Origin of the sequence: Actinomadura meridiana, from assembly GCF_039537545.1 — a bacterium.
GTDB classification, from domain to species: domain Bacteria; phylum Actinomycetota; class Actinomycetes; order Streptosporangiales; family Streptosporangiaceae; genus Spirillospora; species Spirillospora meridiana.
Genome location: NZ_BAABAS010000015.1, coordinates 168,406 through 224,594, shown reverse-complemented (window position 1 = coordinate 224,594; position 56,189 = coordinate 168,406). Strand labels below are relative to the sequence as shown.

General features: G+C 69.7%; 52 protein-coding genes, 1 other RNA gene and 2 pseudogenes. 19 read left to right on the top strand and 36 right to left on the bottom strand.

Going from position 1 to position 56,189, the window contains the following annotated elements:
* Positions 1–167: 167 nt before the first annotated feature.
* The 3 genes and pseudogenes from ABD808_RS22210 to ABD808_RS22205 all read right to left on the bottom strand — a co-directional run.
* Positions 168–509, bottom strand: coding sequence for a hypothetical protein (locus ABD808_RS22210; RefSeq protein ID WP_344899692.1), 342 nt, complete (start codon positions 507–509; stop codon positions 168–170).
* Positions 510–862: 353 nt separating this feature from the next.
* Positions 863–1,087: a nuclear transport factor 2 family protein gene (locus tag ABD808_RS38570; RefSeq protein ID WP_425548961.1), complete on the bottom strand. Its 225-nt coding sequence runs from the start codon at positions 1,085–1,087 to the stop codon at positions 863–865.
* Positions 1,088–1,163: 76 nt separating this feature from the next.
* Positions 1,164–1,685: pseudogene (locus ABD808_RS22205) on the bottom strand (MDR/zinc-dependent alcohol dehydrogenase-like family protein); the annotation flags it as partial.
* Here ABD808_RS22205 and ABD808_RS22200 point away from each other — a divergent pair.
* Positions 1,572–2,873, top strand: a complete 1,302-nt coding sequence (locus tag ABD808_RS22200; RefSeq protein WP_344899688.1) for a LysR family transcriptional regulator — start codon at positions 1,572–1,574, stop codon at positions 2,871–2,873. The pseudogene ABD808_RS22205 and the gene ABD808_RS22200 sit on opposite strands and share 114 nt — an antisense overlap.
* 204 nt (positions 2,874–3,077) lie before the next feature.
* Here the strand turns inward: ABD808_RS22200 and ABD808_RS22195 are convergent, their stop codons facing one another.
* The 4 genes from ABD808_RS22195 to ABD808_RS22180 all read right to left on the bottom strand — a co-directional run bounded on the left by ABD808_RS22195 (position 3,078) and on the right by ABD808_RS22180 (position 7,043).
* A complete protein-coding gene (locus ABD808_RS22195) occupies positions 3,078–3,875 on the bottom strand; it encodes a nuclease-related domain-containing protein (RefSeq protein ID WP_344899686.1) in 798 nt (265 codons plus the stop codon).
* 96 nt (positions 3,876–3,971) lie between these two features.
* Positions 3,972–4,778: a pyridoxamine 5'-phosphate oxidase family protein gene (locus ABD808_RS22190; RefSeq protein ID WP_344899684.1), complete on the bottom strand. Its 807-nt coding sequence runs from the start codon at positions 4,776–4,778 to the stop codon at positions 3,972–3,974.
* A complete protein-coding gene (locus tag ABD808_RS22185) occupies positions 4,775–5,968 on the bottom strand; it encodes an MFS transporter (RefSeq protein ID WP_344899682.1) in 1,194 nt (397 codons plus the stop codon). The genes ABD808_RS22190 and ABD808_RS22185 overlap by 4 nt, the downstream gene beginning before the upstream one ends.
* Positions 5,969–6,452: 484 nt before the next feature.
* Positions 6,453–7,043 (bottom strand): TetR/AcrR family transcriptional regulator, encoded by a 591-nt coding sequence (locus tag ABD808_RS22180; protein ID WP_344899680.1) that lies wholly within the window; start codon positions 7,041–7,043, stop codon positions 6,453–6,455.
* 214 nt (positions 7,044–7,257) lie between these two features.
* Here ABD808_RS22180 and ABD808_RS22175 point away from each other — a divergent pair, with 214 nt between their 5' ends.
* The 7 genes from ABD808_RS22175 (at position 7,258) to ABD808_RS22145 (ending at position 11,529) form a co-directional block, all read left to right on the top strand.
* Positions 7,258–8,175, top strand: a complete 918-nt coding sequence (locus ABD808_RS22175) for a diiron oxygenase (protein WP_344899678.1) — start codon at positions 7,258–7,260, stop codon at positions 8,173–8,175.
* On the top strand, positions 8,172–9,047 hold the full coding sequence (locus ABD808_RS22170) for a class-II aminoacyl-tRNA synthetase family protein (protein WP_344899676.1): 876 nt from the start codon (positions 8,172–8,174) through the stop codon (positions 9,045–9,047). Before ABD808_RS22175 ends, ABD808_RS22170 begins: the two co-directional genes overlap by 4 nt.
* A 23-nt stretch (positions 9,048–9,070) precedes the next feature.
* Positions 9,071–9,499, top strand: coding sequence for a holo-ACP synthase (locus tag ABD808_RS22165; protein WP_344899674.1), 429 nt, complete (start codon positions 9,071–9,073; stop codon positions 9,497–9,499).
* Complete coding sequence (locus tag ABD808_RS22160; RefSeq protein WP_344899672.1) at positions 9,471–9,713, top strand: phosphopantetheine-binding protein; 243 nt, start codon at positions 9,471–9,473, stop codon at positions 9,711–9,713. The genes ABD808_RS22165 and ABD808_RS22160 overlap by 29 nt, the downstream gene beginning before the upstream one ends.
* Positions 9,710–10,180: a MaoC family dehydratase gene (locus tag ABD808_RS22155; protein ID WP_344899670.1), complete on the top strand. Its 471-nt coding sequence runs from the start codon at positions 9,710–9,712 to the stop codon at positions 10,178–10,180. Before ABD808_RS22160 ends, ABD808_RS22155 begins: the two co-directional genes overlap by 4 nt.
* 32 nt (positions 10,181–10,212) lie before the next feature.
* The gene (locus ABD808_RS22150; RefSeq protein ID WP_344899668.1) at positions 10,213–11,037 is read left to right on the top strand and encodes an SAM-dependent methyltransferase; all 825 of its coding nucleotides are present in this window, start codon (positions 10,213–10,215) and stop codon (positions 11,035–11,037) included.
* Between the two features lie 159 nt (positions 11,038–11,196).
* Entirely contained in the window at positions 11,197–11,529 is a 333-nt protein-coding gene (locus ABD808_RS22145; protein ID WP_344899667.1) for a LysR family transcriptional regulator, read from the top strand.
* A 326-nt stretch (positions 11,530–11,855) separates the two neighbouring features.
* On the opposite strand, the gene ssrA is transcribed toward ABD808_RS22145, so the two are convergent.
* From ssrA to ftsE, 6 genes are all read right to left on the bottom strand, one after another.
* Positions 11,856–12,227, bottom strand: a transfer-messenger RNA (tmRNA) gene (ssrA, locus tag ABD808_RS22140).
* Between the two features lie 311 nt (positions 12,228–12,538).
* Positions 12,539–14,479, bottom strand: coding sequence for a penicillin-binding transpeptidase domain-containing protein (locus ABD808_RS22135; RefSeq protein WP_344899665.1), 1,941 nt, complete (start codon positions 14,477–14,479; stop codon positions 12,539–12,541).
* Between the two features lie 9 nt (positions 14,480–14,488).
* Complete coding sequence (gene smpB, locus ABD808_RS22130; protein ID WP_344899662.1) at positions 14,489–14,983, bottom strand: SsrA-binding protein SmpB; 495 nt, start codon at positions 14,981–14,983, stop codon at positions 14,489–14,491.
* Positions 14,984–15,021: 38 nt separating this feature from the next.
* Positions 15,022–16,236: a S41 family peptidase gene (locus ABD808_RS22125; RefSeq protein WP_344899660.1), complete on the bottom strand. Its 1,215-nt coding sequence runs from the start codon at positions 16,234–16,236 to the stop codon at positions 15,022–15,024.
* Between the two features lie 75 nt (positions 16,237–16,311).
* A complete protein-coding gene (gene ftsX / locus ABD808_RS22120) occupies positions 16,312–17,217 on the bottom strand; it encodes a permease-like cell division protein FtsX (RefSeq protein ID WP_344899658.1) in 906 nt (301 codons plus the stop codon).
* A 256-nt stretch (positions 17,218–17,473) separates the two neighbouring features.
* Entirely contained in the window at positions 17,474–18,163 is a 690-nt protein-coding gene (ftsE, locus tag ABD808_RS22115; protein WP_344899656.1) for a cell division ATP-binding protein FtsE, read from the bottom strand.
* Positions 18,164–18,551: 388 nt separating this feature from the next.
* Here ftsE and ABD808_RS22110 point away from each other — a divergent pair, with 388 nt between their 5' ends.
* A complete protein-coding gene (locus ABD808_RS22110; RefSeq protein WP_344899654.1) occupies positions 18,552–18,737 on the top strand; it encodes a hypothetical protein in 186 nt (61 codons plus the stop codon).
* Between the two features lie 43 nt (positions 18,738–18,780).
* On the opposite strand, the gene ABD808_RS22105 is transcribed toward ABD808_RS22110, so the two are convergent.
* Entirely contained in the window at positions 18,781–19,836 is a 1,056-nt protein-coding gene (locus ABD808_RS22105) for a DUF8094 domain-containing protein (protein WP_344899652.1), read from the bottom strand.
* 163 nt (positions 19,837–19,999) lie between these two features.
* Between ABD808_RS22105 and prfB the strand changes: the two genes are divergently transcribed.
* Together prfB and ABD808_RS22095 are read left to right on the top strand one after the other, a co-directional pair.
* Entirely contained in the window at positions 20,000–21,106 is a 1,107-nt protein-coding gene (gene prfB / locus ABD808_RS22100) for a peptide chain release factor 2 (RefSeq protein ID WP_344899650.1), read from the top strand.
* Positions 21,107–21,266: 160 nt separating this feature from the next.
* Positions 21,267–22,319 (top strand): DUF8094 domain-containing protein, encoded by a 1,053-nt coding sequence (locus tag ABD808_RS22095; protein ID WP_344899648.1) that lies wholly within the window; start codon positions 21,267–21,269, stop codon positions 22,317–22,319.
* A 12-nt stretch (positions 22,320–22,331) separates the two neighbouring features.
* Here ABD808_RS22095 and ABD808_RS22090 read toward each other — a convergent pair whose 3' ends face one another.
* The 4 genes from ABD808_RS22090 to ABD808_RS22075 all read right to left on the bottom strand — a co-directional run bounded on the left by ABD808_RS22090 (position 22,332) and on the right by ABD808_RS22075 (position 31,662).
* Complete coding sequence (locus tag ABD808_RS22090; protein ID WP_344899646.1) at positions 22,332–27,164, bottom strand: NAD-glutamate dehydrogenase; 4,833 nt, start codon at positions 27,162–27,164, stop codon at positions 22,332–22,334.
* A 177-nt stretch (positions 27,165–27,341) separates the two neighbouring features.
* The gene (locus ABD808_RS22085; protein ID WP_344899644.1) at positions 27,342–28,706 is read right to left on the bottom strand and encodes a serine/threonine-protein kinase; all 1,365 of its coding nucleotides are present in this window, start codon (positions 28,704–28,706) and stop codon (positions 27,342–27,344) included.
* A gap of 241 nt (positions 28,707–28,947) precedes the next feature.
* Complete coding sequence (locus tag ABD808_RS22080; RefSeq protein ID WP_344899642.1) at positions 28,948–30,900, bottom strand: acetoacetate--CoA ligase; 1,953 nt, start codon at positions 30,898–30,900, stop codon at positions 28,948–28,950.
* A gap of 51 nt (positions 30,901–30,951) precedes the next feature.
* On the bottom strand, positions 30,952–31,662 hold the full coding sequence (locus tag ABD808_RS22075; RefSeq protein ID WP_344899640.1) for an HAD family hydrolase: 711 nt from the start codon (positions 31,660–31,662) through the stop codon (positions 30,952–30,954).
* 326 nt (positions 31,663–31,988) lie between these two features.
* Here ABD808_RS22075 and ABD808_RS22070 point away from each other — a divergent pair, with 326 nt between their 5' ends.
* From ABD808_RS22070 to ABD808_RS22060, 3 genes are all read left to right on the top strand, one after another.
* The gene (locus ABD808_RS22070; protein ID WP_344899638.1) at positions 31,989–32,699 is read left to right on the top strand and encodes an asparagine synthase-related protein; all 711 of its coding nucleotides are present in this window, start codon (positions 31,989–31,991) and stop codon (positions 32,697–32,699) included.
* A 235-nt stretch (positions 32,700–32,934) separates the two neighbouring features.
* A complete protein-coding gene (locus ABD808_RS22065; protein ID WP_344899636.1) occupies positions 32,935–33,306 on the top strand; it encodes a lasso peptide biosynthesis B2 protein in 372 nt (123 codons plus the stop codon).
* Complete coding sequence (locus ABD808_RS22060) at positions 33,299–33,874, top strand: GNAT family N-acetyltransferase (RefSeq protein WP_344899634.1); 576 nt, start codon at positions 33,299–33,301, stop codon at positions 33,872–33,874. Before ABD808_RS22065 ends, ABD808_RS22060 begins: the two co-directional genes overlap by 8 nt.
* Before the next feature lie 136 nt (positions 33,875–34,010).
* Here ABD808_RS22060 and ABD808_RS22055 read toward each other — a convergent pair whose 3' ends face one another.
* The 6 genes from ABD808_RS22055 to ABD808_RS22030 all read right to left on the bottom strand — a co-directional run bounded on the left by ABD808_RS22055 (position 34,011) and on the right by ABD808_RS22030 (position 38,336).
* Entirely contained in the window at positions 34,011–35,228 is a 1,218-nt protein-coding gene (locus tag ABD808_RS22055; protein WP_344899632.1) for a methyltransferase domain-containing protein, read from the bottom strand.
* A gap of 188 nt (positions 35,229–35,416) precedes the next feature.
* Positions 35,417–36,259 (bottom strand): helix-turn-helix domain-containing protein, encoded by an 843-nt coding sequence (locus tag ABD808_RS22050; RefSeq protein WP_344899630.1) that lies wholly within the window; start codon positions 36,257–36,259, stop codon positions 35,417–35,419.
* Positions 36,260–36,269: 10 nt separating this feature from the next.
* On the bottom strand, positions 36,270–36,770 hold the full coding sequence (locus ABD808_RS22045) for a DUF6879 family protein (protein ID WP_344899628.1): 501 nt from the start codon (positions 36,768–36,770) through the stop codon (positions 36,270–36,272).
* A complete protein-coding gene (locus ABD808_RS22040; protein ID WP_344899626.1) occupies positions 36,739–37,095 on the bottom strand; it encodes a hypothetical protein in 357 nt (118 codons plus the stop codon). Before ABD808_RS22040 ends, ABD808_RS22045 begins: the two co-directional genes overlap by 32 nt.
* Before the next feature lie 181 nt (positions 37,096–37,276).
* Complete coding sequence (locus tag ABD808_RS22035; protein ID WP_344899624.1) at positions 37,277–37,480, bottom strand: DUF397 domain-containing protein; 204 nt, start codon at positions 37,478–37,480, stop codon at positions 37,277–37,279.
* A 19-nt stretch (positions 37,481–37,499) separates the two neighbouring features.
* A complete protein-coding gene (locus ABD808_RS22030; protein ID WP_344900179.1) occupies positions 37,500–38,336 on the bottom strand; it encodes a helix-turn-helix domain-containing protein in 837 nt (278 codons plus the stop codon).
* 191 nt (positions 38,337–38,527) lie between these two features.
* Between ABD808_RS22030 and ABD808_RS22025 the strand changes: the two genes are divergently transcribed.
* Positions 38,528–39,181, top strand: coding sequence for an ATP-binding protein (locus ABD808_RS22025; protein WP_344899622.1), 654 nt, complete (start codon positions 38,528–38,530; stop codon positions 39,179–39,181).
* 9 nt (positions 39,182–39,190) lie between these two features.
* Here the strand turns inward: ABD808_RS22025 and pruA are convergent, their stop codons facing one another.
* The 5 genes from pruA to ABD808_RS22000 all read right to left on the bottom strand — a co-directional run bounded on the left by pruA (position 39,191) and on the right by ABD808_RS22000 (position 44,048).
* A complete protein-coding gene (gene pruA / locus ABD808_RS22020) occupies positions 39,191–40,822 on the bottom strand; it encodes an L-glutamate gamma-semialdehyde dehydrogenase (RefSeq protein ID WP_344899620.1) in 1,632 nt (543 codons plus the stop codon).
* A gap of 55 nt (positions 40,823–40,877) precedes the next feature.
* Complete coding sequence (locus ABD808_RS22015) at positions 40,878–41,384, bottom strand: DUF6912 family protein (protein WP_344899618.1); 507 nt, start codon at positions 41,382–41,384, stop codon at positions 40,878–40,880.
* Between the two features lie 24 nt (positions 41,385–41,408).
* Positions 41,409–42,062: an HAD family hydrolase gene (locus ABD808_RS22010; RefSeq protein WP_344899616.1), complete on the bottom strand. Its 654-nt coding sequence runs from the start codon at positions 42,060–42,062 to the stop codon at positions 41,409–41,411.
* Positions 42,063–42,138: 76 nt separating this feature from the next.
* The gene (gene murQ / locus ABD808_RS22005; protein WP_344899614.1) at positions 42,139–43,035 is read right to left on the bottom strand and encodes an N-acetylmuramic acid 6-phosphate etherase; all 897 of its coding nucleotides are present in this window, start codon (positions 43,033–43,035) and stop codon (positions 42,139–42,141) included.
* Complete coding sequence (locus tag ABD808_RS22000) at positions 43,032–44,048, bottom strand: MurR/RpiR family transcriptional regulator (RefSeq protein WP_344899612.1); 1,017 nt, start codon at positions 44,046–44,048, stop codon at positions 43,032–43,034. The genes murQ and ABD808_RS22000 overlap by 4 nt, the downstream gene beginning before the upstream one ends.
* A gap of 61 nt (positions 44,049–44,109) precedes the next feature.
* On the opposite strand from ABD808_RS22000, the gene ABD808_RS21995 reads away from it, so the two are divergent.
* Positions 44,110–45,534, top strand: a complete 1,425-nt coding sequence (locus tag ABD808_RS21995) for a BadF/BadG/BcrA/BcrD ATPase family protein (RefSeq protein ID WP_344899610.1) — start codon at positions 44,110–44,112, stop codon at positions 45,532–45,534.
* A 332-nt stretch (positions 45,535–45,866) separates the two neighbouring features.
* Entirely contained in the window at positions 45,867–47,564 is a 1,698-nt protein-coding gene (locus ABD808_RS21990) for a glycoside hydrolase family 3 protein (protein ID WP_344899608.1), read from the top strand.
* A 14-nt stretch (positions 47,565–47,578) separates the two neighbouring features.
* Here the strand turns inward: ABD808_RS21990 and ptsP are convergent, their stop codons facing one another.
* From ptsP to nagA, 7 genes and pseudogenes are all read right to left on the bottom strand, one after another.
* The gene (ptsP, locus tag ABD808_RS21985; RefSeq protein ID WP_344899606.1) at positions 47,579–49,282 is read right to left on the bottom strand and encodes a phosphoenolpyruvate--protein phosphotransferase; all 1,704 of its coding nucleotides are present in this window, start codon (positions 49,280–49,282) and stop codon (positions 47,579–47,581) included.
* Positions 49,283–49,284: 2 nt separating this feature from the next.
* On the bottom strand, positions 49,285–49,557 hold the full coding sequence (locus ABD808_RS21980) for an HPr family phosphocarrier protein (protein ID WP_344899604.1): 273 nt from the start codon (positions 49,555–49,557) through the stop codon (positions 49,285–49,287).
* Positions 49,558–49,595: 38 nt separating this feature from the next.
* Positions 49,596–50,288, bottom strand: a complete 693-nt coding sequence (locus ABD808_RS21975; RefSeq protein WP_344899602.1) for an HAD family hydrolase — start codon at positions 50,286–50,288, stop codon at positions 49,596–49,598.
* A 4-nt stretch (positions 50,289–50,292) separates the two neighbouring features.
* The gene (locus ABD808_RS21970; protein ID WP_344899600.1) at positions 50,293–50,742 is read right to left on the bottom strand and encodes a PTS sugar transporter subunit IIA; all 450 of its coding nucleotides are present in this window, start codon (positions 50,740–50,742) and stop codon (positions 50,293–50,295) included.
* 74 nt (positions 50,743–50,816) lie between these two features.
* Positions 50,817–51,068 (bottom strand): annotated as a pseudogene (locus ABD808_RS21965) (PTS sugar transporter subunit IIB); the annotation flags it as partial.
* A 27-nt stretch (positions 51,069–51,095) separates the two neighbouring features.
* Entirely contained in the window at positions 51,096–52,136 is a 1,041-nt protein-coding gene (locus ABD808_RS21960; protein ID WP_344899598.1) for an SIS domain-containing protein, read from the bottom strand.
* The gene (gene nagA / locus ABD808_RS21955; protein WP_344899596.1) at positions 52,133–53,293 is read right to left on the bottom strand and encodes an N-acetylglucosamine-6-phosphate deacetylase; all 1,161 of its coding nucleotides are present in this window, start codon (positions 53,291–53,293) and stop codon (positions 52,133–52,135) included. Before nagA ends, ABD808_RS21960 begins: the two co-directional genes overlap by 4 nt.
* Positions 53,294–53,858: 565 nt before the next feature.
* Between nagA and ABD808_RS21950 the strand changes: the two genes are divergently transcribed.
* A complete protein-coding gene (locus tag ABD808_RS21950) occupies positions 53,859–54,599 on the top strand; it encodes a GntR family transcriptional regulator (RefSeq protein WP_344899594.1) in 741 nt (246 codons plus the stop codon).
* 58 nt (positions 54,600–54,657) lie between these two features.
* Positions 54,658–56,004: a PTS transporter subunit EIIC gene (locus ABD808_RS21945; RefSeq protein WP_344899592.1), complete on the top strand. Its 1,347-nt coding sequence runs from the start codon at positions 54,658–54,660 to the stop codon at positions 56,002–56,004.
* The last annotated feature ends 185 nt before the right edge of the window (positions 56,005–56,189 follow it).

Below are 56,189 nucleotides of genomic sequence, written 5' to 3'. Positions count from 1 at the left end.
CAAAACGCGCCCACCAGCCCTGGCTCCCCGCGCGGCGCCCGACCGCGCCAGGCTCGCCCCCCTTGTTTGCTTCTTTGTAGCAAGCGCCCCCGCCTGAACGACCCCTGATCTCAGTCCTCGCCGGGTGAGAGGTCCAACGATCAAGGGCCGTTCCCGTCAGCGTGCCGTCACCGGGTTTCCACCCTGACCGAGACGACTTGGTGGACGCCACAGAGCACGTGCGAAACGGCGTACGCCGGTACCCACGGCCCCACGCAGTCGACCTCGCCGATATTGGGGTCGAAGTGTCGCTGCCGCATGATCACGCGGTGTTCTCCGGTGCCGCCGGTGCACCGGCTCTCGGCGTTGCGATAGTCGATGGCGGTGGCCGTGCAGCCCGTCGGGGCCGCCGAGGCGCTGGGCACGATGCCCACCAGCGTCGCCGCCGTTGTGGCGACGACGGCGAGCGAGGCCAGCGCCACCCGCCTACGGCCGCGTCCGCTTGCCGACGACACATGCGTGTCCTTCATGAAATGCCTCCGTTTCACGCAGCGGTGGTCGTGCCCGTCCGCGCAACTACACGACCGCGAGCAATCACCCGAGATTCGTGTCGGAGCGAAGGCTGGATGAGCAGCCAACGACACTTTCTGATCCCAGCGAGGTCACCTGGTCCGGTGGGCGCGCGCTACGGCCCTGAGCAAACAGGCCTTCACCAAGGGCCCCGGGAAAGTGGCAGAGACCGTCCAGGGGTAGACGTTGGCGGGGGTGGAAGTCGTTGCGGGTTCACAAGACATATTCACCGGCCGAGCCGTGACATGTGTGTTGATGGCAAGGACTCCTCTAGGAGGGGCTCGTCCCTGTTTGAGTGGGCGCGGCGTGTTGGTTAGGGGTTGAAGAGTGTTGCGGCGACGTGTGCCGTGTCGGCGTATTCGGTGACTGACACGATCTGGTCGTCGCGGACGGTGTAGACCCCGATGCAGCGGTTGTCATAGGTATCGCCGTGGACGGTGCGTGCCGTGGAGGTCCATTCGGCGACGACGCGGTCTCCTTCCGCGATCGTGGAGACCAGCTCGATCTTCATTGTGCCGGGGACGAAGTGCACGCCCATTCCGCCGAGGAACTCGTCGACGATCGCGTCGCGTCCCCGCCAGACCCGCTGGGGTGCGGCTGGCCTGCCCGAACCAGATCAGCGTGCCGCGCCGCGCGAGGCGCGCCAAGGCCAGGGGCAGCGCGGTGCCACCGGTCGACTCCAGGACGATGTCGAACGTGCCGCCCGCGTCGGACACGTCGTGGATGATCTCGGACGCGCCGAGCCGGACGAGCCCCTCAGCGCGCTCGCGGCCACGGGTCACGGCGGTGAGGTGCGCTCCGGCGTTGGCGGCGAGTTCGGTCACATAGTGGCCCACGCCGCCGGACGCGCCGGTGAGCAGCACGCGCCGTCCAAGCACGGGACCCGCGACGCGCAGCAGGCGCAGCGAGGTGAGCCCGGCCAGCGGAAGCGCCGCGCCCTGGACGGCCGACACCGTGTCCGGCGGCACCGCGAGCGCGTCAGCGGGAACCGCCACAAACTCCGCCCAACCGCCTCCCATCGGATGACCCACCACACGAGCGCCCACACCGGGGCGGGTGCCGTCGGCGGCGGGACGGACCACACGTCCCGCGACATCCTTGCCAGGACGGTGACCAGGCTTCGGGCGCTCCAGCAAAAACGTTTCGCCCCGGTTGATCGAGAACGCCTCGACCCGCACCAGCGCCTCACCATCGCGCGGTCGCGGATCGGCGACCTCAGCGACCTTGACGGGTTCGGCCGGATCCCCGGTCGGGACGAGCGCCTTCATCACCATCGCCTCCTCATCGGCGTCCTGACCGCACTCCACCGCACGGGACGTCCACCCGGCCAACAACGCGGCCGCTCGCCCGACAACGCCGGGTTGTCGCCTATGGTCAGCGGCATGGACCTCGACCTCACGCTGGTCCGCGCGTTCACCACGACCGCCGAGACGCTGCATTTCGGGCACGCCGCCCAAGTCCTGGGCACCAGTCAGCAGGCGCTGTCCAAGCGCATCGCTCGGCTGGAGGCACTCCTGGGCGCCCGGCTGTTGGAACGCGCGGGCGGCGTCCGACTGACCGAAGCGGGCGAACGGTTTCTGCCCGCCGCCCAGGAGGCGCTGACGGCGGGGCAACGCGCGGTCGACGCCGCACGGGGGGACGAACCGGTCGTCCGGATCGACACGTGGGGCCACCTGTACTCGCCCATGCGCACCCTCGCGCACATCGCCGAAACGCTCGGCCGACCACGACTGGAACCGGGCGCCGGACGCGACTGGCCGACCGTCGCCCAAGCCCTTCTACGCGGCGACACCGACCTGGGCTTCGGCCGCGTCCACCCACTGCCAGGCGGCGCGGAGGCCGGGCTCGCCCACCGGCTGGTCCGGCTCGAACCCGTGGACGCCCTGGTCAGCGCCTCACACCCGCTGGCCAACGCGGACGCGCTGCGCCCATCAGACCTACGCGACAGCACCCTGTGGTGCCCGGCCCCACTAACCCGCTTGGACTTCCTGCGCCACTTCGCCGACGAATTCAAGATCACTCAGCGGCGGGACGGCCCCAACCTCGGCCTGGAACACCTCGTCGACCACGTCCGCGACGACCCGTCATGCTCCACACTCTTCCCCGCCGACACGCCCCTACCGGACGATTCGGGCCTGCGGTCGATCCCGCTCATCGACCCGACCCCGCTGTACGCGTGGTCGCTGGCCTGGCGCGAATCGGGCCCGCCACCACGACTGGACGCCGTCCTGCGAGCCTGCGCCGAGGCCGGACGCACCCGCCGCTGGCTCGACCGCACCCCCGACCGCGACTGGCTCCCCCGCACCAACGTCGAAGACCAATGACGTCCAGCAAAAGCCGCCAGCCCGACCGCTCGCGCTACACCCCGCAGGCGCCCAGGCTACGAACACCCGACCCAACCAGCCGTTGCGGTGCGACATCCAGGCCCTCGCCTATACCCTCGTGGCCACCGCCGACGGGCACCGTGACGACACCGCGCGGCGGCCAACTCCGTCTCACCGCTATCGTCCGCTCCACTTGCCTAATGGTCAGGTGCGCCGCCTAGATCGTTTGTGTGCGTGGAATTCGTGGTCTCGCCGGACCAGCTTCACGATCTTTTCCTGGGCAGCCTGATCCAGGTTTTCGGCCGTCTGGTATATCTGTTCCAGCAAGTATTGGGTTCCGATGCTGACGATGTCGACGCCCGGCCTGTGGCAAGTGCCGAGTTCTGCTCTGTCGTGCATGACGACGACCGCGGTGCGTACCGGGACCGGCGTTCCACGCGAGCGCAGGAATTTCTCCAGATCCGCGGCGATCTCGGAGACCTGCCGTCCCCAGCTGCGGCCTCGACGGTCGGCCAGCACGCCTGAGTCGACGAGGTTTCCGTAGCGGTCGAACTTCTCGAACCGCCAGTCGTCGCCGGTGACATGGACCTGGACGCCCCGCCCCTTGACTTCGACTGCCCAGATTCCGAACTGGCCGACCAACAGGTGATCGACCTCGCCGCGCCGGTTGGCGTAGCCGCGGAACAGTGTCCAGTCTCCAATCAGGAAGCATCGCAGGTCGTGGGTCACGCTTTCTTCGGCATTGACGCCGGCCTGCTGCTGAGCACGCTTGTGGAACGCGGTGGGGTCGACGGTCGGAGCGTTCTGCCTCAGCGCCTGTAGTTCGCGGGAGTGTCGCAGAAGTCTGCCCAACTGCCACCACCGGCGTGAGGCTCGCTGGCGTCGGCGCAGAGAATCCACGGCTCGAGCGTGCTCGGCGATCCGGTTCTGGGTGCGGGCGATCGCGGCGTCGGTGCCGCGGAGTTGAGTCGCAGGATGGTCGGATAACACCTCAATCCGCATCACTACAAGATACCGCCGAGGGCGTGTTGTTTCCTGGTTGTCGAGCACCGGGCGGCGAGGAGCGGCTTTCTCGTCGCGCCCCCGGGGTCGCTTGGGTTAGAAGCCGCGGCACACGGTCTCGCTTATGGCTATCTCGACGTCGCGGTCGTCTCCGTCCCAGATGATCTGGGCGATGCCTGTGATCTGAAGTGACGTGTGGCGGTCGAAGTCTTGGAACAGAAGCCCGATGCTGGGGTTGGTCAACAGATTTCCGAGGGTGTTGAACATGTTGTTTCCTGGGAGGTCGCGGAACCGCAGCCTGTCGGGCGACATCACTTCGACAAAGCCCGGAGGGCCGCCCTTGTGGGAGACGTCTGCTCCCGCCGTCGGGTGGCAAGTCGTCACGAACATCCGGTTACTGCGGCCGATGTGGGCCATTTGGGCGGACGAGAGCCGTCCGGCGCTTCGTATGGATTCCGAGTACGCCAGTGCCTGTATGTCCGCCGGTTGAATGTACGAGGGGCAGTTGCCGTACGCTTCGCGCACCTTGACCTCGATGAGGCGGGGGCCCCACCGGAGCACCCGGCCGTTGATCCGGTACCGGAGCGCCCTGTTCAGGTCGATCGCGAGCATGCCCAGGGCGTCGCCGCGTCGCCGAGGTCCGATCGGATCATCGGGTGGCGGCAGCTCCAAGGACCTGACCGAACCCGGCGAGGCCCGGATGAAGCCCGGCCTGCCGAACAGCGGCGACGTCCAGCAGCGGCCGTCGGCGTCGGACGCCCCGATGATGATCATTGGGAGGGTCGTCAGCAGGAGCTGGGGGCCCGCGGGCAGGGAATCGCGTACCCGCCCGCCCAGTGCCGAAGCCGCCTCCCCCACGCCCAGACGTCGGTGGATGGCGCGTTCGCCCTCGTGGTAGATCATGGCGTTCGCGTCAGCGTCCGCTCCTTCTCGCGGGCTCCGCGCTCGCCACCGACCTGGGTCAGCACCGCGACGACGACGGCGGCGGCGATCGCGGCCACCACGGCGAACCCGAACGACATCGGATACGCGCCGTTGGTCGCCACCAGTCCGCCGAGCGGACCGGCGACCATGATGCCCAGGTCCCAGAACGAGGTCATGATGCCGACCGAGGTGCCCGGACGGAGCGGCCCGGTCCGCCGCAGCGTGATCGCCACCGTCGCCGGGTACATCAGGGCGACCCCCACACCGGCCAGCAGGGTTCCGGCCAGCGCGACCCACCCGGCCCCCGCGACCGCGATCACCAGTAGACCGGCGCTCTGGACGATCAGGAAGCGCCACGCCACCGTCTCACCTCCCCAGCGGTCCACCAGGGGGCTGCCCAGCGCCCTGGTCACCAGGAAGGCCGCGGCGAACACGGCGAGCGCGACCCGTTCACCGCCCAGGGAGTCGTGGCGGAGAAAGAGGATCAGCAGGCTGCTGATGGTGCCGTAGCCGTAGGCGGCCAATCCGAGGACGAGTCCTGGCAACGACGCCCCGACCGGGACGATGTCGCGCCACCGGGAGGGGAGCAACGCCGAGCCGCCGTCCGCCCGCGGCTGGCCCGGCGTCATGAGGACCAGCACCGCGGAGACCAGGCCGGCCACGACCACTCCCCACCAGACCGCGTTGACCCCCGCCCACGAGTCGAGGACGACGGCGGCGATCGGGCCGAGGGCCAGCCCGCTCCACATGGACAGCCCGAACCATCCAGCCGTCCTGCCTCGTCGCTCCACCGGCGTGGTCGCCAGGATCCAGGGGATCGCGCCGGAGAACAGGGCCGCCTCGCCGACTCCCATCACGATCCGGGAGGCCAGCAGGACCGGGATGTTCGGTGCCACGAGGTGTCCGAAGCCGCCCAGCGCGCCGAGAACGCCTCCGGCGAGCACCACCGGCCTGGCGCGTCCGGCGTCCGCGGCCCGGCCCGCGAAGGGACGCGCGCACGCGGTGGCCGCGAAGGCGATTCCCACCGCGGTTCCCGCGATGAGCGAGCCGCCCCCGAAATGGTCGGTGACGTAGGAGGGGAGTGCCTGCAAGGTGATGCCGAGCGCCAGGTAGCCGAGCAGCACGGCGGCCCAGAGCCGGCGGACGGGCGTGGGATGGCGATCGTCCATACCCCGAGCTTAGTACAGAACAGTTCTGTATCAAGATCCGGAGAGGCCGGTCGGCCACCCTCTTCGCCGGGTGGACGATTTTTCGGCAAGCGTTATCCAGCGATGGCGGAAGGCCGAAACTCGCTCACGCTCCGCCCGTTGCGGCACCCTCAGCAGAGCAGACTCGATTCTTAAGTAAACCCTTAAGAACTTTCCATGACCTTGGCCGTTGATTTGCGTAATGCCGCCAGCTAAGGTCGCTATGTCACCGGACGAGAACCCCGCAAGGGAACATAAATTTGGTTATCGGATCGTAAAGAGCCTGGTCAGCGGCATCTCTTTCAAGGGAAGACCCCGCGAGAAGAGCCGTGTTCCGACCCGACGAAGAGCAAGATCAGCGAAAGAACCTCTGCTGTTCTTCCGTGGAACGTCGACCGCCTTGGAACGGGACAGCAACGCACCCTTTACGCGCGCAGAAGGGAAGTTGAGGATGGCAAGGCTGACGCTAGTCGCACGCGACAATGTCAAGGAGCGCCTCAGCCGCGCGGCGCGCGTCACGTCCCGCCACAGCCGGCCCCTCCACCACCGCCACGACGGAGGCGCCCTCGATGAGGAGCAGAAGCTGGCCCGCCAGGGCCTCCGAGTCGGCGACCCCGGCCTCGGTGAGCTGCTCGACCAGCATCTGCCGGTAGCGTCTCAGGTGAGTGCGGGCGATCGCCTTGACGGGCGAGGTCTGCCCCCGGGTCTCGGTGGCGGCGTTCATGACCGCACAGCCGTGGTAGCCCTCGTCGGCGAACCACCGCAGCAGCGCGTCGAAGAGCGCCAGGACCCGGGCACGACCGGGCGGGGCATGCGCCGTCTCCTCGACCAACCACTCGTGGATGCGGGCACTGCGCTCTTCGACCACCGCCTCGACCAGCCCTTCCTTCGAACGGAAGTACCGGTAGAGGCTCAGCTTGGAAGCCCCGGCCCGTTCGGCGATCTCGTCGACGCCGACGGTGTGGATGCCGCGCTCGTAGAAGAGGCGGCTCGCGGCGGTCAACACCTTGGCCTTGGTGGCCTCCGGGTCCAGGGCGCTCCCCTTACGCACCGGCATGTGCCTGCTCACCTCCCGGTGCGCTGTGCGGCGCACCCATAGGCGTACTTCCTAGATAAGAGGGTACCGGTTCGTTTTCGGGCATCGAGATAAGACGATACTGGATCTTCTTTACCCCGTCCGACCCGCGGTCGCCGCCCCGCGCACCGCACCGCCCGGAGACACCGCACCGCCCGCAGACATCGAGGCAGACCGTCAGAGCACAGGAGACAGGATGATCAGTGAGCTGATCGGCAAGGATCACCGCTTCCGGGAGATCCTGGCGCGTCTGAACCACAAGTCGATCGAGGACTACTACAACCCCTACCGAATGTTCGACTGGCCGGCGACACTGCCGGAGGACACATGGTGGATGACCCCGGAGCTCACCACCACGTACGGCACCGACGTCGCCGCCGAACTCGACCAGGGCCAGCTATACCGGCTTTCCCGGTACGAGAGCATCAACTTCTACAGCCTCAATGTCGACGGTATCCGCGAACTCATCATCGAGGTCACCAAACGGATCCACACCAAAGGCTTTGAGATACCGTCCGAGTTCTTCCACCATTTCATCGGCGAAGAGAACGAACACATGTGGTTCTTCGCCGAATTCTGCCTGCGCTACGGCGACAGGCTCTACCGCCAACCGGACCCGGCCGGTCAGGCGAGTCCGTGGCCCGAGGCCGCCAGTTTCCTGGTGTTCCTGCGCATTCTTCTCTTCGAGGAACTGGTCGACCACTTCAACAGCACCATGGCGGCCGACGAACGGCTGCACGACACCATCCGGGCGGTCAACCGGATCCATCACCAGGACGAGTCCCGGCACATCGCCTTCGGCCGCGAGTTGGTCTCCCTGCTCTTCGAGGATCTGAAGACGAAGGCGTCCCCGGCACGGCTGCTCGAGGTCCAGGGCTATGTGAGGCGCTACCTGGACTACAGCTTCGAGTCGCTGTTCAACCCGCGGGTCTACCGGGACGCCGGTGTTCCGGAGCCGTTCGCCGCGCGGCGGCGGCTGCTGGCCTCCCCGCGCCGGGCGGAGTTCCAGCGGCACGTGTTCCGCAAGCCGCTGGGCTTCCTCGTCAAGACCGGAATTCTGGACGATCGGGACCTGGCCTCGGCCGGGACGCCCGGGGAACGGGGCGATTCATGACCGCGTCGGCGTCAACGCCTCCGGACGGTGGACTCACCATCCTCGATCCCGACCAGACCGACCTTCTGCGCGAGCTGGACAACGCGATCACCGGCTGGGCCGGTGTCGCCGGGGCCCGCGAGATCATCGCACCGCCCGTCTATCCCGTCCGCGATCTGGAGAAGTTCGACGTCTACAAGAACTTTCCCCAACTACAGTTCGTGGGCGGCCCGCTGGACGTGGCAGGCGCCCCGCCGCTGCCGGAGAACGGTGCCTTCAGCCCTGGCGACGTCGAACCGCCCGTTCTGGGGCTGCCCCACGCGACCTGCTACGGCGCCTACCTCTATTTCGAGAACAAGGCCGTCGCTCCCGACACCACCGTCACCCTCCTGAACCGGTGCTTCCGCAACGAGGAGAAATACGAAGGGCTGAGGCGCTTACTCAGTTTCCAGATGAGGGAGATCGTGGCGGTCGGCTCGTCCGAGCACGCCCAGGACGTTCTCGCCCGTTTCACCCGCTGCGTCAACCGCTTCGCCACGGAACTCGACCTCGACCTGACCAAGGTGGCCGCCACGGACCCCTTCTTCGAACAGGACGGGGGCCGCGCCCTCCTGCAACGCCTGAGCCCGGTCAAACACGAGTTCCAGGCCGACGACCTGGCGATCGCCTCGGTCAACACTCACCGCAACTTCTTCGGCGAGCGCTGCGGCATCACGATCGAGGGCACGGGCCAGCACGCCTACACCGCATGCGTGGCGTTCGGTCTCGAACGGTGGCTGGCGGTCCTGACCGAGCGCTTCCACGGTGACCTGGCGGCCGCCCGCATCGCCGTCCGCGCCGCCGGAACCGCCGTCAAACCGTCCGGCCCCGCGTCCGACACCCCGGCCGCCTGACCGTGGCACCGATCAGGATCGGCGTGGACCTGGTCCCCTTCGCCCGCGTGCAAACCATGATCGACACGGCGGACGGCCGTTCGCTCCGCCTGATGCTCACCCCGGCGGAACAGGAGCTGAGCCGGTTTCCCACGGGCTGGGACGTCGACGGGGTCGCGGGCCGGCTCGCCGCCAAGGAGGCGGTGTTCAAGCTCCTGCGCGTCGGCGGCCGTCCACTCCCCTGGCCGTCCATCGAGATCCTCAAGGATTCCGGCAACCGCCCGTACGTCCGGCTCACCGGTCAGGCCGCCAGGTGGGCCGCCGACGACGGCCTCGAAGCCATCGACATCAGCATCTCCCACGACGGCCAGTTCGCGATCGCCGTCGCCGCCGGTACGACACGGCACTCCGTCCACCCCAACCCGATCCCCAAGGAGGTTTCCCATGGCGACCACGATCTCGCCCGACCTTGACCCGGTGCGGAACTGGCTGCTGGCCAAGCATCCCGAGCGCGAGACCATCACTCCGGATGAGGACCTCATCGAGGCCCGCCTGGTCGACTCGCTGTCCTTCGTCGAGTTCCTCCTCACGATCGAGGAGGCCAGCGGCGCCGAGATCGACCGCGAGGCCATCGAGATCGCCGACTTCCGCACGCTGGAGGCCATCGGGCGGAAGTTCTTCCGATGAGCCGTCTGGTCTATGCCGAGGACTACGAGACCGGATCGGTCCACGACCTCGGATCGCACAAGGTGACGGCCGAGGAGATCACCGCCTTCGGCCGCACCTACGATCCGCAGCCGTACCACCTCGACGAGAACGCGGGAAAGGAGTCCGCCTTCGGCGGTCTCATCGCGAGCGGCTGGAACACCGCGGCGATCTGGATGCGCCTGTACGTGACGACGCTGCTGCCCGACGCCGCGGCCGAGGGCACGGTCGAGGGCTCGCCGGGGGTGGACGAGGTGCGGTTCCTGCACCCGGTCCGCCCGGGTGACGTGCTGCACGGCACCGCCGAGATCCTCGGTTCCCTCCCCTCCCTCTCGGCGCCCGAGTTCCGCATCGTTCGCAATCGCGGCCATCTGGTCAACGCGGGCGGGACGCAGGTCCTGACGCTGGTGCTGAACGCCCGCTTCCGGTCTCGCCCCAAGGATTCCTGACCAGACTGATCATCAGAACGGAGCCCCATTCCATGGAGACCGTGTCCTACACGTCACAGTGGACCGCAGCCGCCCGCGCGCTGGAGAGCGAACGCGACGACGCGTTGTTCGTCGATCCGCTGGCACGCCGACTCGCCGAGCCACGCGGTTTCGAGCTTCTCGACAAGTACGGCGGCGGCGGACTCGTCGAGTTCGTCGCCATTCGCACCCGTTACCTGGACGACGCCATCAGCGACCTGGTCGGACGGGGAGTCCGGCAGGTCGTACTGATCGCGGCCGGGATGGACACCCGCGCCTTCCGTCTGGAGCTGCCCGACGACGTCACGCTGTACGAGGTCGACCACCGCGCCCTCATCGAGGAGAAGGAGAAGCGCCTCGCCCAGATCGGGGCCCCGCCGCCGTCGGTGACGCTGCGACGCGTCCAGGCGGACCTGACGGGAGACTGGTCGGCGGCGCTTCGCGAGAGCGACTTCGATCCGTCCAAGCCCACGCTCTGGGTGCCCGAGGCCCTGCTGTTCTTCCTGACCGAGAAACAGTCAAGGACCCTGCTGCGCACGTTCGCCGCCAACTCCGCGCCGGGAAGCTGGGTGGCCGTGGACATCCTGAGCAGGGAACTGCTGCGCAACCCCGCCACCCAGATCTTCCTGTCCGCGCTGAAGTCCGACGGGATCCCGTGGCTGTTCGGAACGGACACGCCCGAGGAGTTCATGGCGGGCGCCGGTTGGACCGTCCGTGACGTGAAGGAACCGGGCCAACCCGGCGCCGGCCAGGGACGGTGGCCCTACGCCGTCCAGCCCCGCGAGGTCAGGGGCGTGCCGCGCAACTGGCTGATCCGAGCGGAACTCGCTCACCCGTAACCGCGGGGCCGTTCCACAATCCGTGATGTCGTCGGGTGCGAGCGACCGTCGCGCAACAACAGGTCCGCGGAGCGCGACGGTCGCCGGCATGAAGAGACTTCCGAAGTTTGTCCGCGACAAGTCACCAACCAAGCGCGAGCAGATGATGGCCTCTCCGACATGACCTTGAATCTTCGTCGTCTCAGATATTTCATCATCCTGTCCCGGGAACTGCACTTCGGTCGCACCTCGAACTTGCTGGGGATAACCCCGTCAGCACTGTCCCAGCAGATCAAGGCGCTGGAAGAGGACGTCGGAATCGCGCTGATCGTCCGCCGTGGCATGAAAGGCGTCGCACTGACCGAGGCGGGCCGAACCCTGGCCGAGGAGGCGGCTCAAATCCTGGACCTCTGCGACGACCTGGTACACCGAGTGAGAAACATCGGCGCCCACGAACAGTTCGCCGCCGTCGGTTCCCCGCGCGATTCCTGGCAACACCCACACGCGATGTAGCAACCTCAAACAACACCCAGGGATAAGCACCCCACACACACCGCGCGCCCGTTGTGCACAACGCCCGACCGCGCCGCTGCCACGCGAGGGCGAGCTCCTGATGGAGACCAACACTGCGATGGACCGGGCCACCAACCGGCCCCGGGCGCTGCTAGCGCCGAAGTAAGGACGAGCACAAGCAAGCCCGAACCCGACCAGATACCCGAACCGACAGGGGGCGTGGGGGCGGAGCCCCCACACCGGGGGTCTGGGGGTCGCCCCCAGAAAAACAGAACGGAACGACCCGGCGAAGCCGCCCGCAAGCGGCGGCAAGCACACGTCGCCCAGAGTGGAGGTGGCGGGAATCGAACCCGCGTCCTTCGGTGATGGGTCAGGGATTCTCCGGGTGCAGCCTGCTTAACGTTTTCTCAGTCCCGGCGCTCACGCAGGCGTGTCGCCGACGGGCTCAGTCGCTGTTCGGTTTTCCTACTGGCCCCGCGACCGGGCCGGTAGGTGGAGTCTCCTTACGATGCCAGACCCCGGGTCGGAGACTCTCCCGGGCTGACAGAGTTCACTCCTCGCTCAGGCGGCGAGGGCGAACTCGGACTGCTTCTTGTTGGCAGTTTTGGTTTGCTGTCACAGGATTTACGAGGTCACGACAGCAACCCTCGACCCGCTTCCCCTGGCTCGAACGACCGAAGTCGAAGCCGGTCACCCCCATGTTGAGTTGTCAACGCGGGCGCCCGAAGGCGTCCACGTGACAAGCATAACGTGTGGGCGGGGGTGGTGATTCCCCCCAGACAGACGTGAACCCCGGTGGGTGCGCCATTGGCGCGCCCACCGGGGTCGACCGGCAGGGTCGGGCCGGTCCGGACGACAGAGCCTCCCCCGAGACGAGGCTCTGGTCTCATCACGGCGACTGAGGTCCGCAACCCCCCTCGCGGAGTCTCAGTCACCCGTAAAGACGCATTCGCGCGGCCCGGGGTTGCGGATCTCGGGTAAAGAGATCACAAAGCCGTAACGCGGCTGGTCAGCGGCCGGTGAGGAACTTCTTGGCGATCGCCGGGGTGAAGGCGCGGCCCTCGACGGCGATGGCGAAGGCGCGGTCTCCGGCGGCGCCGACGAACCAGGAGACCGTCCTGGTGCGGTCGCCGTCCTTGTAGGTGGTGAGGGCGGCGACGCCGACGACGTCGGACGAGACGCGGGCGCCGCGGGCGTTGCCGTACTTGGCGGTGTGGCCGAGGACCTTCTTGAGGCTGGCGACGGGTTCGGCCTGGAGGTACTGCGGTGGTGGCGTCTGGCCGGGCGCCTTGGGGACGTCCTTGAGGACGTAGGGCGGCCGCCAGCTGCCGTTCTGGGCGGTGGCGGCGACCAGCGCCATGGCGAGGGGGCTGACCCGGACCCTGCCCTCGCCGATCATGGCGGCGGCCTTCTCGCCGTCGTTGGCGGGGGTCGGGATGGAGCCGTTGAACGCGGGGACGGTCAGGCCCCAGCTCTGGCCGATGCCGAACTGGCCCGCCTCCTTGAGGAGGGTCTGCGCGTCGAGTTTGGTGCTCAGCTGGGCGAGGGTCGTCTTGCAGGACGCGGCGAAGTGGGTGGCGAAGTTGCTGTCCTTGCGGGCCTTGTTGGTGAACGTGGTGCCGCCGATGGTGACGCTGGACGGGCAGGTCGTCTCGGTGGTCTGGTTCATCCCGGCCTTGGAGAACAGGGCCTCGGCGGACACGATCCCGAACGTCAGACCGGGCGGGTAGCTTCCCTCGAAGGCGAGGTTGCGGCCGCCGGTCCCGTGGTTGGAGACGGCCAGCACCGCGCCGGTGCTCGGCTGCGTCATGACCATGGACGCCGGGGACGGGACGTCGCGCAACGCGAAGTCGGCGCGCTGCTGGTAGCCCGGGTCGAGCGTCGTCTGGACCTCCTGCGGCTTCTGGCCGGGCCAGGAGCGCAGTTCCTCGGTGTTGCGGCCCGTCTCGTCCTGCGCCACGACGCGGATGGTGGGCGTCCCGGCGAGGCGGCGCTGCTGGAGGAGCTGGATGCCGCTGACGCCGATCGTGTCGCCCGGCTGGTAGGGGGCGCCCACCTGCTGGAGGCGGTCGGCGGTGGCGGGGCCGAGGCTGCCGACCAGTTCGGGCGCGTAGGCGGGGGCGATGGGGGCGCGGACGGCCCTGAACTCGATCCCGGGAACGTGTTTGAGCCGCTGGATGAGCTTGTTGTGCGTCGGCACCTGGAGGGTGAGCAGGGGCAGGAAGTCCTGCGGCGGGGCGGACTGGACGCGGCCGAGGAGCCGCTCGGCGTCCAACCGGCGACCGCCGTCGATCTTGGTCTGCTTGGCGAGCACGGTGAGGGTCTTCTGCGGGTCGGCGAGCTGGCCGGGGAACACGCCCGCCATGTAGGCGCCGACCTCGCGCAGCATGGGACGGCCCTGCGAGTCGGTGATCGGGGCGCGCTCGGGGACCTCGGTCACCACGGCGAGCCGCTGCCCGGGCTTCAGCTTCGTGTGGATGATCGACGGGCTCCAGATGATCTTCCACTTGCCGCCGACGCGGCGCAGGTGCATCAGCCCCGGATACTCCCACGGCTGCCCGTTCTCACCGAGGTCGATCTTCACGGTGAAGCGGGCGTCGGCCTCGTCGTCCTTCTTGACGATCTGGTCGACGTCGCTGCCCGCGACCTGCGTGCCGAGGGAGAGCCGCAGGGACGCGGCGTCGAGCTGCTGCCGGACGCGACTCAGCGCGTCCTCGACCTGGCCCTTGTCGACGCCGACGGTCCGTCCGGCGGCCGCCTCGTAGTTGCCGACCTGCCAGGCGATGAGGAAGTCGCGGACGGCGGGCATCGCGGACGGCTCGGCCCAGCATCCCGTCGTCAGCGACGCGACCAGCACGCCGCAGGTCGCCAGCGCCGCCGCCCGCCGACCACGCGTCCGCCGCGCCCACCAGGCGCCCGTGGAAGCCCGCCTCCGGCCTCGGTTGGTCATCGGCACCCTTCACCGTCTCCTGAACCGGGCCGCGGCCGCCTTCTGCATCTCCCGGTCGGCTTCCCGCTTGGCGATGGCCTGGCGTTTGTCGTACGCCTTCTTACCACGGGCCAGCCCGATCTCGACCTTGGCCCTGCCGTCCTTGAAGTACAGCGACAGGGGGATCAGCGTCCAGCCGGGCTCGGACGACTTCGCGACGATCTTCTGGATCTCGCGCCGGTTCAGCAGCAGCTTGCGGCGCCGCCGGGGGGCGTGGTTCGTCCAGGTGCCCTGCGTGTACTCGGGGATGTGGACGTTCTCCAGCCACACCTCGTCGTTCATCACGTGGGCGTAGCCGTCGACGAGGGACGCGCGGCCCGCGCGCAGCGCCTTCACCTCGGTGCCCGTCAGCACCATGCCCGCCTCCCACGTGTCGTCTACGTGGTAGTCGTAGCGGGCCTTCTTGTTCTGGGCGATGAGTCTCTGCCCGGTGGTGTTCTTCTTGCGCCCGGTGTCCCGTGCCACGTCCTCAGTCCTTGTCCGGAGCCCTCGCCGGGGCGGTCTCAGTCTCTGTCCGGAAGCGTCGCGCGCAGCCCGCGCAGCACCGTCCGGGCGCGCCGCTCGGCCTCCTTGGGGGGACGGTCGGCGGAGACCGCCACATCGGGTTCGATACCGACCCCGTCGAGGTTACGGCCGCTCGGGGTGCGGTAGCGCCCCACGGTCAACTCGAGCACGGATCCGTCGCTGAGGCGAATGGGTTCCTGCACCGAGCCCTTCCCGTATGTACGCGATCCTATGATCACGGCGCGGTCGCGGTCGCGCAGGGACCCCGCGACGATCTCCGCCGCGCTCGCGGTGCCCGCGTCCACCAGCACGACGAGCGGCGTGCCGGTGTCGCCGGGGTCGGTGACGGTGCGCTTCTCGACGGGCCTGCCGCGCGGCTCGTAGGTGACGACGGGCCCGTCCGGCAGGAACGCCGACGCCGTCTCGACGGCCTCGTCCACCAGCCCGCCCGGGTTGCCGCGCAGGTCGAGCAGGACCCCGCCCTCGGGACGGCCGGACGGCGGACGCCCGGTCACGGCGGCGCGCACCTGGCGTCCCGTCCCGCGCGTGAAGGCGCCGACGCGGATCATCCGCGCGTCCTCGGGAAGGTCGGTCACGGTGACGTCTCCTGCGGTAACCGGTGTGCGGACGAGGTGGAACCGTCTGGTTCTACGGTCTCGTTCGACGGTCAGTTCGACGGGTTCGTTCGGACGTCCTCGCAGCGCCTTCGCCACACCGTCGACGTCCCAGCCGTCCACGGACGCGCCGCCGACGCCCGTGACCACGTCACCGGGGCGCACCCCGGCGCGCGCGGCGGCGGTGCCGGGCTGGACGCTGGCGACCAGCACGCGGGAACGACCGTCGTCGCCTAACCAGAGGCCGACGCCGCTGTAGTGGCCGGTGAGCCGCCCTTCGACGTCGTCGTACTCGCGGGCGGAGTAGTAGCGCGCCCAGCGGTCGCCGAGGCCGCGCAGCATGCCCTCGATGGCGGCGCGGTCGAGGTCGTCGCGCCCGATCGGTTTCGCGGCCTCGCCGCCGATCTTCGCGGCGGCCTCGTCGAGCACGGACCCGCCCGCGACGGCGGTGTGCCGCTGCGAACCCGACCCGCTCACGATGCCCGCCCCGTACGCGCAGACGATCGCGGCGGCGACGGCGGCGCCGCGCAGGAGACGCCCGACCCGCCGGTCACGGGAGGTTCGCCGCCTTCTGCTGGGAAGCGACACGGACCGGGACATGCGGCAAGTGTAGGGCGACGGACGAACCCGGATCCGGCGCTTGCGCCTTACCGCCACCGGATCCGGTCGCGGAGGCTAGATCTTCAGATATCTGCGCAGCGTGAGGAACGACGCGACGGCGCACAGCAACACGCCGAAACAGATCGACACGATGATGACGAGCACCACCACGCTCCAGCCGAGTTGGCTGACGAGTTGGACGTCGCCCGCCAATCTGTCGACCAGGAGTTTCTTGCTGAAGACCAACAAGATGGACGCGAACAGACCTCCGATCAGGCCCGCGATCGCGCCCTCCAGGATGAACGGCATCTGGATATAGGTGTTCGACGCGCCGACGAGCCGCATGATGCCCGTCTCGCGGCGCCGGTTGAACGCCGACAGCCGCACCGTGTTGCCGACCAGCATCACCGCCGCGATCACCTGGATCAGCGCGATCGTCAGCGCCGCCACCTGGAGCCCGTTCAGGATCCGGAAGAACCGTTTCAGGATCTCCTGCTCGTTGATGACGGTGTCGACGCCGGGCTGGCCGAGCATCGCCTGCGCGACGGCCTTGTACTGCTCGGGGTTCTTCAGCTTCACCCGGAACGAGTCGGGGATGTCGCCCTCGCGGGTGCTCTCCACGAAGCCGGGCGCGCCGGAGAAGTTGTTCTTGAACCGGGTGTACGCCTGCTGCTTGCTCTCGTAGTCGACCTTCGACACCTGCGGCATCTTCTCCAGCTGCGCCTTGAGCGTCTGCCGCTGCTGGTCGGTGATGTCCTGCTTCTGGCAGGCGTCGTTGGAACTCGTGCTGGCGCACAGGAAGATCGAGACCTCGATCTTGTCGTACCAGAAGCTCTTGGACGCCCGGACCTGCTCACGCAGGAGCAGCCCGGTGCCGAAGAGCGCCATGGCGATGGCGACGGTGAGGATCAGGGAGATCGTCATCGTCATGTTCCGGCGGAGGCCGATCCAGATCTCCTGGAGAACGAACTGTACGCGCATGCCTCGCTGTCCTTGATCGCCAGTGTTCCGCCGAATGCCCGGGGCCGTCGTCCCGCGCTGGAACGCGGCCCTGTGCGGGGCGGTCCCTACCTGTGGGCCGTACAGGTGTCGTACGCCCGCGCAGGATTCGATGGTTCAGATGGATGTGCCGTGCACCGTACCGGGCCCGGACCGGTGCCGCCGCTTACGGACGGACGTCGCCGCCTCCCGGCGGGCCCGGTCATGGGAGTGGTCGGTGCCACGGTAGCTGTCATGGTCAGTAGGCCTGCCCGTACACGCCGCGCGACTGGTCGCGGACGACACGGCCGTCCTCCAGTTCGACGACGCGCTTGCGGAAGGCGTCGACGATCGCGGCGTCGTGGGTCGCCATGACGACGGTGGTGCCGGTCCTGTTGATGCGGTCCAGCACCTTCATGATGCCGATCGAGGTCGCGGGGTCGATGTTCCCCGTCGGCTCGTCCGCCAGCAGGATCATCGGCCGGTTGACGAACGCCCGCGCGATCGCGACGCGCTGCTGCTCGCCGCCGGACAGCTCGTCCGGCATCCGGTGGCCCTTGCCCTCCAGGCCGACGAGGTCGATGACCTCGGGGACGACCTTGCCGATGAAGCGCCGCGGCTTGCCGATCACTTCTAGGGCGAACGCGACGTTCTCGAAGACGTTCTTGTTGGGGAGCAGACGGAAGTCCTGGAAGACGCAGCCGATCCTGCGGCGCAGGTGCGGCACCTTCCAGTTGCTCAGCCTGCTCAGGTCCTTGCCCGCCACGTGCACGTGACCCTGGGAAGGACGCTCCTCCTTCAGGATGAGGCGCAGGAAGGTCGACTTGCCGGAGCCGGACGGCCCCACCAGGAACAGGAACTCGCCCTTCTCGATGGCGACGTTCACGTGCGCCAGGGCGGGCCGGTTCTGGCTCGGGTAGACCTTGGTGACGTTGTCGAAATGGATCACGGCTGCATCACGGCGGTTCAGTCTAGGGGTTGGGGAGCGGCCGGACCCGCGGTCGCGGACTGGCCGTCCGCGGTCTCTGGTCTGCGCCGCCCGGCTTCGCGACCAGGTGGGACGCGAAGCCTTCGAGCAGTGTAGAGGGGAGAGTCAACTGTCTCGTCCCACTCGGCGTGGTACGGGTGTCCGGGGCTTCAGGGGTGTTTGCCATGCGAACCGTCTCCAGACGTCCGGCGATTCGTACCGTCAAGGTCCCGGACTTGCCGGAACGACCATACCGTCCGGCTACGCTGGATGATGGCGAAAGATACCTAATAGGTCGACGGACACCAGACAGGTCGGCGTTTCCCCCGCCCTGGGGCCATGTGCCGTTCTCGGAGATTGGGGCCACGACATGAGCTGCGAACATCTGATCTGCGCCCATTGCTCGAACCCCGTGGTGGAGGGGCGCTGCCCCACCTGCCGCGAGGCCCGGTCCGAACTGCACCGGCACGGCCCGGCGGTGCCGCCCGCGCTCGTCCTCGCGGTGCTGGTCGCGCTGCTGTTCGCCGCCCTCGTCCTCCAGCGCGTCTACGGCTGACGTCCACGGCTGACGTCTGGAGCTGCTGACACGGGGCCGTTCGTCACGGCTTCTTGAGCGGCGGGGTGGCGGCCTTGGTGACGGTCCCGTCGTCCGCGATGACCTGCGCCTTGGCCTGCTTGCCCTTCTTGGCCCGCGGCGGGTCGTACGCCACGAAGTGCAGCGTCGACGTCGTGTCGACCTCGTTGCCCTCGACGGTCCCGTCGAGCAGATGCTCCGCCTCCTCCGGGATCTCCGGCTTCGGCGTGTCGGGATCCTCGGCGATGAGCGAGGTGCCCCGGAACAGCGAGTAGATGATCAGGCCGCCGCCGTGCTCGGTCCGCAGCCCGAAGTAAGGGAACGGCGTCGCGGTGTAGACGACCTGGAGCGTGAGGTCCTTCGCCTTCGCCCGCTTCTTCGCGCGCCGCGCCGCCCGGTAGTAGCCGGTGGTGACGTCGCCGGGCTTCATCACCTTCGCGGCGACGCTGTCCGCGCCCTCCGCCGCGATCGTCGCCTGGATTCCGCCGACGTCCCGGGGGCGGATCAGCACCGACGTGTCGTCGCTGCTGAGCGCGGTCGCGTACCCGTTCTTGTCCGTTACTACTTTCGGCTCTTTGGCCTTCGGCTGGAGCAGGCTCGCGATCGTCAGCTTCCAGTGGTCGGACGGGCCGCGCAGGATGAACCCCATCAGCGCCCTGCGCTTGCTCTTGGACTTGCCCATGACGGAGCGGTCGACCGACACCATGAACCACTGTGGATAACCGGCGTTCTTCAGTTTCGGCACGTACAGCTTGGGTTCGCCGTAGACGAAGCGTTGCACCGGGTCGCCGTCGTAGGCCGCCTTGCGGAACTCGGCGGCGGTGAGCTGCGACTGGCCATCGGACGTCCAGGTCAGCGCGAGCCTCTCGTCACCGGCGGCCCTGGCCACGTCCTCGTCCGTGACATAGGTACGGAAGGCGTGCTCGGCGACCTTCGGCGTCAGCGGAACGGGCTGGGGCGGCGAGGTCGAGGGCATGGTGACCGTGGGCCGCGCCTCCGTCCTGCCCTCGGCGCAGCCCGTGGCCGCCACCGGCAGGGCGAGCAGCGCCCCGACGACCACCGCCCGCGAGAACCTGTGCACAATTCCGAGATTCTGCCATCCGCCCGCCCCCGCCCCTAACCAGACCCACAGCCCCCCGGAACCGGCGCGGTCTTCGGTGGAGGGGACGACCCCCGCACCCCCGGAACCGTCCGGGGGTGCGCTCGGCGGGAAAGCAGTGCCGGGACGGCGATAGGCTCGGAGCGTGGCAGGCATCGAACCCGAAGAGCAGCTCAAGGAGCTCGGCTCGACTCTCGCCGGCATCGAGCAGGTGTTGGACCTCGACGCGATGCGGCGCGACATCGTCGAGCTTCGCGAGCAGTCGGCCGATCCTGACCTGTGGAACGACCAGGAGCGCGCCCAGTCGGTGACGCGTCGACTGTCGTACCTGGAGAGCGAGCTGGGCAGGGTCGAGGGCCTGCGGCAGCGGCTGGACGACGTCGACACGCTCTACGAACTCGCCAAGGAGATGGACGACGCCGACACGCGCACGGAGGCCGACGACGAGCTGGCGGGGCTGCACAAGGCCGTCCAGCAACTTGAGGTCCGCACGCTGATGTCCGGCGAGTACGACTCGCGGGAGGCGCTCGTCACCATCAACGCGCAGGCGGGCGGGGTCGACGCGGCCGACTGGGCCGAACAGCTCCAGCGGATGTACCTGCGGTGGGCCGAGCGGCACAACTACCCGACCGAGGTCTACGACACGTCCTACGCCGAAGAGGCGGGCATCAAGTCGACGACCTTCACGGTGAAGGCCCCCTACGCGTACGGGACGCTGCGCGGCGAGCACGGCACGCACCGGCTCGTCCGGATCTCCCCGTTCGACAACCAGGGCCGCCGCCAGACCTCGTTCGCCGGTCTGGACGTCGTCCCGGTGGTGGAGCGCAGCGACCACGTCGACATCGACGAGAACGACCTGCGCGTCGACGTGTACCGGTCGTCCGGGCCGGGCGGTCAGGGCGTCAACACCACCGACTCGGCGGTGCGGATCACCCACCTCCCGAGCGGCATCGTCGTGTCCTGCCAGAACGAGCGCAGCCAGATCCAGAACAAGGCCACGGCGATGAACGTCCTCCAGGCGAAGCTCCTTGAGCGCAAACGCCAGGAGGAGGCGGAGAAGATGTCCGCCCTGCGCGGCGAGGGCACCAGCAGCTGGGGCACGCAGATCCGCAACTACGTGCTGCACCCGTACCAGATCGTGAAGGACCTGCGCACCGGCGTCGAGGTCGGCAACCCCACCTCGGTCCTGGACGGCGACATCGACGAGTTCATCGAGGCCGAGATCCGCTGGATGCGCAAGCAGGAGCAGTAGGCCTGAGCAGTGGGCCCCAGCGGTAGCCCTGAGCAGTGGGCCTCATGACGTGCCCTCTGACCTGCCCCGACGAGTTCCCGTATTCGCAGAGTGATGAGTCCGTCACTCTGCGATGATGGCTGGCGCCAGAATCACCATCGCCACTCGGGGGACTCCCGCAATGCCCGCACGTACCCAGCCCGCACATACACGGCCCGCACGCACCCTGCCCGCACATACACGGCCCGCACGCTCCGCCGTCGTCGCCGCGTCGTCCCTGTCCTGCCTGCTCGCCGTCGCGCTGAGCACCGGATGTTCAAGCTCCAGCACCTCGTCCGCCGAGTCGAAGGAGGGACCGGCGAAACCGGCGCTGACGAAGGCGCAGGCGCAGCAGGTCCTCGCGTCCTACACCACCGCGGCGAACCGGGCGGGCCGCAGGCTCAGCGGCGACGGCCTGCGGACCGTCGAGGCCGACCCCCAGCTGACCATGGACGACGCCTCCCTCAAGCTCCGGCGCGTCATCAAGCGTCGGCCGTCCGCCCTGAAGTTCAGGGAGACGGCGTTCTACATTCCCCGGCTGAGCGGCTACCCGCACTGGTTCGTGGTCGGCGCCGCCACCGGCCCGGCCAAGCAGCCGCTCCGGCACGCCATGCTGTTCAACCAGGCCAGGCCGGGCGCGCCCTGGCTCCTCACCGCGAACCCCTACCCGGCGAGCGACTCGCTGAGCCAGATCGCGCTGGACCCGGACGGCTACGCGACGCCCGTGAAGCCGAACTCGTCGAAGCAACTCGCCGTGGCGCCCGGCAAGCTGCCGGAGGCACACGCGGCTCTCCTCACCGGCGGGCCGAGCGCGGCCGGGGCGTCCGTCCTGGCGGACGGCCCGCAGACCAGCGAGACGTACAAGGCCCTGCGCAAGGGCGAGAAGACGCTGGCCGGACGGGGCGTCACCCTCTCGTCACGGTTCTCCGCCGCGCCCTACTCGGTGTACGCGCTCCGCACCAAGGACCGCGGCGCCGTCGTCTGGTACGTGCTGAAGCAGCGCGAGGCGTACTCGTCGTCCAAGCACGGCGCCCTGTCGGTGGGCGGTGACCTTCTCGGCCTCGTCCCGGCCAAGGCCACCAGGTCCCGGATGGACACGACCGTCCTCGTCCAGTACCTGGCGACCGTGCCGCCGACGGGCCGCACCGCGGTGACCGGCATCTACCGGAAAGCGGTGACGGCCCACGGCGCGTGACCCCCACCAGGGTCAGTTGGGCAGGCTGCTCGCGGTGACCAGGGTGCGGATCGAGCCCAGGGCCACCGAGAGCGTCGCCAGGTCGAAGCTGTCGCTCTCCCAGATCTCGCTGAGCGTCTGCTGGGCGCGCTGGACGGCGGGCTTGTTCTTGTCCGCCCAGCCGACCAGGAGCTGCTCGGGGTCGCCGCCAGGTTCGCTGGTGACCAGGACGTCCCGGGTGAGGGCCGCGTGCGCGGTGTACAGGTCGTCGCGAAGGGCGGAGCGGGCCATCGAGCGCCACTTGTCGTCACGGGGCAGCGCGATGATGCGTTCGCGTAGCCGCGACAGCTGGAGACGGTCGGCGAGGTCGAAGTAGGCCTCGGCGACCTCCTCCACCGGACGGCCCGTGTCGTGCGCGATGCCGACCAGGTCGAAGGTGGAGAAGGCGGGCACGAACGTGGCGCACTGTTCGGCCAGCTCGTCGGGCACGCCGAGCTGGGCGAACCCGTCGCGGCGCTGCTCGAACGCGGCCAGGTCGAGCCCGACCAGGAGCTTGGACAGGTGGGTGCTGAGGGTCGCCGCGCTGCCCGCGAAGAAGTCGATCGTCTCGCGGATGTCGAACGGGGGCCGCCGGTTGTGCAGCAGCCAGCGGGCGCCGCGCTCGGTCAGCTTCCTGGCCTCCAGCAGCATCGCGATCTGCGTCGACTCGTCGGCCTGGTGGGACAGGCCCTCCACCGAGCGCCAGAACCCGGGCATGCCGAACACGTCGCGGGCGACGAGGTAGGCGCGGGCGATGTCGGACGACGACGCGCCCGTCTCCTCGTTCATCCGGAACACGAACGTGGAGCCGCTGGCGTTGATCAGGTCGTTCACCACGGCGGTGGTGATGATCTCGCGGCGCAGCGGGTGCCGGTCCATGTAGGGGCGGAACGTCTCCCTGAGCGGGGTCGGGAAGTAGTCGACCAGCCACGACTCCAGGTAGGGGTCGTCGGCGATGTCGGACGCGACGAGCTCGTGGTCGAGCGCCATCTTGGCGTAGGCGAGCAGCACGGAGAACTCGGGGCTGGTGAGCCCGAGCCCCGACTGGCGCCGCTCGGTGAGCGCCTTGTCGTCGGGCAGGAATTCGAGGCGCCGCTGGAGGCGGCCTTCCTGTTCGAGTCTGCGCATGTAGCGGGCGTGGATGTGCAGCATCGCGGGGGCCTGCGCGCGGCCTCCGGCGAGCACCACGTTCTGCGCGTAGTTGTCGCGCAGGACGAGCCGTCCGACCTCGTCGGTCATCTCGTACAGGAGGGCGTCGCGCTGCTTGCCGGTCAGCTCGCCGTCGCGCACCGCCTGGTCGAGCAGGATCTTGATGTTCACCTCGTGGTCGGAGGTGTCGACGCCCGCGGAGTTGTCGATGAAGTCGGTGTTGATCAGCCCGCCGGTGCGCGCGTACTCGATCCGGCCGAGCTGGGTGACGCCGAGGTTGCCGCCCTCGCCGACGACGCGGCAGCGCAGGTCGGCGCCGTTGACGCGGACGGGGTCGTTGGCCTTGTCGCCGACGTCGGCGTTGTTCTCCGTGGACGACTTGACGTAGGTGCCGATGCCGCCGTTCCAGAGCAGGTCGACCGGCGCCTTCAGGATCGCCTTGATCAGCTCGAACGGGGTGAGGGCCTTCACGCCGTCCTGGACGCCGAGCGCCGCCCGCGTCTGCGGGGTCAGCGCGATCGACTTGGCGGTCCGCGGGTACACGCCGCCGCCCTTGGAGATCAGCGCGGTGTCGTAGTCGCCCCAGCTGCTGCGGGGCAGGTCGAACAGGCGCCGACGCTCGGCGAACGAGGTCGCCGCGTCCGGGTCGGGGTCGATGAAGATGTGCCGGTGGTCGAACGCGGCGACGAGCCGGATGTGCTCGGACAGCAGCATCCCGTTGCCGAACACGTCGCCGGACATGTCGCCGATGCCGACGGCGGTGAAGTCGTCGTTCTGGACGTCCGTGCCGAGCGAGCGGAAGTGGTACTTGACCGACTCCCAGGCGCCGCGCGCGGTGATGCCCATGCCCTTGTGGTCGTAGCCGACGGAGCCGCCGGACGCGAACGCGTCGCCGAGCCAGAAGCCGTACTCGGCGGCGACGCGATTGGCGAGGTCGGAGAACGTGGCGGTGCCCTTGTCTGCGGCGACGACCATGTAGGTGTCGTCGCCGTCGTGGCGGACGACGTTCTGCGGCGGCACGACCTTGCCGTCCACCAGGTTGTCGGTGAGGTCGAGCAGGCCGGAGATGAAGTCGGTGTAGCAGGCGATGCCCGCCTTCTGCCAGGCCTCCCGGTCGACGGACGGGTCGGGCAGCTGCTTGCCGACGAAGCCGCCCTTGGCGCCCGCCGGGACGATCACGGTGTTCTTCACGGCCTGCGCCTTGACCAGGCCGAGGATCTCGGTGCGGAAGTCCTCGCGGCGGTCGGACCAGCGCAGCCCGCCGCGCGCCACCGAGCCGAACCGCAGGTGGACGCCCTCGACCTTCGGCGAGTACACGAAGATCTCGTACAGGGGCCGCGGCTCGGGCAGGTCGGGGATGGCGTGCGGGTCGAACTTCATCGCCAGGTACGGCTTGCCCTGGTAGTGGTTGGTGCGCAGCGTCGCCTCGACCAGTGCCAGGTAGGCGCGCAGTATGCGGTCCTCGTCGAGACTGGCGACCTCGTCCAGCTTGCCGCGCAGCTCCTCGGTGATCCCGGCGCTGCGCTCCTCCTCGCCGCCCTGGAGCGACGGGTCGAGGCGGCTCTCCCACAGCCGGACGATCAGCCGGGTGATGGACGCGTTGCCGAGCAGCACCTGCTCGATGTAGCGCTTGGAGAACGTGGTGCCGGTCTGCCGCAGGTACATGGCGTAGGCGCGCAGCAGCATGGCCTGCCACCAGTTCAGCCCGACGTGCAGGACGAGCGCGTTGAACCCGTCGTTCTCGATCTCGCCGCGCCAGAGCCGGGTGAACGCCTCCTGGAACAGGCCCTTGACGGCCTCCTCGGGGACGTCGGCGGGCGGCGCGTACCGCAGCCCGAGGTCGTAGATCCAGAACCGCTGCCCGTCGGACGCGCCGATCTCGTAGGGCCGCTCGTCGATGACCTCGACGCCCATGTTCTGGAGCAGCGGCAGCATCCGGGACAGCGAGATCGGCTCGCCCAGCCGGTAGATCTTCAGGCGGCGTTCGCCGGGTTCGGCGCTGTAGGGCTCGTACAGGTTGATGGACGTGTCGTCGCCGTCGCCCAGCTCGTCGAGGCGGCGCAGGTCGGCGACGGCGGTGCGGGCGGGGAAGTCGGCCTTGTAGCCCTCGGGGAAGGCGTCGCCGAAGCGGCGGCCGAGGGTGCCCGAGCGTTCCTCGCCGCACTGCTCGACGATCGCGTCGGCGAGGTCGTCCTCCCAGGAGCGGATGGCGGCGGCGAGCCGTTCCTCCAGCTCCGGCACGTCGATGTCGGGCAGCGGGCGGCCGCGCTCGCCGCGGACCACGACGTGCAGCCGTGCCAGCAGCGACTCGCTGACGTTCGCGCTGTAGTCGACGCTGACGCCCTCGAACGCCTCCTTCAGCAGCCCCTGGATGCGCAGCCGGACCTTGGTCGTGTACCGGTCGCGCGGCAGGTACACCATGCAGGACATGTAACGGCCGTACATGTCCTTGCGCAGGAACAGCTTCAGCTGGCGGCGCTCGCGCAGCCGCAGCACGCCGAGCGAGATCTTGAGCAGGTCGTCGACGGTGATCTGGAACAGCTCGTCGCGCGGGTAGCCCTCCAGTATCTCGATGAGGTCCTGGCCGTCGTAGCTGTCGGCGGTGAACCCGGCGCGCTCCAGCACCTCCTCCAGCTTGCGCTTGAGGACGGGCACGTGCGCGATCGACTCGCTGTAGGCGACGTGGGTGAACAGGCCCAGGAAGCGGCGCTCGCCGGTGACCTCGCCGGACTCGTCGAACTTCTTGACCCCGATGTAGTCGAGGTACAGCGGCCGGTGGACGGTGGACCGCGAGTTCGCCTTGGTCAGCACCAGCAGGTGCTTCTCGGTCGCCTTCTCGCGGACCTCGGGCGGCAGCGCGGCGAAGCTGTCGGACTCGCGCTTGTCGCTGCGCAGGATGCCGAGGCCGGTGCCGGGCTCGGGACGCAGGGCGCTGCCGCCCTCGGTGAGCGTGTAGTCGCGGTAGCCGAGGAAGGTGAAGTGGCCTTTGGCGAGCCAGTCGAGCAGCTCGACGCCCTCGGCGAGCTCCTTGCCTGGAAGCGGCGGCGGGGCGTCCTGGATGGCGGTGGCGATCTCACCGGCGCGGGCCCGCATCTTGGGCTCGTCCTCGACGGCGACGCGCACGTCCTGGAGGACGCGGATCAGGTCCTTTTCGAGCCGGTCGAGGACGGCGCGGTCGCTGGTACGGTCCACCTCGATGTGCATCCACGACTCGTCGACGTCGTCGTCGCTGTCGAGCTTGCCGCGGAACGCCTTCAGGTGGCCCGCGACGTCGCGGTCCACGCCGAGCAGCGGGTGGACGATCAGGTGCGTGGTCAGCTGGTGCCGGGACAGCTCCATCGTGACGGAGTCCACCAAAAAGGGCATATCGTCCGTAACTACCTGGACGACGGTGTGCCCCGGGTCCCAGCCGTGCTCCTCAAGCGTCGGCGTGAAGACGCGCACCTTCGCGCGCCCCTGCGGCCTTTCCTCGCCGAGGGCCCGGTGCGCCATCGCGGGGCCGCAGATGTCGGCGGGGTCCCTGGCGAGCAGGTCCTCGCGGGCGACATGATGGTAGTACAACCGAAGGTAGTCGAACGCCTCCGCCGCGTCCCCCCCGCGCGCCCCCGGACGCTGCGCGCACGTCTCGGCCGACCGCCGGAGCAGGTCGTCCTTCGCCTGATCGAGCATGCCGCTCATCGACAACTCCCCTAGAGACCCTTCGCCACCTCGTTGTGGCGCCGCTCACTGCGCCAGCGTAGAACAGGAACCGCCGCAAAGCAGACCCGCGCGGCCGCATGGCCAACGTGTCATTGACCACCCTCCGGGCGTCCGGCGAGGCGACTCACCGAGCGACACGCCAGGTCAGGAGGGCTGTCAGGGGCCCGTGCCCGGCCCGGTCGAGGGGTCCGGCGGGGACGACGGGTCGTCCGGGTCGTCCGGGGGCGGAGACGTGGACACCGAGTGGGACGGGGTCGGGGAGCCGCTGTCGGACGGGCTCTCGCTCGGGCTCATGGACGGCGTCCACGGCGCCCTCGGAGTGTAGGACGGCTTGTCCGGCGTCTTCTCCGTGGGCTCGGTGCTCGTCGGCGCCGACAAGCTCGGCGCGACGTCCGCGGAGGCGGGCGGCGCGCTCGGGTCGCTGACCTTCTGCCCGGCCTTGCCGTTGTCGCCGAGGCTGAGCACGAGGACGGACGAGGCGACCACGATCGCCACGAACAGCGCGGCGACCCCGGCCAGCACCGCCGGCCGGCCCGACCCGGAGAGGACCCGTTGCCGCAGCCCACCGGCCCCGCCCCCCGCGGCGGCGAGGTCGTGGGGCATCGTGTCGTCGCCGACCTCCGCCGCGCGGACGGATCCGGCGGCGAGCATCGCGGTCTCGTCGGTGTCGCCGGACCCGGGACGCGGGGCGGCGGGCGCCCCGGACCGCGAGACCTCGTCGTGGCCGAGCAGCCGCATCAGCACCTGCCGCGCGCCGGGCCGGTGCGCGGGGTCCTTCTCCAGGCAGTCGAGCACGACGTCGCGCAGCGGCCCGTCGAGTTCGCCGAGGTCGGGTTCCTCGTGCAGGATCCGGTTGATCACGGCGGGGATGGTGTCCTGGCCGAACGGGGGCTCGCCGGTGGCGGCGTACACGAGCGTCGCCGCCCAGCAGAACACGTCGGCGGCCGTCCCGACCTCGTCGCCGCTGATCTGCTCGGGCGCCATGTAGGACGGGGTGCCGATGACCCGGCTGGTGAGCGTGGTGCCGCCGCTGATGGCACGTGCCACGCCGAAGTCGATGACGCGGGGGCCGTCGGGTCCGATCAGGACGTTGTGCGGCTTGAAGTCGCGGTGCACGACGTTCGCCTGGTGGATCGCCGCGAGGGCCGTCGCGGTGCCGACCGCGAGCCGGTCGAGGGACGCGCCGTCGAGCGGGCCCTCGTCCAGGACCTGCTGGTTCAGCGACGGGCCCGGCACGTACTCGCTGACGATGTAGGGGCGGTCGCCGTCGGCGTCGGCGTCGATGACCTGGGCCGTGCAGAACGGCGCGACGCTCTTGGCGACCTCCAGCTCGCGCAGGAACCGGGCGCGGGCCCTGTCGTCGGAGGTCAGCTCCGCGTGCAGCAGCTTGATCGCGACCTGGCGGCCGGTGTCGTCCTCGCCGAGGTAGACGGTGCCCTGGCCGCCCTCGCCGACCCGGCCGGTCAGGGCGTACGAACCCAGCCGGTCCGGATCCCCGGATCGCAGCGCCCCAACCTCCATGCGTGGACCGTCCCTCTCTTGATCCTGGGGCCCGTGACGGGCCTGGATCTCCCCGCCGACAGTGTGACGCCCGAGCCCCGGGGGAAGTTCACCCGGCCTGCGGCCTTACGGCCACTCTGACCCAACGCATCCGATCGGACACTGTTTGGCCCAGGCTCCACCCTAATGCCGTGACATCACCCTGCGGTACACGTGAGGCTGGTGTCACCCAAGAGAAACGGAACGTTCGACTGAATGTCCCTTACGGCGTGAAATGGCGAAGAATTTCTGGATTGGCCATGGAGTCGGGATTGGCGGCCTGGTCGACCGGCGTGCCCTGGAGGATCTTACGGACCGGGACCTCCAGTTTCTTGCCCGACAGCGTGCGCGGGATGCCGGGGACGGCGTGGATCTCGTCCGGGACGTGCCGGGGCGACAGCGCCGACCGGATGCGCCGCTTCACCTCGGCGAGCAGCTCGTCGGTCAGCGACGCGCCCTCGGCGAGCTGGACGTACAGCAGCAGCAGCCCCTCCTGCCCGAGCCGTCCGGTGTCGATGACGAGGCTGTCGGCGATCTCGTCGAACGCCTCGACGACGCGGTAGAAGTCGGACGTCCCCATGCGGACGCCGCCCCGGTTCAGGGTGGAGTCGGAGCGCCCGTAGATGACGCAGCCGCCGTCCGGACGGATCTTCAGCCAGTCGCCGTGCCGCCAGACGCCCGGGTACATCTCGAAGTAGGAGTCGCGATAGCGCTCGCCGTCCTCGTCGTTCCAGAAGTAGACGGGCATGGACGGCATCGGCTCGGTGATGACCAACTCGCCGACCTCGTCCACGACGGACTCTCCGCCGTCGTCGAACGACGCCACCTTCGCGCCGAGCCCGCGACACTGGATCACGCCCGCGTGCAGCGGCAGCAGCGGCGACGGGCCGAGGAACGCGGTGCACAGGTCGGTGCCACCGGACATTGAGCCGAGCAGCAGGTCACGTCCGACCGCCTCGTAGACCCAGCCGAAACCCTCGGGCGGCAGCGGCGAACCCGTCGAGCCGATGCCGCGCAACGCCGACAGGTCGTGTTCCTCGCCGGGACGTTGTCCGTCCTTCGCCGACGCCATGATGTAGGGCGCGCCGACACCCATGTAGGTGACGCCGTTCTCGGCGACCAGCGACCACAAATCAGAGGGTGCGCCGTCGTACATGACGATCGTGGAACCCACCAGCAGGCCACCGACCAGGTAGTTCCACATCATCCAGCCGGTGGTCGTGTACCAGAAGAACACGTCGCCGGGGCCGAGGTCCTGGTGGAACGACAACGCCTTGAGGTGCTCCAGCACCACGCCGCCGTGGCCGTGCACGATCGGCTTCGGCAGCCCGGTCGTGCCGGACGAGTACACGACCCACAGCGGATGCTCGAACGGGACGTCCTCGAACTCCAGCTCGTGATCGGGACGGGGCAGATCGGCGTAGCGCATCCCGACACGCAACCCGTCCGGCGCGGCGGCGGGATCGAGGTACGGAATCAACACGGTCGCGGCGAGGGTCGGCAGCGCGGCCTCGATCTCGGTGACGACCCCGCGCCGGTCGAACCGCTTGCCGTTGTAGGCGTAGCCGTCCACGGCGACCAGGACCTTCGGCTCGATCTGCGCGAACCGGTCGATCACCGAGGACGATCCGAAGTCCGGCGAACACGACGACCAGATCGCGCCCAGCGACGCCGTGGCCAGGAAACAGACCAGCGCCTCGGGGATGTTCGGAACATACGCGGCGACCCGGTCGCCCTTGCCAACACCCAGCTCGGCCAACCCGGCGCGCACCTCCGCGACGTGCAGCGCCAGCTCCCGGTACGTCAGCACCCGATGCCCGCCCGCCTCCGACCGGAAGATCACCGCCGTGTCGTCGGGGGTGTCCGACGCCTTCCGCAGGGCGTTCGCCGCGTAGTTGAGGGTCGTGCCGGGGAACCATGTGAGGCCGTCCACCGGCATCGGCCCGCCCGTCCGGACGGGGCCGTCGCCCCGGTTTCCGACCACCTCGAAGTACGACCAGATCGCGTCCCAGAAGGCGTCGACCTCCGTGACCGACCAGCGCCACAGGTCGTCGTAGGTCTCCGTGAGGACGCCCCGGTCCCACAGCCAGTGGACGAAGTGACTCACCCGCGCGTTGGCGACGACCTCGTCCGAGGGTTCCCACAGCACCGAACCTTCGGAAACCTCACGGGCCATGACTCTCCCTCCAACGCCGCGCCACACCGCGCGGCCGTTCCAGTATCCGGGTCAGATGCGGGTCAGGTCGGCCACGGCGCTCACCACCGCGCGGGTGTCGGAGAGGGTGGCGAGGACGCGCTCCGCCCCGGCGGCGCGCAGTTCGGCCTCGGTGGCGCTGCCGGTGGCGACGGCGATGATCGGGGAGCCCGCGATGTGCGCGGCCTGGACGTCGCGCGGCGAGTCGGCGATGAAGACCGTCGCCGCCTCGGGGTAGCGCGCGCCGTGCCGCTCGCCCGCGCGGGTGCGGGCGAGTTCGAGAAGGGCCGCCTTACTGTAGACGCCGTTCTCGTAGCCGCCCGCGTCCAGGTCCAGATGCCCGGCGAGACCCAGCTCGGTCACCTTCACGACGGCGTTCGGCTGGACGGACCCGGTCAGCACCGACTGCACGACACCGGGCACATGCGCAAGCGACTCAACAGCCTCACGCGCCCCAGCAAGCACACGACCATGAGCCCGCACGTCAGCCCTCCGGCTCGCGAACGCCTCGGCGAGGGCGTCGAAGAAGGCCGACAGGTGATCATCGGTGGTGACGACGTCGTTGAACGCCAGCGTCTCAAAAATGATCTCGGACTCGGTACGCCCCGGCGTGGGCGCGAGTCGCACGAGGGGCCGACCGATGACCCGCTGAAACGCCTCTGCATAGGCGTCCCGGGTAACCCGCCCGACGTCGACCAACGTGTGATCGATGTTCCACAGCACCAGACGGTTCAGCGTCGACATCCCGTTCCCATACAAGTAAGGAGAACCGCGAAGAACACGTGCCGTCCGAGCCTAGCGCCCACCCCCTCACCCCACCCCCGCCCGGCCCACGACCCGGCCTTCCCGGGGACGGCCGCCCCGAGCTGGTCAGTGACCCGGGCGATCGACCCAGTCCGCTCACCGGTCTGCTCACGAACATCAAAAACCATCCGAACCGCGCATTCCCGCAGCTCAGGCGAGTACTTCCTCGGGGGTGCCATAGCCCCTCAGGTATCAGAGCCTCCAGCCGACTCGGTGTGGTCCAACCCCCGGTCAGCACAGTCGCGCTCCCGAGCTTTCAGGACCACATGCGATGGCTGGCCCACCATGGTTCAAGCGTCCATCTGACCGGTGATGGTGGGGACGCCCTCTTGCTAACGCCTCCGATCTACCTTGCCGAGATGATCCGAAAGCGACCTCTTCGCGCCCTAGGGGCGGCGGCGAGATTTGCCCAGGTGCGGAAAATGTCCCTCCGCGAGGCGCTCCGACGTGGTCGGGCGTGCGTGCCGTCGCGCACCCATCTGGATCTCCCGAGCCTGACTCACCAGAAGGTCGTCGACACGCTCGTCGACAGCGCCCGCTCCGCACGAGCAGACATGGAACTCGCCGCCGCCTCCGGCGTGCGTTTGGACAATCCCTTCTTCGATGCCCAGGTCATCGACGCCTACCTGGCATTGGATGTGGAGGAGATGCCTGAGCCAGCTCAGTACAAACCGGTGCTAGTGGAGGCGATGGCCGATGTCCTGCCCGCCTCGCTGCGTCGCAGGACCACCAAGGCCACCACCAGCGCCGATCACTACGACGGCCTGCGTCGTGCGCTTCCGCAGGTGGACGCTCTGCTCGATGGGTACCTCGCCGACATGAACCTCATTGATGTGCGGACCGTTCGCGCTCGGCTGCGTTCCCATGCGGCCGGTGCGGGCGACCTCGGTCCGATCGAGCGCATCGTCGCCTTCGAAGCGTGGCGGCGAGCGCTGAAGATCGTGCCATGGCAGGAGCAAGCTCGTGCGAATTCCTGAGCGCGCCTGCGCCCTGGATCGCGGATGGATGCTGGTGCTGAACTACGAAACCGGGCGAACCTCGCTCCTGGCTCCGGCTGCGGCTAATCGGTGGAGAGGAGCCTCCACCGTCCTCCCTGTTCCACGGGTGCCGTGGGAACCCTCGTGGAGTACACACGAGGTACCGCTGGGCTGGGAAGCCCCACGACGGACCTCTGGCCGCGCCCTCGTTACCGGCGGTCTTGGCGTGCTGACGATGTTGATCGTCGCCAGGGCCGGTGCGCGCCACAAGCGAATGCGCCGAATGGTCAGCCTGGTGCGTTTGGCGTCGGCGGTCACCCGTCGCGAAGCCTCGGCGGTTCACGCGGAAGAGGCCGTGGCGGCCGTTCAGCACTTCGGGTTCCTGCCTGGACGCATGGCCTGCCTGGAATCATCGGTGGCCACAGTCGTCGCCCTGGCGCTCGAAGGGCGGGCGGTGACCTGGCATCACGGAGTGCGCTGCGACCCCATTGTGTTGCACGCCTGGATCTCGGTCGGTGGCGTTCCCGTCGCCGAACCCCCCAGCACACTCAGGTGTACGCCACTACTGACAATCGCTTCCAAGAGGACAAGGAAGACACATGAGTGACAAGGCCACTCCATGGATCTGGCTTCGAGGTGAGGTCGCGGGGCTGGGGCCGATCCGAGAAGATCTGCTTGACGCCTACTGGCGGTTGGATCAGCAGATCAGCACGATCGTCGGTTACAACCGGCAGAGCCCACAGCCAATACGTACCACCAGGGCGATCCTCATCGACGGCGGCAGTGGCGACGAGGTTCGCTTCACCATCTACGACGTCACCGAGGACCCCGCGACACCGGTAGGGCTGGCCAAGCTCGCCATGGACACCGCTCGCGGCAACGCCGAGTACATCGTGTCGATGATCCCCGACCACCACGGACGCGGCATTGGCACCGAGGCCACCCGCCTCGTCCTGGACTGGGCCTTTCATGTCGCGAACATGGCGTGCGTCTGGCTCACGGTGCTCGAACCCAACACCAGAGCGATCCGCGCCTACGAAAAGGCAGGGTTCAAACGGCAGGGCATCCGCCGCTCCTCAAACATGTGGCTCGGCCAACGAGTCAACGAGGTCCTCATGGACGCCGTACCCGCCGAGTTCAAAGGCCCATCACTGGTGAAGCAGATGCTCCAATGACCGGCTCAGCCAGCCTGTAGGGAGAAATCCTCACACAGCGGAGCGCCCCCACCGACAGCGCGGGCGGTGAGGGCGTTGAGCGTATGCGAGGTCTAGATCACGGCCGGTCGGACCGGTCGTCGCGCCGGGAGTTCTCTCATGCGGGGTGCGGCTCGATCACCTTGTCCGGTGAGTCCACCCAGACCCGTTGACCGTTCGGGCCGATCACCAGGCCGAGCCGGTCGGTGCCGGGCGCCCCGTAACCGAGCCACGTCCGGTAGGCGGCCTCCAACTCCTCCCAAAGCCTCCGGGGTCCGCGCTGTCGCACCCTGGCTCCAGTCCGACCCCACGCGGTGTCGACCAGAGCCTTGGAAGTGTGGCCGGTGTCGGCGAGCCACAACCGCACCGACCCGTCATGCACGCCGACACTGTGATTGACCATCAGGTCGGGAACCTGACCGGTGATCACCACGCCTGGGCCGGGGGTGTCCCAGATGATCCGGCGAGGGTCGGCCGCTGTCGCGGACTCGTCCCATCCGGCGGTGTCCTCTTCGAACACGGGGAACGTGGTCCGCTGGCCCCGCAACATCATGTAGGACGCGCCTCCGTGGAACTGGCCGACCGCGTGGCCGTTCTCGTTCACTGTCAGCCGGGTTCGCCGACCCGGCCCGTACTCGGGCATCCAAGGGAAGGCGATCACCCCGCCCGGCCGGGTCCGCTCGACCCAGGAGTAGGGAACCGTGGTGACACCGCACGTGACGTGCACCGCGTCGAACGGGGAGACCTCGGGGAACCCGAGGGCCCCGTCCCCGGTGATGAGCACCGGGGAGAGACCGGCGGCCTCCAGGTTCGCCGCGGCCTGTTTGGCGACCTGGCCGTCCACCTCGATCGACACCACGTTCTCAGCGCCGATACGGGCCGACAGGAGACCCGCCGTCCATCCGGTTCCGGTACCGATCTCCAGCACGCGAACGTGCGGCCTCCCGTCACCGTGCGCGCGCTCGGCGAGCCCGTTGACGTCCAGCAGTTCCAGGAACGGGAACACGACGTCGGGCGCCGACAACGATGAGGTGCAGTGTCTCCGCTCATCCGAGTTCACCTCGGCGGAAGGGGTGGCGCCGTCGTCGTACTGCGTGATGATCGGGTGGTTGGCGTAGGCGGCGTTCCACCACCCGGCGGGGTCCGCGTCGACATCGATCCGACGCTCCGGTTCTTCGTACGGGGACGCCCACGCGGTAGGCGGGACGAACAGGTGCCGGGGCACGGCGTGTGCCGCCGCCCTCCACGCCGGATCGGTCAGGTCGCCAGCCTCGGTGAGCTGGTCGGCGAGCGCGTCGATCCGGCGGGCGACATCTTCGGAGGTCGGGACCGTCATTTGCCTCGGGTCCCCCCGCCCTCGGTCTGCTTGTCGGGGTTGGGCTTGCTGGGAGGAGGCTGCTTGATCGGCTGGGGCTTACCTTCGTGCTTACCCATGGTGGTCCCTTCTCGGCCAGGATCGTCCTGACCAGAGAATGGGCTCGTGGCGACCTGGGGGGCCAGAGAGTTCCACCAGATTCCACGAAATCAACAGAACTGGCAACGCGCAGCGGCGATCAACTCTCGCGCCGCGTCGCCGTACACCGCCATCCGGCGGAGGTGATCGAACGCCTTCAGGTAGAAGGAGATCTGATCTTTCCGTCGGGTCTCGATCGCAGTCAGCCACGTGTCCCCGCAAACAACGGTTTCATCGAATATATAGAAGCACTCTTGAGAAAGGACGATCCGGTTCGAGGTCGGTGGGATGATGCCGAACGACACGTGCGGCATCCTGGTAACAGTGGTGAGGAAGTCGAGCTGTTCCCGCACCACGTCAGAGTCACCGTAGCCAAAGCTGAGCGCCCCAGCTTCGATGACGAAATGGTAGATGTTGCGACCAGTAGGTTCGGTCAGAAACCGTTGCCGAGCCATCTTCGCTCGCGCGGCGGGCCTGGCCTCCTCGATCGGCCGTCCGTGCAGCCGGGCGGATGCCGCGATCGAAGCGGTCGCGAAGTCTTCGGTGAACAGGATGCCAGGGACAGCCGTCGGTTCGTAGACGCGCAGCAGCGACGTAGCCTCGTACAGTTCCATCCCTTGAGCCTGAATATGGACCAACCCGGCCTTCATCTCGCGCCTGTGCTCGCGGTACATCCGGGCCACTTCGCGTCGGGCCGCGATCAGCTCGGATACTTGGTCGGCAACACCGCAGATGGTCGCCCACGTTCGGATGTCGGGTTCCCTGATGTTCTGCATCCCATTCTCGATCCGGGACACCTTCTGCGGGCTGAACTTGGCGGCGGTGGCGAGTTGGCGCCCGGTGAGACCGGCGTCCAGGCGAAGATCACGCAATCGGACACCAAGCTGGCTGCGGGCGGCCTCTGGGTCGGTCATCTGGCACCGACTAGACCGGTCTGTAGTCCCGGTGCGGCACGGCGACCGTCCAAGCAGCCTCAAACGCTTCCTTGCACCGCTTCACCAGCCTTGGGTCGTTCTCCCGTTGCTGCCCCGCCGGGTTGCTGTCACCGTCGTGCACATTGAACATGGCGAACGCATCGTCGATCAGGAACATGTCATTTCCTGGCAGGAACAACGTTGAAGCCAGACGGCGTGGCAACCACCGGATGTCCTCCCCCGCCCCAACCAGGTGTGATGCAAAGACGAAGGCACCGCGCATGTACTTTGAAGCTGGCTCAGAGATCGTCTTGATACGGCGCTGCTCGATCCCGGCAGCCGCCCATGCGGCGGTTTCCGTCACCGCACTCGACATCACCCTCTCAACCTCTCCCGGGTCATCCGAATATGCGAGGTCGATACCATAACGGTCGAGCAATTCCAGCTTCCACACGCTCGTAGTCGTCGCGGCAAGAAGCTCACTGCGACGTTCCGTCGAGATCCACTCCATACTTCTCCTTCGCGTAGGCCCGGACGAACATGTCCACGAGGTCGTCACCCACTTCTACCCCTGCCTCCGTCGGTGACGGTTTGCGGAGCTGAGATCGGGTGTGCGGGTCGTCGCGTACCTCACCCTGCCAAAGCCAGGTTCCCCGGTCGGTCCGGTGCACGGCGGGGCAGGTCTCCTTGGTGTTCGAGTCCGGACCGCAGTAGAAGGAGAGCATCATCGCGTCGGCGTCACGAGAAGGTTCCACGAAGTTCCACCCTTCGGTCGGCGTTACCAACCTCTCCCCACTCGCAAGGCCGGTCAAGGCCGACACCGAACCGTCGATCACGGCAACAGCCGTCGCTGTGATGAACAGTGTGGCCTACACGTCGGATGGCGACACGGAAGTCATGACACTCCCTCAGCCGCGTGTCCATGACCGACCCAGCCCGCGGGGAAGGTCTTCACCCAGCAGAGCGCCCCACCTGGTGGACGATGGTGAGGGCGCTGGGATGTGTGGCGTTCCTAGCTCAAGGGAGGTCAAAGCGGCCGTCGCGTGCGTCGGCTGCGAACGTGGCCCAGGTCTGAGGGCTGAACGAGAGATGTCCAGCTGCCGGGGCTTTGCTGTCGCGGACCCCAACGTTCATTGCATACTTGGCCAGCTCGACACACTCCCCAGTGCCACCGCTGTAACTGCTCTTGCGCCACCTCACCGCGGTTGGCCCAGCTTCCATGTGTGCTCCCTTCGCGCGACTAAACCCTATCTGTCGCGAGAGAGCGGATTAGTTCACGAGTGTCTCTCGGAGAGAGCGCCGCTGATCGCAGACGGTCGAACGCGTCCCCGTAGGTGTCCAGGTCCTGGGACTCCTCCATGATCAAGGCACCGTTCATCGTCTCGATGTAGACGGCGCCCATCTCGTTCGGGGCGGGGAAACTGTAAAGCCAGAACGACCCGACCATGGCGGGGTGCTCTCCGGCGGAGAACGGAATAACCTGAAGTTCGACGTTGGTTCTGTCACGCTCCTTGATGAGGCTTCGCAGTTGGGTCGTCATGATGGCGCTGCTCCCGACAACGTGGCGAATCGCCGCCTCGCTGAGAACGACCCAGAGTTGGGGTGCGCCCTGCTCATCAAGGAGTGCTTGACGAGCAAGGCGGATCTCTACGCGTTCGTTGACGACCTCCTGGGAGTCGGTGGGGCGCGCCGCGCGGATAACGGCATGCGCGTAGTCGGGGGTCTGAAGGAGGCCGGGGACGAGCGCCTGCGAGTAGGCGCGGATCAGGGACGCTTCGGTCTCGATGCCGATCATGTTTCGGGTCTCGGTCGGCAAGGTCGCCGTGTACGACTCCCACCATCCTCGCTCCTTCGATCGGCGCGCCAACTCGATGAGTTCGCGGACCTGCTGGACGTTCTCGACCCCGTAGAGATCAAGAAGTTTCCGAACGTCCGTCACACTGATCCCGATTTGCCGATTCTCGACGCGGGACAGTTTGGACCCTGGCCACCCGAGCCGCGTCACCACCTGTGTGATCGAAAGTTCGGCCTCGGTCCGTAGTCGTCGCAGCTCAGCCGCAAGGCGTCGCCGCCGCATGGTCGGGGACCCTGCCATGATTGCCTCTCTGTTGCAAATTCTTCCTGCCCTACATATTGCACCACGAGTGCGAAGGGTGCATGCTGGCGGTCACAGCGTGACATGAACGATCTACGGAGCGCAGCAGAACGGGCGACCCGGGCTGGTGCTTACCTCACGGTGTCCCGGGCCCGACCGAAAGGAGATGGGTCATGTGTGAGTCCAGGGGCGACCCGCTGGAGGTGTTGGCGGGGGAGTTGGCGCGGCGAGGGCTTGGCGCGACCATGTGCGGCGGGGCGCTGGTGCTCTCGCGGGGGGAGCGGGTGATCGCGTGTGACGGGTGGCGGTTTCGGTGGGGTGGGGAGCGGGGGCATGTGCTCGGTGAGGTCGGGGCGGAGGCGGTGGCGGCGGAGCGAGTGGTGCGGGTGTTGCGGCAGGTCGGGCTGTCGGCAGGTGATGTGCTGGACGTGACCTTCCTGGCGGCGCGGACGGCGCCGGGGCAGGTGCGGACGCTCGTAGAGTTGCGGCTCGGCGCTTGGAGGATGGACGCACTGCGCGATGACGTGATGCTGATCGCCAGCGAGTTGGTCACGAACGCGGCCGTCCATGTGCCGGGCGGGCGAATCCGGGTGAGGTTCGTCCGTGAGCAGCGCGGGGTCCTGTTCCAGGTGTGGGACTGCTCTGATGTCCTCCCGGTGCGCAGGCGGGCCACCGTCCTGTCCCCTGACGCGGCTGCGCTTGATTCGGGCTACCGCGACGGCACGGGCGGCCTCGGACTGCCGATCGTGGCGGCGCTCGCGTCCGAGTACGGGGTGATCCCAACCGAACCCCATGGGAAGTGGGCCTGGGCGCGTGTGACGGTGTGACGCTCTCGGTCAGGGGCCCATGTGGGGGTAGTGGTGGGTTGTTGGGGGGACGAAGGTCTCCTTGATTGAGCGGACGCTGGTCCAGCGGGTGAGGTTGAAGATCGAGCCCGCCTTGTCGTTGGTGCCGGAGGCGCGGGCGCCGCCGAAAGGTTGCTGGCCGACGATCGAGCCGGTGGGCTTGTCGTTGATGTAGAAGTTTCCGGCGGCGAAGCGGAGGGTGTCCGTGGCGGCGGCGATGGCGGCTCGGTCGTCGGCGATGATCGCGCCGGTCAGGGCGTACTCCGCGACGCCCTCCATCTGGTGCAGGACGGTGTCGTAGTCGCCGTCGTCGTAGACGTGCACGCCGAGGATCGGGCCGAAGTACTCGGTGGTGAAGATCTCGTCGGTGGGGTCGGACGACTCCAGGACCGTGGGGGTGACGAAGTAGCCGCGGGAGTCGTCCAGTTCGCCCCCGGTGAGGATTTTGATCGTGGCCGTGTCTCGGGCCCGCTCGATGGCGCGGCGGTGCTTGGCGAAGGCGCGGTCGTCGATCACGGCGCCCAGGAACAGGGAGAGGTCGGCGGCGACGTTGCCCATGGTGAGGGACTCGGTCTCGGCGATGAAGTCGTCCCGCATCTGGTTCCAGACGGAGCGCGGCACGTAGGCGCGGGACGCGGCGGAGCATTTCTGACCCTGGTACTCGAAGGCGCCTCGGATCAGGGCCGTCTTCAGCACCGCCGGGTCGGCGGACGGGTGCGCCATGACGAAGTCCTTGCCGCCGGTCTCGCCCACGATGCGCGGGTAGCCCTTGTAGACGGAGATGTTCTCGCCGATCGTCCGCCAGAGGCTCTGGAACGTGGCGGCGGAGCCGGTGAAGTGCAGGCCCGCGAAGTCGGGGTGGCGCAGCGCCGTGGCCGACACGGCCCGCCCGTTCCCGGTGACCAGGTTGATCACGCCGGGTGGGAGTCCGGCCGCCTCCAGCACACGCATCGTGAAGTGGGCGGCGAGTTGCTGAGTCGGGGACGGCTTCCAGACCACGACGTTGCCCATCAGCGCGGGCGCGGTCGGCAGGTTCCCGGCGATCGCGCTGAAGTTGAACGGGGTGATGGCGAGGACGAACCCCTCCAGCGGCCGGTATTCGAGGCGGTTCCACACGCCGGGCGACGACAGCGGCTGGATCTCGTGGATCCGCTGCGCGTAGTGGGCGTTGAACCGCCAGAAGTCGATGAGTTCGCAGGCCGCGTCGATCTCCGCCTGCTGGACGGACTTCGACTGCCCGAGGATCGTGGCGGCGTTCAGCGTGGACCGCCACGGCCCGGCGAGCAGGTCGGCGGCGCGTAGGAAGATCGCGGCGCGGTCGTCGAAGGACATGGCCCGCCAGGCGGGGGCGGCCTCGCGGGCGACGGCGATCGCCTCGGCCACGTCCGGCTCCGTCGCCTCGCCCATCCGGCCTAGGACATGGCCGTGGTTGTGCGGTTCGACGACGTCGATGGGGGTGCCCGCGCCCATGCGCCGGTCGCCGCCGATCGTCATGGTCAGCTCGGTCCGCGCGCTGCCCAGCTCCTTGATCGCGGCCTCCAGCGCGGCGCGCTCCGGGCTGCCCGGCGCGTGGCCCTTGACCGGCTCGTTCCGCGGTACGGGCACGGTGGTGACGGCGTCCATCTCACAGCCCCCCTGCGATGTCGATGTGCCGGGGGCCTACCCGCCGAGGGGGCCGTCAGTCGAAGAGGTGCTGGAGTTCCTGGGTGGCGTACCAGAGGAGCTCGTGGCCCTCGGCGCCGTCGACGGTGAACCGGGCGTCGTCGTCGCCCGCGTCGGCGGCGGGCAGCGCCTCGATGGCGGCCGCGATGTCGGCGGCGGCGTCGGTGCCGTCGACGTGGCCGGACGCCACCTTCGTCCACGGGACGGCGGCGGAGACCTCGACCAGGGCGCGGTCGTCGGTGCCGAGTTCGGCGTTGGCCGCCCAGCCGACCAGGTTGTCGGGCACCTCGGCGGCCAGCACGACACGGCGCCGCGGCGCCGCCGGGTCGGCCGCGAGCAGGCGCAGGGAGGCGCGGGCACCGGCGGACATCGCCGCGTACTCCAGCTCCTCCAGGTCACCGCCCGCGTACCACTCGCGCAGCGCGGGCGTGACCGCGCTCGCCGCGAACGGCGCGGGACCGATCTCCCGGGCGGCGTGCGCGGCCGCGAGGAGCGTGAGCGTGGACGGCAGATAGACGCGCATGACGGTTGGCAGTCTGCCAGAAGGTCACGGCAGGACGGTCAACGCGCGCAGTTCGGCCACGGTGGTGTCGGCGCCGGTGTGGTGGACGCCGACCAGCCCGAGCGCCTCGGCGGCCCGCACGTTGTGCTCCATGTCGTCGATGAGGACGCACTCGGCGGCGTCCAGGCCGAGCAGGTCGAGGGCGTGCCGGAAGATCCGCGCGTCGGGCTTGCGGCACCCGATCTCGCAGGAGATCACGACGGCGTCGAACAGCCCGGCCCACAGGTCGCGCGGGTACTCGTTGCCCCACGAGTTGGACAGCAGCGCGGTGCGGACGCCCGCCGCGCGGACCGTCCGGAGCACGTCGTACATCGGCCGGACGGGCGTGAACGCGCCGAACATGCGGGCGATCAGCCCGGTGGCCGCCACCGGGCCGCCGCCCGTGGTGCGCAGCTCGGCGGCCAGCAGCCGCTCGAACTCCGCGGCGGGCAGGGTGCCGTCCTCGAGCCCGTGGATCGGGTTCGTCCCCGCCCCGTCGTAGGCCCCCGTGACCCAGGCGCCCATCACGTCCGCGTACCGCTCGGCGTCAATCCCCTCGGCGGCGAGCCACACGCCGACCGCCTCGGTGAGCGGCGGGGTGAGAACCCCGCCCCAGTCGGTGATCACAGCCTTGATCGCCACGGATCGTTCAGCGGACACGACCCGATCGTAAGCGATTTCGGTCCGTGCCCGGAGGCCGCCGGCCCCAACTACCGGCGCCGCCCCGGGGCCCGGATCAGGCTGATCTGAGCCGTTGCAGTGCCTCCCGCACTCCCCCGTCGCTTTCCTCCAGTACCACCGTCGCGCGCGACGCGGGCACCTCGCCGAGCAGCGAGACGAGCGCGACGCGGGTGTTCCCCCCCGCCTCGGAGAGCGCGTTCTCGCAGATGCGCGCGTCCATCCCCGTCGCCTCCGTGAGGATGCGCACCAGCCGGGCGCGCAGCTTCGCGTTCAGCGCGTTCACGCTGACCATCAGGTTGGAGTAGGTGCGCCCCATCCTGATCATCAGTGTGGTGGAGAACGAGTTGAGCACGAGCTTGGTCGCCGTGCCCGCCTTCATCCGGGTGGACCCGCTGATCACCTCCGGTCCGGTGGCGAGGCCGATGTGGACCTCGACCTCGTCCCGGTACGGGGTGTGCGGGTTGCAGCTGATCAGCGCGGTGCGGGCGCCGAGAGCAGCGGCGGCGCGCAGGGCGCCCACCACATAGGGGGTGCGGCCGCTGGCCGCGATGCCGATGGCGATGTCGCCCGGCCGGACGTCGCGGGCGTCCCGGCGGCCGAGTTCGACGTCGTCCTCGACGCCCTCGACCGCCTGGGAGAGCGCGCCCGCGCCCCCCGCCTGGTGGGCGACCACCCGGCCCCAGATCCCGAAGGTCGGGGGCAGCTCGGCGGCGTCGATCACCGCGAGCCGGCCGGACGTCCCGGCGCCGAAGTAGTGCACCCGGCCTCCCGTGCGCAGGGAGTCCACGGCGAGGTCGACCAGCCGGGCGACCTCGGGCAGGACGGACGCCACGACCGTCGGGACGGTCGCGTCCTCAGAGTTGATCAGGCGCAGCACCTCCAGGGTCGGCAGCGTGTCGACGTCGAGGGTCCGGGGGTTCCGGCCCTCGGTGGGGAGCTCGCAATCGATCACCGACGCCTCCGGTCGGTTCGCACGGTCCGGCCGCGGACCGCCTCGTACGTGGCTTCCAGGGCCTTGCGGGTCGGCCCGTAGGTGCGCTGCGCCACTCCGACGAAGACGCAGTCGACAACCGTGAGCTGCGCCAGCCGGCTGGCGGTGGCGCCGGAGCGGAAGGTCGTCTCCCGCGCCGCCGTGGTCAGGATCAGATCGGACACCTCCGCGATCGGGGACTTGGGGAAATTGGTGAGCGCGACGGTCTTGGCGCCCCTGCTCCGGGCCACCTCCAGCGCGTCGATGGTCTCCACCGTCGCGCCCGTGTGCGAGATCCCGATCGCCACGCTCGTGCTGCCCAGCACCGCGGCGCTGGTGAGCATGATGTGGGCGTCCGCCCAGGCCGAGCAGATGCGCCCTATGCGGTGCAGCTTCTGCTGGAAGTCGGCCGCGACGAACGCGCTGGCGCCGACGCCGTAGACGTCGACGCGGTCCGCGGCCACGACGGCGTCCACGACCTGTTCCAGCATCTTGATGTCGAGCTGGGACGCGGTCTCCTCGACGGCCCTGGCGTCGGCGAACGTCACCTTCTCGACGATCTGCTCCAGGGAGTCGTCCGGGCTGATGTCGCTGCCGATGACCCTTCCCCCGGCGGCGCTCTGGGCCCGTCCCGCCTCCGTCGCCAGGGTCAGCCGCAGCTCCGGATAGCCGTGGAATCCGATCGCGCGGCAGAACCTGATGACCGTGGTCTCGGACGTGCCACAGGCCTGCGCGAGTTCGGTGATGGTGGAGTTGGCGACCCCCTCGGGGTCGTCGATGACACGTTGTGCGACTCGCCGCTCGGCGGGGGGCAGCGAGGGTAGCAGCGAGCGGACCCGGACCACGGTGCTCAGCGGTGTGGTGTCCCGTTCCCGCCCCCCTTCGGAGGACGGGGGTGGGGACGCCGAACCGTCCCCGGGCGAACCGGGCTCCCCCGTGATCCCCCGCTCGGGGCCCTGCTCAAGGCTCCGCTCGGAGCCGATGGGTTTCCTCATGATGGAAATTTTCTTACGTGCAGGATGTCACGTCAACGTTAGAAAAGGCTACGGTCGCCATGTGTTGACCCATTTGGCCGGTCCTTACGTGGTCGGTATCGACGCGGGTGGCACGAAGACCCGCTGCGTCGTACTGACGCTGGGGGGTGCCTTGGCCGGTTCCGGCACCGGCCCCGGGGCCAACCCCAACTCTGGAGGCGACACCGCAGGGGCGCTGACCACAGCCCTACAGGAGGCTCTCGGAGACCTCGACCGTACCCACATCCTCACCGGCGTCTTCGGGATCGCCGGCGCCGGTTCCGCCGGACGGCCCGCGGCCGTCGCGGCGGCACGGCAGGCGTGGCAGGCCGTCGGCCTGCGCGGCTCACCCGCCGTGGTGACCGACATCGCGGTGGCGTTCGCCGCCGGAACCAGCGAGCCCAAGGGCATCGTGGTGTTCTCCGGCACGGGCGCGGGCGCGGCGGTCATCAACGACGGGACGATCGTGCAGCGCGCGGACGGCTACGGCTGGCTCGTCGGGGACGAGGGTTCGGCGGTCTGGCTCGGGAAGGAGGCCGTCCGGGCTGCGCTCGCCGCCTACGACGGTCGCGGCTCCCCGACGCTGCTCACCGATTCGGTCCCCCGGGCCTTGCTCGGCGCCACCGTGGTCGCGGAGATCGACGCGGATCGGCGAAGACCCCGCCGATCGAGGGCGCTGGCCATGGCCGGCGCCCCTTCGTCGTCACCGGGCAGTCCCCTGGCCCACCAGGCCGCCGTGCTCGCCTCCGGAGCAGGCACCCCCGTCGCAAGCGGCACGGGCACCGCCGTGCTGCTCACCGAGTCCCCCTGTCCGCCCTACGGAGACTGTCCGCCCCACGGAGACGGGTCCTGCCCGTCCTCCGGCGATCGGCCGTACCCGCCGCCCGGGAGCGTTCCATACCCGGCGCCGGGGAACGGCCCGGCCGGTCCGCACGGGCCGCCGGGCCGTCCCGCCTCGCACGGGCCGCCAGGCCACCCCGGCACCCACGGCCCGCCGGGCCATCCGGGGTCGCACGGCCATCCGGGCACACACGGCCATCCGGGCTCGCACGGCCCGCGCGGCGATGCGGCGCCGCCGGGGCATCCGGAGATGCCCGGCGCCCCGCCCAATCCCAGGCTCGCCCAAGCGATCATCAAGGAGGTGTACGGCCGTCCGCCCGCGGCGCTCGGGCGGCTCGGCCCGGTCGTCGCCGCCGCCGCGGCCGCCGGTGACCCCGTCGCCCGGCGCATCACCGAAGAGGCCGCGCAGTGGCTGCTCCGCGACGTGGACGCGGTGCGCCCGGCCCTGTCCGATCCCTGCGCACCGGTCGTGATGCACGGCTCGGTGCTCCGCGAGGGACCCGTCGCCGAGGCCGTCCGCACCGGGCTGCGCGACCGTTTCGCCGCCGCGCCGCGCTGTGCGGGCGACGGGGCCGTCGGCGCGGCCGGGATGGCGCTGCGCCGTCTCGGCCATCCACTGCCCGGCTGAACCGCCGGACCGGTCCCGGCTGATCCGTTCCAGCCCGGGCCAACCCAGAACGGGCGGCTCAGAGCCCGCCGCAGGGTTCATCGCGATGGACCCCACAAGATCCACACCAGTGGTCCTGGGGTCCATCGTGACCCTGCTGTGACCAGGGGGGCGGCCGTGGAACGTGATACCGGTGCGCCGCCCTCACACGCCGTCCCCACGCCCGTGCCCGCTCCCGTGCTCACGCCGCATGCCCACTCGTTGTGGCGGGTCGACAGCGCGTCGGCGAGCCGTTAACGTCGCGACGTCCGATGCGACCGAATAACCGAGACCATGTCGGGGGGCCTGGTCAGGTGCGTTCCACACGACCGCTCGCGTTCGCGGCGGCGCTGGCCGTGACGTTGCCCGTGGCGCTGACCGCGGGCTGCGACGACGGGTCGTCGTCCGCCCGGTCCGGCTCGCCCCGTTCACCCGGCTCGTCCGGTTCGACGGCGAGCGCGGCACCGGCGCCGGACGCCTGGATCCCCGGCCGCGTCGCGAAGATGAGCGTGCGGGAGAAGGTCGGGCAGCTGTTCGTCACCCGGTTCTCCAGCCGCGCCGACGGCCTGGCGAAGATCAGGAAGTACCACGTCGGCGGGCTGATCTACTTCCCGAACAACATGAGCACCCCGAAGCGGACGGCCGCGCAGTCGAACGCGTTGCAGAAGGCGTCCACGATCCCGCTGCTGCTCGGCGTGGACGAGGAGCAGGGCATCGTCTCGCGCACGCCGTTCATCACCCGGTTCCCCGGCAACATGGCGCTCGGCGCGGCCGGGAACCCCGCCGACGCCCGCGCCGCCGCCCAGGTCACCGGCACCGAGCTGCGCGCCGTCGGCATCAACCTGGACTACGCGCCCGACGCCGACGTGAACGTGAACCCGCGCAACCCGGTGATCGGGCTGCGCTCGTTCGGCGCCGACCCGGGCCTGGTGTCGAAGCTGGTGACCGGCGCCGTCAACGGGTACCAGGCCGCCGGGGTCGCCGCGTCCGCCAAGCATTTCCCCGGCCACGGCGACACCGCCACCGACAGCCACACCGGGCTGCCGGTCATCAAACACTCGCGCGCGATGTGGGAGCGGCTGGACGCGCCCCCGTTCCGGGCCGCGATCGCCGCCAATGTCGACATGGTGATGACCGCGCACATCGTCGTGCCGAAGCTCATCAAGTCTGTTCCGGGGGGTGTGGGGGGTCGCCCCCCCACAGCAGAAGAGTCGGGCGACCCGTCCACGCTGTCGCCCGCCGTTCTGACCGGGTTGCTGCGCGGCGCGCTCGGCTACCAGGGCGTCATCACGACCGACTCGCTGGAGATGGCGGGCGTCCGGGAGAAGTACGGCGACAAGGTCGCCCCGGTCCGCGCGATCCAGGCGGGCGCCGACCAACTGCTGATGCCGCCGAGCCTGCCGCGCGCCTACGGGGCGGTGCTGGCGGCCGTCCAGTCCGGGAAGATCACGCAACGGCGGCTGGACGAGTCGGTCACGCGCGTCCTGCGGCTCAAGCAGCGGCGCGGCCTGTTCGGATCGCGGACCGCCGACCCGGCGAAGGCCGACGCCGTGATCGGCACCGCCGCGAACAAGGCCATCGCGCGCAGTGTCGCCGAACACTCGATCACCCTTGTGCGCAACGAGCGGCACGTGCTGCCGTTGAAGGGTCGCAAGGTCGCCGTGACCGGGCCGCACAGCGCGGCGCTCCGTACGGCGCTGCGCCGCCAGGGCGTCACGGTGACGTCCGGTGGCTCCGCCGACGTCACTGTGCTGACCACCGTGAACGCGGGCGGGGCCACGGCCGCCGAGATCCGGTCCCTCGGATCGAAACCGGTGGTCGTCGCCGCGCTCGGCCGCCCCTACGACCTCGACCACGCCGGGGGCGCCGCCGCCGCGCTCGCCACCTACTCCACCAGCGCGGTGTCGATCACCGCGCTGGCGAAGGTACTGAGCGGGGCGGTGAACCCGACCGGACGCCTGCCGGTGCCCGTGGCCGGGAAGAAGGTCGGCCACGGACTCGGCTACCGGTAGGCGGCCCGCCCGGTTCAGGCCCCCAGTTCGGCGAGGCCGGGCAGGTGGTCGCGGGCGGCCTCGTGGGCCTGCCCGGCCGTGCGGGCCGCGCGGGCGGCGGCGGCCGCCCGGCGACACTGGTCCAGCGTGTGGCGGGCGAGCGCGGCCCGCACCAGCGGCAGCGACGGCGCGCTCATCGACAGCGACGTCACGCCGAGACCCACCAGGACGCAGGCCAGCGCCGGGTCGGCCGCGGCCTCCCCGCAGACGCCGCACGGGACGCCCGCGTCCGCCGCCGGGGCGACCAGGTCGAGGACGGCGGGCTGCCACGGGTCCTGGAGGTGGGCGAGGCCGCCGACCTGGCGGTCCGCCGCGCACGTGTACTGCGTGAGGTCGTTGGTGCCGAGGCTGAAGAACTCCACCTCCGGCGCGAGGTCGCGGGCGCGCAGCGCGGCCGCGGGCACCTCGATCATCACGCCGGGATGCGCGATGCCCGCCTCGCGGCAGGCGGCGGCGAAGTAGGCGGCCTCGGCGGCGTCCGTCACCATCGGCGCCATGACCTGGAGCTTCACGGTCAGACCGGCGGCGGCGCGGGACAGCGCGGCGAGCTGGGCGGCCAGCACGTCCGGGTGCCGCCGCATCATCCGCAGGCCGCGCTCGCCGAGCGCCGGGTTCGGCTCCTCGCCGGGCGCCGGGAGGAACGCCAGCGGCTTGTCGGCACCGGCGTCGAGCGTCCGGACGACGACGCGCCCCTCGGGGAACGCCTCCAGGACGGCCCGGTACGCCTCCTCCTGCTCCGCGTCGGACGGGGGCGTCGCGCGGTCGAGGAAGAGGAACTCGGTGCGGTACAGGCCGACGCCCTCCGCGCCGTTGGCCAGCGCGGCCTCGACGTCCTTCGGGCCGCCGACGTTCGCCAGCAGCGGCACCCGGTGCCCGTCCTTGGTCGCGCCGGGACCGGTGGCGCCGTCCAGGACGGACGCGCGGGCGGCGACGGCGGCACGCGCGGCGGCGACCTCGGCGCCGGACGGGTCGACCTTCACCGTCCCGGCGGCGCCGTCGACGAGGACGCGGGTACCGTCCGCCAGCTCGGTCGCGCCGGGCAGCGCCACGACGGCGGGCACGCCCATCGTCCGGGCGAGGATCGCGGTGTGGCTCGTCGGCCCGCCCTCCTCGGTGACGAACGCGACGACCTGCGCGGGGTCGAGCACGGCCGTGTCGGCGGGGGCCAGATCGCGGGCGACCAGCACGAACGGCTCGTCACCTCCGTCCGACTCGGGGACGCCCGGCATCGGCAGGCCGAGCAGCCGGGCGACCGCGCGGTCGCGGATGTTGTCCAGGTCGGCGACCCGGGCGGCCATGTACTCCCCGGCCCCGGCGAGCAGGTCACGGTAGACGCCGAACGCCTCGTACACGGCGCGGGCGGCGGTGGTCCCGCCCTCGATCCTGGCGCGGACCTCGTCGGCGAGACCGGGGTCGCGGGCCATCAGCGCCTGCGCGTTCAGCACCTCCTCGCCGACCGGGTTGCCCACCTCGGCGGCGCGGGTCCCGCGTTCCTCCAGGTCGGCGGCGACGGCCTCCAGCGCGCCGAGGGCCGCGTCGCGCTCGGCGGCGGCGTCGCCGCCGTGCCGGGACCCGGCGGGCGGCTCGGGCACGGCGCCCGCGATGCTCCGCACCGGTCCGGCGCCGACTCCCGGGCTGACTCCCGCGCCCCGCAGGACGCCACTCGCTGCGTCCGCCACCGTCAGGACTCCTCCAGCTCCGACGCGGAGAGCAACTTCTCCAGGTCGTCGAGCAGCTCGTCGGCGCCCGCGCCGTCCGCGGACAGCACGACCTCCTCACCGTGCCGCGCGTCCAGGCCGAGCACCGCGAGGATGCTCTTGGCGTTCACCGGGGCGCCGCCCGCCTTGGCGACGGTCACGTCCATCGGCGCCTTCGCCGCCGTCTGGACGAACAGCGCGGCCGGCCGCGCGTGCAGCCCCACCCTCGACTGGATCTTGACACTGCGCTCGGTCACGGCACACTCCTCCATGGCAAATCAGCCCTTGATGGCGTTCAGCTCTGTCGCTTCTGGCTCTGGTGCCGGCCGCGCACCCGCAGCGCGGGGCCCGGCACGACGTCCACGTCCTTGAAGTCGGGGACGACGTGGTCGGCTCCGGCGAGCGCGCCCGCCGGCTGGGTGGTGAGGACGCCCACGCAGGTCATGCCCGCGGCCTTCACGGCCGCGACGCCCGCCGGGGTGTCCTCGAACCCGACCGTCTCCTCGACCGGGACGTCCAGGTCACGGGCGGCGGCCAGGTAGCCCTCCGGGTGGGGCTTGCCGGAGGCGACGTCCCCGGCGGTCACCACGATGTCGAGCAGGCCGCGGACGCCCAGTTCGTCCAGCAGCCCCTCCGCGTACGAGCGTTCCCCCGACGTCACCACCGCCAGCGGCACGCCCGCGTCCGCCAGCGACCAGAGCAGCCCCACCGCGCCGGGAACGGGCGCGACGGGCGGCAGCCCCGGCGCCGACTGGTACGACACCACCTGCTCGAACAGCTCCTCGACCGTCCGGCCGGGGAACAGGTGGGCCAGGTCGGCCAGCACCTCCATTCCGCGGCGTCCCGCGAACGAGGCGATCAACGCGTCGTCGTGGGGGACGCCGTGTGCGTCGAACAGCCGCGACCACTGCGCGCGGCTGCGCGGCTCGGTGTCGATGAGGGTGCCGTCGAGGTCGAACACGGCGGCGCCCAGGCCGATCACCGTCATCCGTTCAGTTCCATGTGAAGAGCTCTGCCCCCTTGGTCACCTCGCCCGACTCCACGACGTCCGTCAGGGCCTCGGCGTTCGCGTCCAGGGCGACGACCGCGCAGACCGGGGAGCGTCCGCCCGCCTCGATGACGGCCGGGTCCCAGGCCACGACCGGCTGCCCGGCGGTGACCTGGTCGCCCTCGGCGGCGACGAGCTCGAAGCCCTGCCCCTTCAGCTTCACGGTGTCGATGCCGAGGTGGACGAGGACGCCGTGGCCCTCGGTGTCCACCACGACGAAGGCGTGCGGATGCAACTTGACGATCTTGCCGGTGACGGGGGCGATGGCGTGGCCGGGGCCGCGCTCGGGGTCGACCGCCGTGCCCGGGCCGACCATGGCCTGGGCGAACACCGGGTCGGGCACACCGGCGAGGCCGACCACCCGGCCGGCGACCGGCGACAGTACGTGGGTCATCAGCGGGGGTCTCCTTCTATCAGTCGATCGGTCGGGGTCGGTCGAGTCGAATCGATCTCCGGGTCGGGATCAGCTCACTCGAGGATGTCCTCGATGTCGCTGGCGAGGGTGTCGGCCTCGGTGCCGACGACGACCTGCACGACGGTGCCGCTGCGCATGACGCCGATCGCGCCCGCCTTCTTCAGCGCGGCGTCGTCGACCTTGCTCGCGTCGGAGACCTCCGTGCGGAGCCGGGTCGCGCAGGGCTCGATGTCCACGATGTTCGCGGCGCCGCCCAGGGCGGCCACGATGGCCTCGGCCTTGTCCATGTTCTTCTCCTTGGGGTGGGCCCGGCTCGCCGGGTCTGGGGACGGTCAGTCTGTCTGCGTGACCTTGTTCAGGCCACGGGGCACATCAGGGTCGATGCCGAGACGGCGCGCGAGGTTCTCGACCAGCAGCTGTCCGGGGACGATGAGGCCGAGCGGCGCCGTCCACTCGGGCAGCGCGGGGCCGGGCAGCGTCGCCGAGCACGCCGCCGCGAGGTCGGCGCCGCCGCCGACGCCGAACGCGCGGGCGCCCGCGCTCTCCACCCGGCGGGCGAGGGCGACCGTCCCGGCCAGCGTCGGGCCGGAGTCGGCGGCGACCAGAAGCGCGGGCGTCTGCTCGTCGACGACGGCGATCGGGCCGTGCAGCAGGTCGGCGTAGGACAGGCCCATCGCGTGCAGGTAGCACGCCTCCTTGATCTTCAGGGCCAGTTCCAGCGCGGTGCCGAACGCGATGCCGCGCCCGGACACGACCGTGCCGGGCACCTTCGCCAGCGCCTCGACGATCTCCTCCAGCGCGGGCGACGCCTCGGTCAGCTCGATCATCCGGGCGACCTCGTCCGGGACGCGGCGCAGGTCGTCCTCCGCCGCCTCCGCGCCGAGCCCGAGGCCGAGCACCGCCAGCGCGGCGAGCTGGGTCGTGTAGGTCTTGGTGGCGGGGACGGCGATCTCGTCCCCGGCGAGCGTGATGAGCGCGACCTCGGCGGCCTCGGCCAGCGGCGACCCCGCGCCGTTGGTGACGGCGACCGTCCGGGCGCCGCAGTCGCGCGCCCAGTCGAGCGTCTCGACGATCTCCTCGGTCTTGCCGGACTGACTGATCGCCACGGCCAGCACGCCGGACAGGTCGAGCCTGCGCTTGTACGTCGTCGCGATGGACGGCGCCGCGAGCGTCGCGAGCCGTCCGGTGTGGGATTCCACCAGGTAGCGGCCGTACACCGCGGCGTTGTCTGACGACCCGCGCGCGATGAACAGCACCTGCCGCGTTTCCCCCGCCAAGGCCGCCAGGTCGGCCGTGCGCGGCAGCAGCGCGTCGATCGTCCGGCGCAGCGCGTCCGGCTGCTCGCCGATCTCGGCGCGCATGAGACTGGTCATGATCCCCCTCCGAAGACTTTCTGCCCGCCCACCCACGTCGTACGCGCGCGGTGGTCCGGCCCCAACCAGACCAGATCGGCGGCGGCGCCACGCGAGATCCGGCCGAGGTCGGGACGGCCGATGAGGTCGGCCGGAACCCGGGTGGCGGCGTCCACCGCCGTGACGGCGTCGATCCCGAGACCGACCGCGTTGGCGATCGCCTCGTCCAGCCGGAGCCCGGACCCGGCGAGCGTGCCGTCGGCGCGCAGCGGCGGGCCCTCCTCGGGCATGGTGATCGGCTCGCCGCCGAGTTCGTAGGTGCCGGGCGGCATCCCGGCGGACGAGGCGGCGTCGGTGACGAGCACGACCCGTCCGGCGGCGGCGCGGAACACCAGCTCGGCGACCTTGCCGGCGACATGGTGCAGGTCGAGGATCAGGCCGGGGTGGAGCCTGTCGTCGATGAGCGCCTGCACGGCGACGCCCGGGTCGCGGTGGTGGACGCCGGTCTGCGCGTTGAAGATGTGGGTGACCATGCGGGCCCCGGCGTCGGCCGCCGCCTCGACCTGGTCGGCGGTCGCGTCGCTGTGCCCGACGCTGACCAGCACGCCCGCCTCGGTCAGGGCGCGGATCGCGTCGAGCGCGCCGTTCCGCTCGGGCGCGAGGGTGACCAGCTTGACGAGCCCGGTCTCCAGCAGCGTCGCGATCGACTCGGGCGCCGGGTCGGTCAGGTGGACGGCGTTGTGCGCGCCCTTGCGCTTCTCCGACAGGAACGGTCCTTCGAGATGGACGCCGAGGACGCGCGCGCCCGCCGGAAGGCCCGGGAGCAGGTCGCGGCCGCGGCGCAGCGCGGCGGCCTGCGTCTCGACCGGGGCGGTGATGAAGGTGGGCATGAACGAGGTCACGCCGGTCTCGGGCAGGCGGGACACGAGGGTGTGCCAGCCGATCTCGTCGGCGTCCACCATGTCGTGCCCGAAGAACCCGTTGACCTGGAGGTCGACCAGGCCGGGCGCGAGCAGCCCGTCCGGCAGGTGGACGTCGGCCTCCCCTGCCGGTCTGCCCTCCCCGACCTCGGCGATCACACCGTTCTCGACCTGGACGTATCCCGGGGAGACGACGCGGGTAGGAGTACCCGCGGGGGTCATGATCACGCTGTCGGCCGTGATCAGTAGTGATGCCATAAGTGCCGCACTCTCTGCTACACGACGATCGCTGGTCGTTTCCGCCCGATGCAACTGGTCTAGTCCGGACTAGACCAGTACGCACCATACTCCACGAATCGGATGAAGATGAAGATGCGGGCCCGAACTCGCCAGAGAACCGTCCCTCGCCGGGAAGGCGCCGGTCCGCGAGCCGCCGCCGGTGAACGCCGCCGGTGGTCGACTGTTTCGGCCCGCCCCGGGCGGCCCCGGGGGCGCCCGGCCCGCGATCGCCGCGTCCGGGGGCCGGAGGGCCGACCCCCCGGCACCGGACCGGGTGCCGGAAGAGGACAACCCGTCCGGGTACCGGCCGGACGGCCCGCCCGTTAGGCGTCCATGACCTGCGAGTTCCCCGTTCCGGGCGCCCGGCGGGCTTGACCTGGTCGTTACGAATTCGTGCATTGACATGCCTTTCGGTCCTGTGGTCTAGTCCGGCCTAGACCAGTACGAACCAAATCGATTACGTTCGAATCACCGAACAGCCCACCCCACCGTCGAAACCCGGCGAATCCCATCGATCCGGCCCCCGGCCATCGAGGACACCCCCGTGACGACCATCGACCCGCACAGTCCCGTACCGAAGTACTTCCAGCTTCGCGCGATCCTGCTCGACCTGATCGAGAGCGCGGAGCTGCCCGTCGACGCCCCGATCCCCTCGGAGCGCGAGCTGTGCGTCCGGTACGGGCTGTCACGCATGACCGTGCGGCAAGGCGTCGACCAGCTCGTCTCCGAGGGCCGGCTGTACCGAGTCCCGGGCAAGGGCACCTTCGTGGCCCGACCCAAGATCGAGATGCCGCTGCGGCTCGTCTCGTTCACCGAGGACATGCTCAGCCGCGGCCTGCACCCCGGCGCGATCGACCTGGACCGGCGAACCGTCCCCGCGGACGCCCGGCTGGCCAGGATCTTCGAAGTCGAACCGGGCACCGAGATACATGTCGTCGAACGGCTCCGGACGGCCGACGGCGAGCCGATGGCGCTGGAACGTGCCCACATCCTCGCCTCGCTCGCCCCCGACCTGCTCGACCGCCGCCTCGCCGACCGCTCGCTGTACGGCGTTCTCGAGGCGGTGTACGGGCTGGTCTTCGACGCGGGAGACCAGACCATCGACGCCAGCCTGGCGGACGCGGCCGACGCCAGGCACCTACAGATCCCCAGGGGCAGTGCCGTGCTGCTCTTGCAACGCCGCTCCTACACCGGAGGCGTATGCGCCGAACTGGGCGTGTCGACCTACAGGGCGGACCGGTACCAGATCCACACGGCTCTAGGAAATCCCCCGCCCACGCAGTAGTAGTCCTGACCCCGCCCAACCCTGAGAACTCCTGTAACCCCTGAGGAGGAACCACGCGATGACAGCCACGACAGTGGACTCCGCGCCACGGCGAGGGTCGAGCACCCTCGCGATATTGCAGCGGATCGGCCGCAGCCTCATGCTGCCGATCGCCGTCCTGCCGGCCGCGGCTATCCTGCTACGTCTCGGCCAGCCCGACATGCTCGGCAAGGACGGGCTCGAATGGAACCGCGTCGCCGAGATCGTCGGTGAGGCCGGCAACGCGCTGTTCGTCGCCCTGCCGCTGCTGTTCGCGGTCGGTGTGGCGATCGGCTTCGCGAAGAAGTCCGACGGCTCCACCGCGCTCGCCGCCGTGGTCGGCTACCTGGTCTACGACCGGGTTTCCAAGATCATGTTCTCGCACAGCGACGACCTCAAGGGCAACGTCCAGATCACCAAGGTGCAGGACGGCGCCCAGACCGTGGTCATCGACTGGGGCCTGAAGAACCCGACCGACGTCATCGGCGGCATCCTCATCGGCCTCACCGCGGCACTGCTCTACCAGCGGTACTACCGCGTGAAGCTGCCGAGCTACCTGGCGTTCTTCGGGGGACGCCGGTTCGTCCCGATCGTCACCGCGTTCGCCGCGCTGATCCTCGGCGTCCTGATCGGCTTCATCTGGCCCGTGTTCGGCGGCTGGCTGAACGACTTCGGGGACTGGGTCACCGGCGCGGGCGCGCTCGGCGCGGGCGTCTACGGCGTCGTCAACCGGTTGCTGCTGCCCTTCGGCCTGCACCACATCCCGAACTCGCTCATCTGGTTCGTCTTCGGCTCGTACAAGGGTCCGGACGGCGTCGTCCACGGCGAGATCAACCGCTACCTGGCGGGCGACCCCAACGCGGGCGGTTTCCTCGCGGGATACTTCCCCGTCCTGATGTTCGGCCTGCCGGGCGCGGCGTTCGCCATGTGGCGCGCCGCTCCCCCGCACCGCCGCGCGGCGGTCGGCGGCATCATGCTGTCGGCGGCGCTCACCGCGTTCGTCACCGGCGTCACCGAGCCGATCGAGTTCGCGTTCATGTTCGTCGCGCCCGTCCTGTACGTGGTGCACGTCGTCCTCACCGGCATCTCGATGGCCGTATTGGAGGCAGCCGGGGCACAACTCGGCTTCGGCTTCTCCGCGGGCCTGATCGACCTGCTGCTGAACGCGCGGAAGGACAATACGGAGCAACTACCGCTCATCCTCGGTATGGGCGTCCTGTACTTCTTCATCTACTACTTCATATTCAAGTTCCTGATCACGAAGTTCAACTTCGCGACGCCCGGTCGGGAACCTGAAGGAGAGGAGTCGACGGCGGCGGACCCCGCCGTCGATCCGGAAATGGCCGGTGGCAAGACCGGCGCGCAGGAATCCGCCGCGAGCGGCTGACCAACCCCGGGGGCGCCGCCAGCCCCTCATCAACGCGGCGCCCCCAACTCCGGGCCGGTCCAGCCCCCGCCAGCCCCCAACGGGGGTGTGGGGGCCGTCCCCCACAAGGACCGGCTCGGCGCAGAGAGTCCCGGACCCCGCATCCTCCCCCTCCTCCCGGGACTCGCTCCCAGGCGGCGGGACGC

Coding starts and splice junctions, on each gene's coding strand:
- ABD808_RS22210 (WP_344899692.1), bottom strand. CDS start 509: ATGAAGGACACGCATGTGTCGTCGGCAAGCGGACGCGGCCGTAGGCGG.
- ABD808_RS38570 (WP_425548961.1), bottom strand. CDS start 1,087: ATGGGCGTGCACTTCGTCCCCGGCACAATGAAGATCGAGCTGGTCTCC.
- ABD808_RS22200 (WP_344899688.1), top strand. CDS start 1,572: ATGACCCACCACACGAGCGCCCACACCGGGGCGGGTGCCGTCGGCGGC.
- ABD808_RS22195 (WP_344899686.1), bottom strand. CDS start 3,875: ATGCGGATTGAGGTGTTATCCGACCATCCTGCGACTCAACTCCGCGGC.
- ABD808_RS22190 (WP_344899684.1), bottom strand. CDS start 4,778: ATGATCTACCACGAGGGCGAACGCGCCATCCACCGACGTCTGGGCGTG.
- ABD808_RS22185 (WP_344899682.1), bottom strand. CDS start 5,968: ATGGACGATCGCCATCCCACGCCCGTCCGCCGGCTCTGGGCCGCCGTG.
- ABD808_RS22180 (WP_344899680.1), bottom strand. CDS start 7,043: ATGCCGGTGCGTAAGGGGAGCGCCCTGGACCCGGAGGCCACCAAGGCC.
- ABD808_RS22175 (WP_344899678.1), top strand. CDS start 7,258: ATGATCAGTGAGCTGATCGGCAAGGATCACCGCTTCCGGGAGATCCTG.
- ABD808_RS22170 (WP_344899676.1), top strand. CDS start 8,172: ATGACCGCGTCGGCGTCAACGCCTCCGGACGGTGGACTCACCATCCTC.
- ABD808_RS22160 (WP_344899672.1), top strand. CDS start 9,471: ATGGCGACCACGATCTCGCCCGACCTTGACCCGGTGCGGAACTGGCTG.
- ABD808_RS22155 (WP_344899670.1), top strand. CDS start 9,710: ATGAGCCGTCTGGTCTATGCCGAGGACTACGAGACCGGATCGGTCCAC.
- ABD808_RS22150 (WP_344899668.1), top strand. CDS start 10,213: ATGGAGACCGTGTCCTACACGTCACAGTGGACCGCAGCCGCCCGCGCG.
- ABD808_RS22145 (WP_344899667.1), top strand. CDS start 11,197: ATGACCTTGAATCTTCGTCGTCTCAGATATTTCATCATCCTGTCCCGG.
- ABD808_RS22135 (WP_344899665.1), bottom strand. CDS start 14,479: ATGACCAACCGAGGCCGGAGGCGGGCTTCCACGGGCGCCTGGTGGGCG.
- ABD808_RS22125 (WP_344899660.1), bottom strand. CDS start 16,236: ATGTCCCGGTCCGTGTCGCTTCCCAGCAGAAGGCGGCGAACCTCCCGT.
- ftsX (WP_344899658.1), bottom strand. CDS start 17,217: ATGCGCGTACAGTTCGTTCTCCAGGAGATCTGGATCGGCCTCCGCCGG.
- ABD808_RS22110 (WP_344899654.1), top strand. CDS start 18,552: ATGAGCTGCGAACATCTGATCTGCGCCCATTGCTCGAACCCCGTGGTG.
- ABD808_RS22095 (WP_344899648.1), top strand. CDS start 21,267: ATGCCCGCACGTACCCAGCCCGCACATACACGGCCCGCACGCACCCTG.
- ABD808_RS22090 (WP_344899646.1), bottom strand. CDS start 27,164: ATGAGCGGCATGCTCGATCAGGCGAAGGACGACCTGCTCCGGCGGTCG.
- ABD808_RS22085 (WP_344899644.1), bottom strand. CDS start 28,706: ATGGAGGTTGGGGCGCTGCGATCCGGGGATCCGGACCGGCTGGGTTCG.
- ABD808_RS22080 (WP_344899642.1), bottom strand. CDS start 30,900: ATGGCCCGTGAGGTTTCCGAAGGTTCGGTGCTGTGGGAACCCTCGGAC.
- ABD808_RS22075 (WP_344899640.1), bottom strand. CDS start 31,662: ATGTCGACGCTGAACCGTCTGGTGCTGTGGAACATCGATCACACGTTG.
- ABD808_RS22070 (WP_344899638.1), top strand. CDS start 31,989: ATGCGATGGCTGGCCCACCATGGTTCAAGCGTCCATCTGACCGGTGAT.
- ABD808_RS22065 (WP_344899636.1), top strand. CDS start 32,935: ATGTTGATCGTCGCCAGGGCCGGTGCGCGCCACAAGCGAATGCGCCGA.
- ABD808_RS22060 (WP_344899634.1), top strand. CDS start 33,299: ATGAGTGACAAGGCCACTCCATGGATCTGGCTTCGAGGTGAGGTCGCG.
- ABD808_RS22055 (WP_344899632.1), bottom strand. CDS start 35,228: ATGACGGTCCCGACCTCCGAAGATGTCGCCCGCCGGATCGACGCGCTC.
- ABD808_RS22050 (WP_344899630.1), bottom strand. CDS start 36,259: ATGACCGACCCAGAGGCCGCCCGCAGCCAGCTTGGTGTCCGATTGCGT.
- ABD808_RS22045 (WP_344899628.1), bottom strand. CDS start 36,770: ATGGAGTGGATCTCGACGGAACGTCGCAGTGAGCTTCTTGCCGCGACG.
- ABD808_RS22035 (WP_344899624.1), bottom strand. CDS start 37,480: ATGGAAGCTGGGCCAACCGCGGTGAGGTGGCGCAAGAGCAGTTACAGC.
- ABD808_RS22030 (WP_344900179.1), bottom strand. CDS start 38,336: ATGCGGCGGCGACGCCTTGCGGCTGAGCTGCGACGACTACGGACCGAG.
- ABD808_RS22025 (WP_344899622.1), top strand. CDS start 38,528: ATGTGTGAGTCCAGGGGCGACCCGCTGGAGGTGTTGGCGGGGGAGTTG.
- pruA (WP_344899620.1), bottom strand. CDS start 40,822: ATGGACGCCGTCACCACCGTGCCCGTACCGCGGAACGAGCCGGTCAAG.
- ABD808_RS22015 (WP_344899618.1), bottom strand. CDS start 41,384: ATGCGCGTCTATCTGCCGTCCACGCTCACGCTCCTCGCGGCCGCGCAC.
- ABD808_RS22000 (WP_344899612.1), bottom strand. CDS start 44,048: ATGAGGAAACCCATCGGCTCCGAGCGGAGCCTTGAGCAGGGCCCCGAG.
- ABD808_RS21975 (WP_344899602.1), bottom strand. CDS start 50,288: ATGACGGTGATCGGCCTGGGCGCCGCCGTGTTCGACCTCGACGGCACC.
- ABD808_RS21970 (WP_344899600.1), bottom strand. CDS start 50,742: ATGACCCACGTACTGTCGCCGGTCGCCGGCCGGGTGGTCGGCCTCGCC.
- ABD808_RS21960 (WP_344899598.1), bottom strand. CDS start 52,136: ATGACCAGTCTCATGCGCGCCGAGATCGGCGAGCAGCCGGACGCGCTG.
- nagA (WP_344899596.1), bottom strand. CDS start 53,293: ATGGCATCACTACTGATCACGGCCGACAGCGTGATCATGACCCCCGCG.
- ABD808_RS21945 (WP_344899592.1), top strand. CDS start 54,658: ATGACAGCCACGACAGTGGACTCCGCGCCACGGCGAGGGTCGAGCACC.